Origin of the sequence: Flagellimonas rhodophyticola (assembly GCF_049332665.1) — a bacterium.
Lineage (GTDB): Bacteria > Bacteroidota > Bacteroidia > Flavobacteriales > Flavobacteriaceae > Flagellimonas.
Genome location: NZ_CP186326.1, coordinates 2,571,887 through 2,629,557 on the forward strand (window position 1 = coordinate 2,571,887; position 57,671 = coordinate 2,629,557).

Consider the following 57,671-nt stretch of genomic DNA (forward strand, 5'->3'; position numbering starts at 1 on the left):
AAATTTGATGTCTTGTTACTAAGTGGGGGAGTTTCCAAGGGGAAATTTGATTTTCTACCCACCACCTTTGATGCACTTGAAGTACACAAGGTTTTTCATAAGGTACTGCAACGTCCAGGCAAACCTTTCTGGTTTGGAAAACATGCTCTGCATAAAACTACCGTGTTTTCGTTTCCAGGTAATCCCGTTTCTACTTTTGTGAATTACCATGTTTATTTTATACCATGGCTTAACAAAACTTTGGGAGTTACGGCTCCAGAATTTACTGTATTTTTAAGTGAACCTATAAGTAATGCCACAGATTTAACCCGCTTTTTGGGGGTTGAGATTTGTTTTAAGGAAGGAAAACTAATTGCAAAAGAGATTAGCACATCAGGTTCGGGAGATTTGTTGAGCCTTTCGAAAGCAGATGGATTTATCCGTCTAGCACCAAACGAATCTCTTGAAGCCAACGAGTTGGTTCCATATATTCAAGCAAAAAGGATTTTTTAGTCATGACGCACGAATTAAAGATCATTCTTGACCATTTTGGGAAACGTCAAAACGTGAGATCGGTACTTGCTACTGTTGTTGCTTTGGACGGATCTTCTTACAGACGACCAGGTGTTCGCATGCTGATTTTTGAGAATGGAGATATGGTTGGAGCTGTCAGTGGAGGCTGTGTTGAGAAAGAAGTGTTTCGGCAAGCTCAATCCGTTTTTAATGATGGAACCTCAAAAGTGATGGTATACGATGGCCGTTATCGCTTGGGCTGCGAAGGGATTCTCTATATTTTACTAGAGGTTTTTGAGCCCAGTGGAGCATTTTTATCTCAGTTCTGGAATGCTGTTGAAAAAAGAGTTCCATTTCAAATCAAATCCTATTATGCAAAAGAGCAGAATGACAGTGATAAGTACTTTACCAGTTTTCGGTTTGATGAAACGTCCATCCCGGTAAACAAACATTTAAAAAATGTGGAAAGGGATGAACTCCTTGAGTTCGAACAGGAAATGAATCCTTGTTTCCAATTGCTGATTATAGGAGCTGAACACGATGCAGTACAGCTTTGTAATTATGCCTCATTGACCGGTTGGGAAGTAACAGTAGTTGCCAACCCTAGGGAAGAGAAAACCGAAAAAGATTTTCCTGGGATCCATAAGTTAATAGCGGTAGAACCGGAGGTCTTTAGGTTTACTTTGGACAAACAGACCGCAGTTGTGATTATGACACATAGCTTTGTGAAGGACCTACAGTTTTTAATCTCCCTTAAAGCTGAAAAAGGAGCCTATATTGGACTTCTAGGACCTTATAAACGTCGAGAAAAATTGTTTGATGAGCTCATGGAAAGACACCCTGATGTTTCCGAAGAGTTTTTAGAGCACATTCATGGGCCCGCAGGTATAGATGTCGGAGCAGAAACCCCACAAGAAATCGCTATTTCAATTTTGAGCGAAATTCTATCCGTTGTAAATAGGAAGGTGCCTTCGTTACTTAAGCATAAAATAGGGGCAATCCATAGTTAAATTATGCCAAGATCCGTTTCAGTTTTAATCTTAGCCGCTGGAGCCTCTACTAGGATGAAAGGGGAAATCAAACAACTATTGCCTTGGGGCGAACATACACTTTTGGAAGATGCAATAAATCAAGCAAAAATTGTATCTGACAATGTCTATGTGGTTTTGGGGGCATATGCAAAGGAAATTTTAGAAACTGCAAGCATAAATGTGGAAGTGATTCAAAATAATAATTGGCAAATGGGCATGGGAAACTCCATTTCATGCGGACTAAAACATATTGCCGAAATAGAAAATCCGGACGGGATTCTTATTATGCTGGCCGACCAACCACTTATTGATGCAACTTATCTGCGAGAAATGCTGAAAACATTCGAGGAAGGAGAAAGCAAAATTGTAGCTACAGCGTATCAATCAGGCCCTGGGGTACCCGCCATTTTTGATAACTCAATACTTCCCGAACTTCTTACTCTTCAAGGGGATATTGGCGCAAGAAAAATTATCAAAAAGCATTTGTTGCAAACAAAACTTATTTCCCCAAACGGAAAAGAGGTGGATGTTGACACAAATGAAAATTATTTACAAATAATTGATATACAAAACATTAAATATGATTAAAACTACTATTACTTCAATCTTTTTTTGCCTACTCATTGGTTTCAGTATAGAAGCTCAGGAAATGAGTTTTGAAGAGTATAGCCCAAAATCGACCTTGGTCGTTTCTCAAAATCCGGTTAGCAAAGCAAAATTTCGCTTCATAGACGTTCACAGCCATCAATTTAGAATGGAATCGCAAGATTTAGCTGAATTAATAACCGATATGGATAATATCAATATGGGAATAATGGTGAATTTAAGCGGAGGTTCTGGGGAAGGGCTTAGGGCCAAGTTAAAAAACGTAAACGAGAATTATCCAAACAGGTTTGCAGTTTTTGCCAATGTCGATTTTAGCGGTGTGGGAACTCCGAATTGGGGCGAGATGGCTGCAGCGCAACTAGAGCTGGACGTCAAAAGTGGGGCGAAAGGATTGAAAGTATACAAAAGCCTAGGACTTCGGAACAAGGACGTTAATGGAAAGAGAATAGCAATCGACGATTCTCGTCTAGACCCTGTATGGAAAAAATGCGGCGAACTTGGAATTCCGGTTTTGATTCATGCAGCGGACCCAAAGTCTTTTTGGGATTCCATGGATAAAGACAATGAGCGATGGTTAGAACTGAAAACCAGACCAAGAAGAAAACGTTCCGACACCAACCCCGCACCATGGCAACAAATTATTGACGAACAGCATAGAATGTTCAAAAAACATCCCAAGACTAAGTTTATCAATGCCCATATGGGATGGTATGCCAACAATCTGGACAGGCTAGGGGAGTTAATGCAAGAAATTCCAAATATGTCCGTGGGTATTGGCGCTATCATCGCCGAATTGGGCAGACAACCAAGAAGGGCAAAACAATTTTTTATAAAATACCAAGACAGAATTCTATTTGGAAAGGACAGCTGGAAACCTGAAGAATTTCCAACTTATTTCCGTGTTTTGGAAACCGCCGATGAGTACTTCCCATACTATAAAAAGTACCACGCGTTTTGGGCCATGTACGGGTTGGATCTTCCTGATGAAGTGCTAGAGAAAGTATATTATAAAAATGCCTTGAATTTAATTCCCGGATTAGACACTTCATTATTCAAATAAATATCAGTAAAACGTTTTGATAGTATTTTTTTAAAAGTACAGCTTGAATAATCCATAACATTGATAAAAAAACATCAATGGCTAATTCAAGATTTTTACAGAACTTTTTCAGACTTTTAATTTTTACAATACTAGTTGTTTCTTGCTCCAGTGACAGCGGTGAGGAAGAAACTATGACAAATACTTCGGCTACTGTTGAAGGCTTCTATACCGGTTCAATTGAAATTACTATCAACAATGATGACATTACCGTTCCCATGTCGCTGATAGTGAATATGAGTGCAACAAATAAATTTGAAGGAGATTTTTTTGAAACCAACAGCTTCGTGCCATGTTGCAGCACCAATGAACAAGATGGCACCTTCAATTTTGATTATAACCCAACCACAATGGCCTTGACCAATTTTATCATCAGGGTAGATTTCAATATTGACCCAAATACACCTTGTACTGGTTTATATACCGGTTCCGGTACACTGGACGCCAGTGGAAATGCAAACAAAATAGTTGCTCAAATGAACGTTGATGATTGTAATGTCTCTAATACTCCAGCCGTGTTTACCGTAACAAAAATTAGGGAACTACAATAGTCAATCCGTTTTGTTTTTCTGGAGGAATTCACTGGGAGTCACACCTTCGATCTCTTTGAAAACTCGGAAAAATGTGGCTTCAGATTGAAACCCTACTAGAGTCGAAAGACCAGTCAAGTTGTAGTTTTTAAACTCTTTATTCAGAAGAAGAGATTTGAATTCTGACACCCTAACGGTATTTAGGTATTTTCTAAAACTGGTTTGCTGCTCCTTAAAATAATGTCGCAAATTAACCGTGTCTATTTGTAATTCATCAGCAAGATTAGCAACTGTAAGATTGGGTTGAGTATACAATTTTTTGTTCACCAAATCTTCTTTGAGTTTGACCCCAATTTCTTCTATATCCAGGATATTGACGGCTTCTTTTTGATACAATCTGCTAGGCGCAAAGTAGGATTTGAATTTAAAGAATTCGGTAATCGAAAATAGTAATAAGTAGGTGTTGACCAACATTGCCAATGGCATAAAAACATATCTATTCATCACTAAAAAGTTTTCCGCAAAAAACAAGGACTTGGTTAAATATGGCAGCATTCCGTAAAAACTCGAAAACCAAAAATATCCCAACAAAATGTACATAAAGTACAGGTACTTTCGCTTTACCTTAGGCAGGAAAGGTTTGGTTATAATCTTCTTGAATGCAACCACCACTAGCACTAGGTAAAATAGTTTTATAAACAACACGCTATAGCCTAAAGAAAGTGCGGTCCAGTAATAGTTTTCCGCATAAAATGACCTAAAACCAAACTTAATGGTGATGTATACAATATGAATCACAAATGGAATAGCCAAATGAGTCAAAACATGACTCCTTATTTTTTCTTTTGAAATTTGGGCAGTAGAGACATAAAGGTAGATAAGTGGTGCAAAGAAAAGGTCCTTGCCAGCACCAAATAAAATGCTCAATGGCAAGCTCTCTTTTATAAAGTTCCAATATAAATTGTTGATAAAGGTGACGCCAACAAAAAAGCAAAGAGTGCCAAGTATGACTAAGCGCAATTGTCTTTTATAAAAATAGAATAATGCAATTAATATGAGTTGGATACTGATGCAGAGCATCACCCCATCATAAATTAAATCTGGAAATGCTTGGTTCAAGAATTAGCTATTTACCCAAAAGTAAACAAAGTGGGGAAAGTAGAAAAGCTATTCTTTATCCGAATGCTTGTCTTCTGATTCGTCGTATTCTTGGAAAATCCCGCAAGAAACCTGTTGCCTTAAAAGTGATTTCTCTTTTTTGTTCTTTGTTAAAATTTCGATTTCCCGATTTAGAAAGTTCATGACAAGTACTTTAGATAAATAAAACGAAAGTTTTCATTACATATTTTAGGTCACAACCGGCATTCTCTTTCCAACAAGTTCCAATACCGACATCCAGTTCATTTTAAGTATTAAAGCCGCTGTAGGAATATTGTCATCTTCAATTGCCTGTATTATAGCCTCATTCTGTCTATTTACAGTTGCATAAAAATCATTTTCATGTACAAATTGATATTCATAAAAAAGAAGTCTTGCCTTTAGGTCCTCTAAAATTTGCAACAAAACCTTGTTCGTGCATTTATGTACCAACAGCGCATGAAATTGAAATCTTGCAGATAACCTATCCTGTGCACCCTTTGCATCTTTCAAATGGTCATGATGTGACTTTAAATTTTCGATATCTTCCGTATCAAAATTTGAACTCTCAAGTGCAGTCACTTCCAACTGAGCTATAATTCCATAGAGGTCTCCGGCCTCTTTTTCGCTTAATCTGGTCACCACAAAACCGCGGTTAGGAACTGCCTCTATAATTCTGGCTTGCTCCAATTGACTCAAAGCTTCTCGTATGGGAGTAACACTAATACCTATCTTTCGTGCAAGAGCTGCCAAATTAATGGTCTTCCCGATAGTCAATCCGCCTGTTTGAATTTGTTGAAGTAAATGTGAACGCACTTTATCGCGTAGGTTGGAGGTTGTTTGCATGTCCCTAATGTACAAATCGTATACGATTATTAATAAATATTGTTGTGAATCCTCAGATTATCAAAATTAACCTTCGAATAAACCAATCAATCCGACACATGGTGGTCCGCAAATTCAAAATAATTGCTTACTTTTCAAAGCAAACTTTCGAAGCCATAACAACGTACCAACTCACTATGAAATTTCAGCATTTGTACATCTCACTAATTGCTTTACTTGTATTTTCTTGTAAGCAAACCGAGGTAAAACCAATTGACAGTTTTTATGAAACCCAACTTTTTAAAGACGTACAACTAAGTGACTCTTTTAAGGATTCCAAAACCTTTGTGGACTTGGTGCCAAAAAAGGAAATATCTCTTTTAGAAGCGGAGTACTTAGAGGCAAAGGACGAGTCAGGGTTTGATTTAAAAACCTTTGTTGATGAGAATTTTGCTGATAAATCAATGAAAGCATTGGAGTTTGAAACTGATACCACCAAGACCATGTATGAGCACATTGGATTGATGTGGGATAAACTGACCAGGGGACCAGATTCGTTGATAGCAAATTCTTCAAGAATACCTTTACCGTACAAATATGTAGTTCCAGGTGGTCGTTTTCAGGAAATCTACTATTGGGACAGCTATTTTACTTTGGAGGGGTTGTTAGCGGATGGCCGAGCTGATCTTGCCAAGGCAATGGTTGATAATTTTAGTTTTTTGATTGACTCAATCGGTTTTATACCAAACGGAACAAGAAATTATTATAACACTAGATCTCAACCTCCATTTTATGCTCTTATGGTAGATGCCTTGGCAAGAACGGATGAAAACTTCGTTTTATATTATCTACCAGAACTTGCAAAAGAATATGAGTTCTGGATGCAGGGCAGCGATAAGGTAGTACAGGCTCGACCACAAAAACATGTGGTTGATTTAGGGGTGAATGTCTACTTGAATAGATATTGGGATGAAGGTGATACACCAAGACCAGAGGCCTACAAAGAGGATTTACACCTTGCAAGCGAATTCGAGTCCGATTCCCTAAAACAACTGTTGTATAAGAATTTAAGGTCTGCCGCTGCCTCCGGATGGGATTTTAGTTCAAGATGGTATGGAGAAAAGGATAATTTCAGTAGCACAGAAACTATTTCCATTTTACCAGTAGACTTAAATTGTCTTCTTTATTTTATGGAAGACATTCTATATCGTGGATGCGTGATAAAAGGGGATGAAGTTGCCCGAAATGAATTTTCAAGAAAGTCCCAATTGAGAAAATTGGCCATTCAGGAGTACTTTTGGAATGCTGATACTGGCTATTTTCATGATTACAATTTCAAAAAACAGTCTACAACGCTCGAGCTGACCTTGGCAGGAGCATACCCATTATACTTTGGTATTGCGACTCGTGAACAAGCGGAGCAAGTGAAAGATGTGATTATGGATAAATTCCTGAAAGATGGAGGGTTGGTCACAACCTTAGACCATTCTGGTCAGCAATGGGACGCTCCCAATGGCTGGGCCCCATTGCAATGGATAGCCGCTAAGGGACTTATTAACTATGGTTATAAGGATGAGGCCAAAGAAATTATGAAACGCTGGTTGGCCTTAAATGAGAGGGTTTACAAGAACACAGGCAAAATGATGGAGAAATATAATGTGGAAGACCTTTCATTGCTTTCTGGTGGGGGAGAATATGAAACCCAAGATGGTTTTGGTTGGACTAATGGCGTTGCCGTAGGTTTTAAAAAGTTATTAGAAGAAATGGAGCAAGAGTAAGTTTTTACTTTTTACCCTGACCAATCCCTAACAACCTCAATCAAAAAAATGTCCAAGTCACTACTGTTTATTCCAGACATCTCTGGATATACTAAATTTATTCAAACTACGGAGGTTGAACATAGCCAACATGTTATCTCCGAACTGCTGGAAGTTTTGGTTAATGCCAACACCCAAGAACTCAAATTGGCTGAAATTGAAGGTGATGCTCTTTTCTTTTACAAAGAGAATGATATTCCCTCACAAGAAAATTTATTAGCACAAATAGAATCTATGTTCACGGCATTTTACAGTCATTTAAAAATGCTTGGAAAAAATAGAATATGTCCATGTAATGCCTGTGCAACGGCCCCAAACTTGGAATTGAAAATAATAGCCCACAGCGGCAATCTTCAGCACATAGAAGTGCACGGTACACGCAAACCTTTTGGAGAACAGGTCATAGAAGCTCATAGATTGCTTAAAAACTCTGTGAAAAGTGACAATTATGTCCTCATAAGCCGAACCTTGGCATTGGACATTATGTTGTCGCCCTATTATTCGAGCAAGATTTATAGATTCAGACAAGGCACCGATTCTTATGATGATAAAGAAGTTGAATATATCTATTCTGTTATAGACCCATCGGAATTAAAACTTCGAAGTTTTTCCAATCCAACAAATGTATCCTTCGAAGGACCTGCCCCAATTGTTATTAAAAAAGCGTATCCAATTTCTGCGCACGAACTACTGGAGTATGTCACAAACTATTCCTTTAGGCATTATTGGACGGAAGGGATTGACCGATTGGATTATAATGAAAGGGAAGTAACAAGGCTTGGTTCTGAACATGTATGTGTGGTAAACGGAAAGCATCTGAATTTCACTACCGTTACCAAAGAAGCCCGCCCTGGTAGCCTAATTTATGGGGAACTTACTAAGAGTCCGCCCATACTTGATGAGTATTACCAGTTTTATCATTTCATTCCAACATCCGAAAACAGTTGTGAACTCGAAATAGAAGCCTTTTGGAAAGCTAAATCTCCAATAAAAAAACTCATTATTGCTTTAATGGGGAAGCAACTTTTCCGTAAAAACATAGAAAAGGCTATGACAGGCCTGCTGCATTTTGTGGAAAAAACAGATTAGGATTCTTTAGAATCCAAAAAATCGCCCAGATTGTTAATTGCAGAATCCCAGAATTGCTCATAGAAACTTACCCACTCGGTAATTTGCTTTAAAGGTTTTGCATCAGCCGAACAAAAACGCTCCCTACCACTGGCCGTAATTTCTACCAAACCAGCTTCCTGCAATGTTTTTATATGCTTGGTCACGCCTTGGCGGCTAATAGCAAACTGACCAGATATTTGTGAAATGGATAGGGCAGAGGAAGCAATAATCAAGGCGTGAAAAATTTCACGCCTTTTTGGATCTGCAATAGCCTTTAAAACTTTCGTAACATTATCCTGCATGGACTTCTTCAGTTAAGAATGTATTTAATTTGTTGAAACAATCTTCCCAGCCTCCACTATAATCATTAAAGTATTTAATCGCGGATTCACCTGGATAATTGGAAATACCTGAATGTTCAAGGTATAGTTTCGTGCCCGTTTCGGTTTCATGCAAGTTCCATTTTACAAGAGTTTCAGTGGTAGTATTTTCAACCATCCACGTGTACACCAAGGTATATGGCGTAGCGTTTTTGACTTCGCCCGTAATGTTCATACATCCGTGCTCCTCGCTTGAGGTGAAAGTATACTGGTAACCTTCCTCAGCCTTAAAATCGGCTTTGATAAACCAGGTAGAGATTTCTTCGGCAACTGAAATGGCCTTCCATACTTTTTGAATCGGGTGGGCAAATACATGCTCTTTGGTAATTACATCATTCATAATATTCGTTTTTTAGATTTATATATGCAACTAATCGGTTGCTAATTTACAAAATCATTTTTATTATGCAACTTTTTAGTTGCTTTTTATTCTAAAAGTGTTGTTACCTTTAAATCAAATAATTTTTAAACAAATTGAGAGCACCCGCAGGATATTCTGGAACACCACTGGCAAAAAAATTAGGTATAAAGGAAGGGTTTTCTATAATGCTGTATAATCCTCCAAAGCATTATTTTAGTTTATTCGAAGACTTCCCCAAAGATGTTGTGATTTTGGACGATTCCTCAGAGAACTCGGTCGACTTTATTCACATTTTTGTTACCACATTGCAGGAATTGCAAGAAATTGCGGGTCATTATAAGCCGTTTCTGAAAATGGACGGAGCTTTGTGGTTAAGTTGGCCCAAAGGCGCCTCCAGTATTCCGACAAACCTAAAAAGAGAACCCGTTCGGGAGCATTTAATTTCTATTGGACTTGTGGATGTTAAAGTAGCGGCGGTAGACCAAGATTGGAGCGGATTAAAGTTTGTTTACCGACTTAAGGATAGGTCATAAAAAATCTTTAACAAATCTATTATTTTCACATTTTTTTTAGAATTAAGGATAATGCTTTTGGTTATCTTTCATCGCTGATTCAACGAAAACTAAATCATATGAAATACTGCTCAAAAATTACCTATGTCCTAATCTTTACTTTTCTATTTTCATTTCAATTATCTTCTCAGAAACCTGATTCCACAACTTTTAAAGGTTTGGAATGGAGAAGCTTGGGCCCTGCCTTAACTTCAGGGAGGATTGCTGACATTGCCATTCATCCAAAAAACGAAAGTGTTTGGTACGTAGCTGTCGGTTCCGGAGGTGTATGGAAAACAACAAATGCTGGAACAACGTGGAAACCTATTTTTGATAAACAATCCAGCTATTCTATTGGATGTATAACGATAGACCCCAACAATCCTAGTACAATTTGGGTTGGTTCAGGGGAAAATGTAGGAGGAAGGCATTCGGGCTTCGGTGATGGAGTCTATGTAAGCCATGATGAAGGAAAGACATGGAAGAACATGGGTTTAAAAGCGTCTGAGCACATTTCAAATGTTATCGTACATCCCGAAGATTCAAACACTATTATGGTTGCTGCCCAAGGTCCTTTATGGAGCAAAGGTGGACAACGTGGTTTTTACAAAAGCACAGATGGAGGAAAAACCTGGAAAAAAACATTAGGTGATAACGAGTGGACTGGAGTTACGGATGTTGTAATGGATCATAAGAACCCAAATATTCTTTATGCCGCAACTTGGGATAGGCACAGAACAGTAGCCGCCTATGTTGGTGGCGGACCAGGTTCTGGTATTCATAAAAGTACAGACGGAGGAGAAACCTGGTCTAAACTGACCTCCGGTATTCCAAAATCGAATCTGGGTAAGACAGGATTGGCCATTTCACCATTCAACAGTGATGTGGTATATGCTGCAATTGAGACCGATCGCAGAAAGGGAGGGCTTTATATTTCGAGAAATCAAGGAGCTTCTTGGAGCAAGCAGTCCGATGCTATTTCCGGTGGAACCGGTCCTCACTACTATCAAGAATTATATGCTTCGCCACATCAGGAAGGCAAACTGTACCTAATGAGCAACTATGTGCTGGTTTCCGATGATCATGGAAAGCACTTCGAGCAGATGAATGAAAAGGGCAAACATGTTGATAGTCATGCTATGGCTTTTAAAAGTTCCGATCCTGATTATGTATTGTTCGGAACCGATGGAGGATTGTATGAATCTTATGATCTAACAAAAACATGGAGATACTTCAGTAATCTTCCGATTACACAGTACTATAAAGTGGCCGTAGATGATTCCGCACCCTTTTACAATATTTATGGAGGCACGCAAGATAATGGCTCGCACGGTGGTCCTTCAAGGACGCGAAGCAGCGCTGGTATCTTAAATGCCGATTGGTGGATAACTTTAGGGGCAGACGGACATCAATCCGCTACAGAACCGGGTAATCCCGATATTACTTATGGTGAATTCCAGCAAGGATGGCTTTGGAGAATCGACCAGACCACGGGGGAAACTGTTTTTATACAACCACAACCAGCTGCAGGAGAACCCCATGAAAGATTTAACTGGGATGCTCCCATTTTAGTGAGCCCTCATAATCCAACACGCCTCTATTTTGCCTCTTACCGTGTCTGGAAATCAGATAATAGGGGTGATGACTGGACAGCAATATCTACAGATTTAACCCGAAACGAAGAAAGATTGAACTTGCCTATCATGGGCAGACAACAAAGTTGGGATAATCCATGGGATGTATTGGCCATGTCCAACTACAACACTATTACATCACTTGCCGAATCCCCTTTGCAAGAAGGATTGATTTATGCCGGTACCGATGATGGTATTCTTCAAGTAACAGAAGATGGAGGTAACAGTTGGAGAAAGGTTATGCTAGGAAACATCAAAGGTGTTCCAAACAGAGCGTTCGTAAACGATGTAAGAGCTGACCTTTATGATGCAAATACCGTGTATTTGGTGTTGGACAATCATAAAGAAGGAGATTACAAACCATATTTACTTAAAAGTAGAGACAGGGGTAGAACCTGGTCATTTATGAATGGGGATCTACCGAAAAAGTTAATTACCTGGAGAATCGTTCAGGATCATGTAAAACCAGGATTATTGTTCGCAGCAACCGAATATGGTGTTTATTTCAGTAGTAACGGTGGGGTTAACTGGATGGAGCTTGATGGCGGACTGCCAACAATTTCTTTCAGGGATATCACGATACAGCGCAGAGAAAATGATCTGGTCGCAGCTTCTTTTGGGCGTGGATTCTATGTTTTGGATGATATGTCGGCACTTCGTGAATTCGATACTTCAAAAATGAATGAAGCAAGCTTGTATTCAGTTAGACCAGCTTATTGGTATATTGAAAAAAATGGGATGTATGCACAAGGTAGTAATCAATATGTGGCCAAAAACCCAGAATTTGGTGCCACTTTCACGTACTACTTACCAGAAAAAGTGAAATCCCTAAAGGATACAAGGAAAGAGAGAGAAAAGAATTTGAATAAACAGAAAAGCAATATTTCTTTCCCTGGCTGGGATGCTCTAGATGCAGAAAAGAATCAAGATAAGCCATCTATAGTCCTAATGGTCAAAGATGGTCAAGGTAATGTTGTAAATACAGTCAAAGGAACTAACAAAAAAGGATTCAATAGGGCAACTTGGAATCTTGCGTATGCCAATAGAACAGGTGTAAAGCTCAAAAACCCAAAGAGTGATGATGACGATTTCTTCGGGTCTCCTTATCTAGCTACTCCAGGTACATACTCGGTAGAATTGTATCAGCGTGTTGATGGTGGATTAAAACTGCTTTCTAGCGCTCAAACTTTTGAGGTGAAACCATTGGCGAAAGGAGCATTACCAGCGAAACCAACTTCAGAAATTGATGGTTTCAGGGAAATGTACCAGGATTTCCAGCAAGATTTAACTGCCACCAATACAGTGCTAGGTAGAAGTATAGAAAAAGTGGATGCCATGAAGCGTGCATTTGATGAAGCAGAACGACCTACAGATGCACTTGCTGCAAAAATCCAAAACGTTAAAAATCAAGTACAGGAGTTAAACAAACAAATGAACGGTAGTCCTGCGAGAAATGAAATAGGGGAGAAGACACCACCATCTCCTCAAGATGGAAGCTTTATCGGACTGGTTGCTTTACGAAATACATACGGTCCAACTGGAAACCAGAAAGCTGCAATGCTTCGAGCAAAAAATCAGCTTGAGCAAATCAAAACTGAACTAAGAGCTCTAACGAAAAGTGCTATACCAGCGATTGAAGCAGAGCTTAAAGCTGCGGGAGCTCCATGGATTGAAAGTCAAGGACTTATTGAAGATTAATATGATTATAAAAACTCATAGTTCCTTCCTTTTTGTCGCGCTGTTATCACTAGTAGGGTTACACGCCCAATACAGTGAGGAAGATTGGAAGGAACGCGATGAGTGGATGAATACTGAAACTTTACTACAAATGGCTGACTTATCCGATGGGGATAGAGTTGCCGATATTGGTTGTCATGAAGGCTATTTGAGCACTCGTCTGTCCAAAAAGGTAAAAAATGGAAGGGTTTATGCTGTAGATGTAAGGGAAGATCGCCTAAAAAGACTTCGAGAAAATGCCAATAGTAGAGGTTTAAAAAATATTATTACAATTCTTGGGGATTATGACGACCCAAAACTTCCTGAACGTGAGCTGGATATGGTTTTTATTATTGATACCTACCACGAAATGGATTCCCATGAACAAATCCTTAGGCATGTAAAACGCTCACTCAAACCTGGAGGAAAAATAATGCTCCTTGAAAAATTGAAAGAGTGGGTTAGGGGTAAGTCCAGAGAAGAACAGGTGAGAGCACATTCCCTTGGACCAGAATATGTCCGAAAAGAATTGATACAAGCCGGATTCACGATTATCTCTGAAATTGAGGACCACGGAGATTGGGAGCGTGAGGACAGCAAACAAATGTGGGTCATTATTGCTAAAAAGACCTCTTAGAGCTTTTATTCCCTATTCAACTCTTCCTGCAGTTGTTCATAGGAAGATATCCAACTATATAACTTTCCTCCTAAACTAATAATAGGCGAGGAGATAGAATCCATCTCTTCTGAAGATTTGGCTAAAAATTTGCCCAGTTGCTCCTTTACTTCAGGTTGTTCGTTAAGGGAAACTGTTCTAAATAGAAAATTGTCCACAGTCAGTTTAGAAACAATACTATCGCATGTAGCACAGTCATTTGTGCTGTAAATGGTAATTTGTTTCTTAGGTTTAATCTTCGGTGGAGGAATATCCAATTTTTCATATTCCTTCTTCAGTGCCCTTTTAGAAAGACTATCATTCACCTTGAGGGTTTTGGTATAAACCGGCCGCTTGTCCCTAAAAAGAATAATAGTCTTCAAATTCACCTTTGAAGTTGCGGGCACATGTATCCATCGAGGTTTTGCTGCACTCTGCCTGAAGTTCTTTCCCTTTACCTCAAACAACACATCGTACGGGGTAAAAGTTTTGTTTACAGCGTAAAAGGTAATCCGATTTCTAGCTTCATTTTCTTCTATTTCAATTGGGTTTGCCTGGGCAGATAACGAAAACCAACCACAACTTAAAAAGAGAACAAAAACTAAAAATATACGCATACTGAATAAATCAATCTTAATACTGAAATATGTTACCTTATTTAATTTACGGCCTCAAGGCATAAACATAACTTTGGATTCCGGGTAAATCATCACCAATCTGATGCACCAATTGGCCATTTACAATATTAAAAGGAATCGGAGCATTGTCTCCACCAAAAGAGACCGAAGTGTCGTTTGAGGTCCAAATCCCAGTGGTGGAACTACTTCCTGCACAATCAGCAAAAAACAGCCCTCCAGTAATTTCAGTAATATTGATTATGGACTGTTCCAAAGTCCAAACAAAATCCCCATCAATCAACAGGGTTCCGGAAATGCAGTCAACTTCGTCAAGTAGATTTGCCGAAGGGGTTCCATTTAAATTAATATCCTGGGCACTGCTAATATTCACTTGGATCAAATCCCAAACACCAATAACATCAGTGTTTATAGTTGTTGTATTGCCACCATCATCGGAACTACAAGCACCAAGACCCAGTGACAGCGCTAAAAAAAGGAGAATTTTAAGTTTTTTCATGTCACAATCTTTTTCAAACAATATTTATTGTAAAGTAAAACATTTTTTTGAAAGACAAGGAATATCAATTTTTTAAGGACATCTATATTCAAAATTATTAATGATATTTTCTTGAATGTAATTCGTCGATAAATCAACCATTCAGACACTAAAAACCTATCGTTTTCGTTGACCATGCATAACCTCAAAACTTAAGTAGTATGTACCGATTCACAAAAATCACCTCCTTTTTTACATTTTTAAGCTTTGTTTTAGTGCTCTTACATGGATGTAGCGAGGACGCCAAACCTTTAGGTGAGGGACAAGAACTGACCCAAACAGAATTGAAAACTATTTTGGAAACGGATGATGTTACCAGTGCTGTTGATAATGTTTTAGCAGAATTATATAGTAATAGTGCAACCGGAAAGACCGCCCAAAAAACAAACGATTGTTATACTGTAGAATATTCCCAAAGTGGTTTTGTAGCCACCTTTAATAATTGCGAACTCAATGGCACCGAAAATATTAATGGGAGCCTAACCGTTGCTTATCAAACGGAAGGGGAGTCCATAGCTTATACCGCTGTGTACTCAGATTTTTATATCGGAACTATAAAAGTGAATGGAACCCGAACTTTTGTGTTGAGTGGCGATGCTGAACAAGGAACTATTGCATTTACAGTGACGAGCGAGTTATCAGTGGAAATGGAAGATGAAAGTGTGGTTACCGAAAACGGTACAAAAACTTTTAGTTTCACCTTTGATAATTTACAAAATAGCATCTTTAGCATATCTGGAAATTGGACCATTACAGCAGATGGAAACACCTACAGTGTAGAAACGATTGATGATTTACAAGGTGGATTGGATTGCGAGTATATCACCAGCGGAAGCATGAGCATTGCGAAAAACGGTTTGGAAGTTACTGTTGACTTCGGAGACGGAGAATGTGATGCCGCTGCAACGGTGACATATCCTGATGGAACTGTTGAAAATATAGAACTGTAAGAGAAAATCTTCATACAAGACTAAAAGCACTGATTTGATAATCGGTGCTTTTGTTTTATACAGAAGGGTCATTCATAAACTTATATAATATCCTATATCGTTTGTTTGTGCCTGTACAGGTAAGGTCTTCTATGAGCAACACCAACGCGGGACTCTAAACGTTCAAAAACATCATATTCAAACATTTTCTTTTGAAACCGACTTCTATCCAGTCTCTTTTGATAGATGGATTGGAACACTGCATGTAGCTCCGGCATAGTAAACTTTTGAGGCAATAGATGATAGGCTAGGGGATACGAGGCTAGATCGGCCCGGAAGGAGTCTAAAGCGGTAGTTACAATATTCTCATGGTCCAACAACAGTTTGGGAAGCTGTCGTGCATTATGCCATCGACAACTTTTGGCAAAAAAATTAGGATTAGGTTGCGTTATGGTCTTATTGACCAAGGTGTAATATGCTACCGAAATGAAACGTTTCTGAATCCACAAGTCTTGTGCTATAGATGCTCCCAGATCCTCAAACAGCTGCTCAATCTCTTTGTGAAAAGAACGCTTTCTTTGCCCAAACGTATGAAATTGCTTCAGGAATATATCTTTCACGCCAATTCGTTCTACTACGTTTCTGAGCGCTGCAGCATCTAAGTCTTCTTCTTTTTTAACATAACCCCCAGGAAGCATCCAGTTCCCATTTGAAGCCTCTAAGAGCAATACCTGTAACTCTTCGGAATCATACCCAAAAATGACACTGTCCACAGAAACGTTGGGAAGAAAGACTTGTTCTCCAGACTTGATTATTTCAAGGATATCTTCGGTTTTTTTATTCATAATAGTAATTAAAACCTAAAATAAATTAAACATCTGTTTGTAAAGTTAATAAATATTTTTACTTTGTGTCAAAATGTCACAATGATATTTTAATAATTAGGACTACATATGCCATTAAAAAAGAAATTTCAAATTAAATATCGCATACTGATTGGAATCCTAACTTTAACGGTAGGTGTTGTACTCTACGGCAATGGAGTTTCTTTTTATCCAGTTAATCCAAACCTTTTTGACATGAATAAAGACTCCATAAACTCATATCAAATGACGCTTAATGACGGTAGAATATTAAGCTATGCTATTTACGGTGATACTAAAGGAGTTCCTGTTTTCTATTTCCATGGCGGACAAGAGAGTCGACTTTCCAGTGCCTTTATGGACAGTACGGCTTTGCATCTGGGTATTCAACTAATAGCACCGGAACGCCCAGGTGTGGGACTATCTAGCTTTCAAAAAGACAGGACCTTGTTGGATTATCCCGATGATATTGCTCAGCTGGCAGACCATCTTGAAATAGATTCATTTTCAGTTTTTGGACTGTCTGGAGGTGGTCCACATGTATTGGCATGCGCTCATAAACTAAATTATAGATTAAGAAAAGTAGCCATTGTTTCTGGAACAGCACCACATGATTACAAAGGAAAACTAAGAGGGATGTGGTTTCCTGTAAAACTCGTGCATTGGTTTGCCAATAGTAAAGAAGATAAAAATCTGAGAGGGTTTATTGCCAACGACTCCAAGACGTTGTCGGAAAAACCACATCGAAGGCTTCGACAACTTCAACGTTTTCTACCCAAACCAGACCGAAAACTATTAAAAGAGCAGCCAGAGTATGGAATTGATTTTATCAAAGGAAGTCAGGAAGCCTATAAACAAGGCATAGATGCCGTAGTACAAGAATGGCAATTATATGTTCGGGATTGGGGCTTTGCTCTGGACGAAATTCAAGTTCCTGTAACACTTTGGTATGGCGATAAAGACAAGATGACCCCAAAATACAGGGGTATTCATTTAAACAAGGTACTTCCGAATTCCAAACTAAACTTGTTAAAGGATGAAGGTCATTTTTCCATGATACGAAATCATTTAGATACCATTCTTTCGGGTTTATTGTAGTTCAGGGAGGGATGCTGAAATAATCTATTTTACATAATGTAGATTATAGTACAAATGCTATTGTTTGTATTGTAAGGGATAAGTCCATTTGATAGCTATAATTCTATTATGTAAAATATCCCTCGTGTTTTTATCCTGTAACGAAATCTCAACGGGGTCATGAAACTTTCCTTAAACGGTCGGCTTCGCCGCATGTTTGCATCTGTATCTATAATCAGTCGCTATGTAAAATAGCCGCTCGGCCAACAGCATATTGCTTTCATAAAAAGTAAATGCCCTTGCATTTATTTTTATACGCAATTCTCAGCCACCTGGCCAGCGCCATTAAAAGCTCAGCTTTTCGTTTTTATTGAAACCTTTAGTTTACTTGTGAATTCTCGAAAGAAAAATTTCATAGGCTTTTCGTCAGCTTGTCGCAAAAGCTAAAATTTTCTCTACGAGCAAAATTCTTAGCACTTGCTAACATCCTCCTCTGATTAAGCTATTTTCTTTTTGGTGTCCTTAATATTATGTAAAATAGAAATTGTATTTAGGATGTTATCTCCTTTCTTTTGTCTTGAAACAAAAGAAACAAAAATTCAAGAAGAAAATATGCTTCCACGCTCCCTTTGTGTCTGAATAGCTAGGCTATTTGGGCGCCCTGCGCCTCACACAAAGCCCAGAGCAATGGCTCTTTGTGCCAAGCCACAAATTCACTCCATCGCTGGCCCGCATTTTCTTCAGGCCTCGGAAGAGCGCTTCCAATTAATAAGTTTCTTTATTTGATTTTTAGACAACCAAGGTCTATATCGATGTATCATTTTGTGACAATTAGAGCAAACCATTATTAAATCTGAAATTTTTGTTTGATAATCCTCTCCCATCTCTGAAATTGGAATAACATGATGAGCTTCTATGAAGTCTTTACCTAAATCACCATATTTTTCTTCAAAGTTGAAGTTGCATACTTCACAAAACAATGAACCTTGTTGTTCCTTAAAGCGTTTCTTTGCCTGGAGTACTACAGCCGGCTTCCTTTCTCTTAATATATGTACCTTAAGAAGCTTTTTGCCTTCTGGAAATGAAATATCGTCTTCAGTTAAATCAACGTCTTTTTCGGTGGGTTCATAGTTTCTCAATCCCCACACTCCAGAACCAATACCATTAACACTATAAAATAAGTCTTCTTTTTTAAGGAACGATTCTGAATCTGATGAATGCTGTTGGATGGTTCTTCTAACTACGGATTTCCAATCCTTGGTTAGTTGGCCTTTTCTTATATCAGAAATCTTTTCATACAAGTCCGAATAATGACCCAATCCCCCCAGTTCAATTAGTGCTTTTTCAATATCCTCAGTCCATTTTCCCATTAAACTAAACAGCTACTTCATTATTATTGTGTACTATGGTTTTTACATCCTCTTTAATCGAATCCTGAACCGTGGAATCAATAGTTTTGGTTCTTCTATCGACTAGCTTTTTTCTTAATCGTTCAAGTTTGATTGTATCAATGTCTGGAATTAAAATTGAGTTGGTGTAAGCTAAGACCTCTTCTATTCTGGTATTCTGCCTAAACAAACTATCAAGCTTGTTGAATTGCTCATCCGTAATACTATCTTTATAAGGCACAGAAAGTTTTCTAAACTCACTTGGGGTCAATTCCAAAACACCGCCTCCATAGAACCGTCCTTCTAATTCTGCCAAAACAAAAGTTAGGGAATTATAAAAAGAGAATACTAACTTTCTTATTGAGTAGTTCGCTTTTGTCACAATCCTATAAAACGAATCTGTCGCATACGCGTTTCCTTCATTGACAAACATTTTTGGATACAAATGACTTCGCTTTATGAACAACCCTTCAGAAGCCCAGACAGATGGCACATGATACCAATTTTCTCTTTTAGTCATTTTGAATCTTTCGTGAAGCTTCCCTTTACCATCTTTTTTATCCTCTTCTCCTTTTGCAAAATAATTGTTAGCTATCTTTCCAAACTTTTTCTTTGGTTCGTTAGGGAAATGAAGAAAATTTACTCTCTTATCTTCGCTCTTGAGCGAATAAAAGTCTTCTTCTGTAAAGGAAATTGTGCTTGGAATTAGTTCTCCTTTTGGCACAATTGGTTTAATAATATCCTTAAGTCTATGAATAGAATTATTACGTACTTCAGTATCACTTAAAATGAAATAATCATTTGCCGCGGTAACAATTCCGACCTGAGCTTTTCCTGTATAATGAGAAATTGAATGAAAATTATTGGCAGATTCGTCAATAAAATTTAACTCCTCATCCGATAAAATATAATTGGTCCATTTGTCTAGTGTTAAGCGATGAATGTTGCTGTGTTTTTCAGTAAATCGGGGTTCTTTTAAATCCTCTAAGGCGTTAACCTGATAAAACGAAAAGCCATGCTCCATTTTATTTGCAACATGTTTAACACCAATTACAGCTACAACATCTTGTTGAACTCCTTGAAAAATTAATTCATTAAATGCAAAAACCTCTACTCTTTCAAACTCATCTGCAATTGCTGCCCTTAGCTCTTCAGCATATTTAACCTGTAAAATTTCAGAAGGAATTACAAAGCACATAATTCCATCATCGTTCAAACTCATTATAGCAGCCTCAACAAAAGCTGTCCATATATTCTTAATCGAGTGATTTGAATTAATTTTTCTACTGAATTCTTTTGCCTTGTGGTGAACTTTCTCGCATATCTCTATTTGTTCTTTTTCTAAATTTTCTTTTTTGATATAGGGCGGGTTTCCAACTATAAGCGAATATGTTCTATTTTTTTCTAAATAAAATTCAAGATAATCTTGGCAATAGAAATTAAGGTTTTCTGACTGTGGGACATATTTTATAGCTTTTGTAAGCTCAATTTCATTAATGTCCAAAAGGTCAATTTCTACTTTATAATTTTCCTCTGTATAAAAATTGTGGAAGAAAGATTTAACAAATTGACCATCACCACAACTAGGTTCCAAGACCGAAATGTTTTCCGTGCCAAGATATTTTTGAATAATATGTTTACAAAGAAAATCTGAAAGTGTTTTCGGTGTATAATATGAACCTGTTTTTTTCTTTTCATCCATAAATTCAATCCATCTCTACTCTTAAATACTCCAGATAACCCTGAAACTCTTTGGAAAGCTCATAATACAACTCATAATGGTCTTTCTTGTCCTCAGGATTCATATTATCAATAAGCTCCGTATATTCCTGAATTCTCAGTCTTAATGATTCTAGCATCCATATTATGCCATATCTCTTGAGATATAATTTGAGTTTTTTATACATGTAAATTGCTACGTCGGAGCTATCTTTCGGAACAATGTTTCCAGAATCATCTCTCAAGAAATGCAAATTGTAGTCCTCATTGCAAGGGTCCAAATAGGTACTATCATCATCACTTTTGGCCCGATTTACAAAAGAGCATGAATACACTAAGTTGTTATATTCAAGCTCAAGTTCGGGATAAACGGATTTAGGCTTAAAATGATCAATATGGAAATTGGATTTTCCACCAAACCAAAAATCAACGCAGTCAGTGTAACCACATTTGCTGTTAAAATCTTTTCGAAGGTGATCCTTGTATTTGCGGTAAGGTTTCAACTTTGGCCCTTCATAATTGCGTTTCGGGCTGACGTTTCTAAACTCAGCCATTACTTCTTAATTTTATTTATAAGATTGTCCACCTTCTCTATAAGACTTTTTAGTCTTGCCTCATTGGTGGGAGTAAATTGCACTAGAGGTTTAGCATTTAATTTGTCAAGAGTTTTTTCAATTTCGAAGTTTAGTTTTATTATTTCAGTTTCTTCGTTTTCATCCAAATTTTGCTTATTCAATAGAGAAAGTAATTTTTCTTCTTTTTCGTTGATTTTAAATTCAAATTTTTCTATCTGAATTTTGATCCTGTTCAAAAATCTTTCATCTTTTTCGAACATCAGGGTCTTTTCGTAAACAATGTTTACATCATCACCCTTATTTTCTGCATCTTCCGCATACGATGTTAAAATAAATATTGGAAAATTCTCTACTTTGCTGTGCATTAGTTCAACCAAATCCGCACCGGAATAATGAACAGTGTTGTTATGCTCGCTTAAATCGAAATCAACAATCAGCGCCCTCACTTTACTGTCAAAAATATCCGTTATCATCTCTTCAATATCTCCCTTTGGGTCAATTGGAACAACCTCAAAATGATTACTTGCATAGCGTTGAAAGGCTCTTACATCTTCTGGAGATTCGTCAATATATCCTATCCTATATTTAGCCATTTGGTAGTACTATTTTGATTTTAAATCCTGGTCTTGATCTTACAAAAATTATATCCCCTTCGTATTCATCAAGCGTACTTTTCACAATCCACATTCCTAAACCGGTACCCGTCTTTTCTCCAGTTTGTTTGTCTCTTTTAGTGGTAAAGAAAGGTTCGAATATTTGATTCGGGTCAATTATATCTTCTGAAAGACCTGGGCCAGTGTCCTCATAGGTAACATTAATTCCAGTTTTTATGTCAAATTCAAATCCCAACGAAACCTTCCGATCGTCATTGGCATCATTTCTTCTGAAAGCATCTACTGAATTAGCAATTAGATTATTAAAAATCCCATCCAAATCAATTTCATGACCGGAAAAATAAACCTCTAGAAAATTGCTTTTATCAATGACTAACTCTATTTGTCTTCTTTTAAGTAAGGAAGACCACATTCTCTGCAAATTGTCTATGTATGCTACCATTTCAATTTTTCGCCTTGTCCTTTTATTTTTTCGAACTGCGGCTAATGCAAAATCTAACCAATGTTTTAATCTTAAGTCTTGACTTCGCATATCTCCAAGCATTACTATCGGATTATTGTATTCTTCCAAATCCAACAATTTATCCTTATTGATTAGGTCATCCAAGATTTCTTTTAGGTCATCAGTACGTGGTACAATTCTATCACTTAAATTCTTTAACTCATGGGCAAACGAGGTTACTATCAATCCAGCGCTAGCTAAAACTTTTAACAATTTTTGTTCGTCTCTTGTCTCGCTTAGTTCTTCCTTTATGGCTTTATATGCCTCTTTAAAGGTTTCTTTGTTATTGGCATCGGATGAGGATTCTCCTTCATTTTTGTCTTCTTCCGAAATTACTTCATCTGCTTTTTCCTTGGCAGCCTCTCTTTTGTTATCTTCTTTGTATATTTTGTACAACGACATCAATATTTGATTTCTGTCGTTTTCAAACTTGTTAATTATTTGAAGTAAGATTTCCTTAAAAACTGAAAACACATCATTTTCTTGAAGACCCTCTCTGCTTGATTTATCTTCAAAATTTATATTATCAATTCTAGAAATATTGACCACCCCATAAATCTGCTGTGGCCGGACACGGTACCCTGGTCTTGTGACCGTTGGATTACTTAGAGCTCTTTTTCCTAAGTCTAACCAATCAAAAGAACTACTTTTTGTTTCTCCGTAGGGTCTAACACGGAAGTTATCCCTATAAATCTTTATACCTCCAAACTTATTTAACCAGCTAACTCGATCTCTGTAGTTAATAGGTTTATATGGGTATTTTCCAGAGCCTTCATTTCTTTTTTCTTGCCCCCCTCCTCTTTTCATAAAAAAGAACTTAAAATCAAAGGGGCCAATTTTCTCCAAATTATTCGAATCGTCCATTTCCTTATAACCGGGAATTAGCTGTTCCAGTTTTAAATTGAATTCAATGAACTCACTCTCAAATTTATCTTTTCCATAAAGATTTTTGTCCAGTTTGGTTTTTTTAAAAAATCCTAATTCCATCAAACCGTTTAAACTCAACTCATTTCGGTAAAGCTTGATGTTAACATTTTTTTCTTCATCAACTCTTGCACTCAACTTATAATCATAATCATCACAACGAGCTGACTCGACTTTTCCATAATCATTTGAGTTTTCCCTATCAAAAAGCCATAATTCAAATAGATTATTTTCAATTGGAGGAACTAGCATCTCCAAATTAGAATGAAGCGAATTTATGTTCTGTTCAAACCAATCATCTCTTAAACCAGTAATCTTAATTACCGTACCCTCGTTTAATTTCCAATTTTGTAAAAACTCCTTTGAGGTTTGAAAGTTTTTGAACTCTTCTTTAAGACTTTCTTCAAATGTGTAATCATCTAATGATTCAAATTGTGCATTTACCTGACCGATTGAGCGACCCTTAACATCAAATTCAGACCAATTTACAAGCCATCTTGTTCCTTCTGAATCTTCTTTGGTTTTAGTTATCATTTCGCAACTTGCGCCTAATCTATCCAAAGCAAATCGACCAATACCTTTGGCCCCAGTTTTGACCCTGCTTTTGGTTGTTTTATAATCTTCTTTTTTACTGTCAGTACCAATTATCATCCACTTGTTTTTGATGACATCTAATGTCATGCCCTCACCATTGTCAATTATAAAAATTGCATCTTTTAGCATGTCGACAATGACGATACATACTGTTGCATCAGCATCATAAGAATTCTTTACGAGCTCAATAACAGCACCTTCTGCATTGGAGAAATTTTCCTGACCAATTAACCTTGCTGCTCGCGCAGAAACTGTAAAAGGAATTTTATTCATTTTTCATTTCCTCTTTATTTGATACGACCAAATCTTTGACATCAATATCTAAAATTACAGCTATCTCATTGAGCGTCTCCAAACTCGGTTGAGACCTATTTTGAACATAAAAGTTTACCATGTTGTAGCTTTTTTCAAGCTTCTCAGAAAGCCAAGTTTGTTCTATCCCCTTTTTTTTCAAAACATCCTTAATCCTATTCATAGGAATGTAAATTATTTTAAATTTAATTTAATATCTTAAGAAATGAGATATTATTACAAACTAGTATTGTATAATTATCAACAGATTACTTTTTGATATTTAGGTTCTCTTTAATCCTCAATATTAACAATAGATGAAGGCCATTCCCTGTGGATATTATCTAAAGTCAATATCCGTAATGTTTCATTTTGTAGACACCAAAAGCTCCCTAATATCAACACTCAGAGCTTCTGCAATTTCTCGAAGAGTTTCTAAAGAAGGCTGCATGTCATTTGTGCACCATCGGGAAACCGTAGTTCTGCTCTTCCCTACCCTTTCGGCAAGCCATTTGTTGGTTCTGTCTTGTTCGGCAAGAACAACTCGAATTCTGTTAATTGGCTTTTTAGTGCTCATTTGAATCGTTTTACGTTAAATGCATAGCATTTTACACAAACATAGTTTTCTTATTTGCATTTTATTTATAACTTTAAACGACTAAATTGAACTGTTTTAAATTATATTAATGTCGTTTTAAATAACTATTTAATAGTTAAACGATATTTAATAGCTCACTTGTGGTTTTTTCAACAATCAAATAACTGACTTTATGAATCCCAAAAAACTTGACCTATCCCCTATCTTAACCTATATAGAAAATTGCCATGAAGGAGACCTTCTTTCCTTTACCAACAGTTTAGACAAAGCAATTTTTATGTTCCACTTTCTTACCCAGGATACCTTTACTGATTTTGAGAAGCAGAATTGCTGTCATGTTCTTATGGAACTCAAAGAAGCGGTTATGGAGATTTACGTAAACAACAAAAAAGATAATTAGTCACAGTTTCCATTCCACACACATTTTCTAGGTTTTAGATTCATCATTATCGTTGTAAATCTTATCTAGCGGATTTATACAAGACTTCAGTTTCGTTTTAGATGCTTTAATATATCGGAAGGTCGAATTAATACTTTTATGTCCTAATATCTTTTGTATCGTGAACAAGTTTTCTCCTTCTTCGGTTAGAATAGTAGCAAATGAATGTCTAAATGTATGAGGTGTAATGTTTTCATTAGTTTTTAGAATAAAATTTGCCTTCCAGATAATTCGATTAACTGTTATTCTATTCATTGGTTCCTCTCTACTTCTACCGTAAAAAATATAATCTTTAGAATCATATTGCTTGTAATATTGTTCCAATTGCCTCAATAGCATCGGGCTAAGTGGAACGTAACGGTCTTTTTGTCCTTTTCCCTTGACTATTCGTATCACCATACGACTAGGATGTATATCTTGCCTTTTTAAGCCTACACACTCCCCTACTCTAATTCCGGTAGAATACAACATTTGAACAATTACTTTATCCCTAAGCGTAGATAATGATTCAATAAATTGGTAAACCTGTTGTGGGGAAAGAACAAATGGCACCCTATTTGGAATTCTTGGGCTTCGGAGTAGCTTTATCTTTTCTGGAGTTTTAGCGATGTTATGATAGAAATAAGTAAAACTAGCTATTGCAACTGCTATTTTATTTGGGCCAAACTTCTTATTGGAAACAAGGAGATAGAGATAATCCAGAATTTGCTGTTGATTTAAAACCTTTGGGCTACATTGGTAATGGTAGCAGATATGGTTCATTTCTTTAATGTAATTGCTTACTGTGTGTTTGCTGTAATTACGAAAAGAAAGATGTTTATGCATACTTTCAATCATTTCAGCATCCTTGCCTAGATATACTTTTTTTTCATATTGAAGATTAATTGATTAATTACTTCTTCAAGATGGTGATTTTTATAAGAAAAAACACTTCGTTACAGGTATAAACGAGTATTAAAGTATCATTATCAGAATGGCTAACCAAGCTGTTTGTATGTTTCATTATTTACCAACAGATGCCATTTCATAATTTGAACGGCAGAATGTCTCCCATGTTTTAATGGGGCTTAGAGTTACAATCACGGAAGTATATAAAAGCCAATAAAGTTTTGGCTATCAATCATAATCTTTTCAAACATTTTAGACAGCTCAACTAACTACTATGGTTCCTCGCATAAATGCATGGGGCCTGCATATATATGAAAAACCCCTATCTGTAGATGCATCATTAAACTGGATAGTCTTTGAATCAGTTTTTCCTGAAATTTCTCCTGTATCAAATTTTGGGTCGTCATCTCTTGAAGCTGTATGCATTGCACTATCTTCATTACTCCAATAAACCTCATCCCCTTTTTTAATCTTAAGGACTCTTGGATTAAAACTCATATTTTTAATAATCACTTTATGTGTCATCTGTCGAATTATTTTTTTGGTTTTGCTCTAAATGACAAAGAATAAACAAAGTCAAGTGGAATTAGGTTTTCTTTTCCCTCAGTATTTTTAAACCATTCAGGTTCTGGTGTTCCAATAAATTGACCTGGTCTCCCATCATAACTTGCAGCTATGACATGTGGTTCAACAAATAAAAGTGTCCCTCCGTCCTCTAGTAATGAACCAGGCCCGCCAACAACTGATAAAGAATGACAGGAAATACATGATGAATGTTCAAAACCATCTTCAATATAAGTATCAGACAGCAAGCTAGGATCTCCTTTAGGGTCCGTAAAGGTGGTTTGAGTTCCACTCAATTTGTAATATTCCCAAAATGTACCTTTTAATTCTTTAGGTGGACCATAATTATCAACCTCGGGAATTTGAGGTTCCTTACCGTCAATCTGACGAAATGAACACCAAAACCAATTTGGCACATCTTTAGTGATAATGTGTAAACTCGTAAGACCATATTTTTTACCATCCGAGTCAGTAGCAACATAAAATCTATTATCAAGATTATTGTCAAGTTCATCCTGTGAGAATCCCCTCCACATCGCCTTAACTTCAATAGATTCCTTATCAAATGCTAAGGGTTCTCTTTTACCCTCAGGTGTATTTAAATAATCTTCTCGAAATTTATACAAACCCTGCGTATTGTAAAGTTCATTTTCAACAATGAAATCAAATGTGCTTTTATTCATTCTTGTTTCTCCTCCACCTGTTCCAAATATTCCATCCTCACCATGAAATTCCTGTAAGGTTTTAGTGAAATTTTGAATAACTTCAAAAGAACTAACCCCGACTTTAGCTTCATTTAAATTTTTTATTAAAGTAGATGTACTTGCTTCTAAAGTTTTACCCTTGTTATTGAGAAATGGGTCCAGAGAAAAGTCTTCCCAAACTGGAGGTGTTCCACCATTATCCAGAAAAACTTCGCTGCCTGCATGTTTCCACGTTTCCCATACAGCAATCCCAGGATCACCAATTTTCTTATTCAAATCAGGAACTCCTCTTTCAAGTTTGAAATCCTTGGCAGGATGGTTAACCTGTAAAAAAAGGTCCCAAGCATGTTTACTGGGGTTATTCATGGCATTTATAGGGTCTGGGTTTAATATTTTTTGATATTCAATTTGAGATATTTCTTTGGTCTTGGGTTTCTTGTTGCAAGAAATAGCGAGAAGTAAGAAAACAATTGTTGCGATTGGAATAGATTTTGCCATGACTCTACTGTTTTTTAGTTATAGATTTTAAAAGTGTTCAAAAAACTTAATTAATGGAATACCCATATAAGGGTATATTTGGGGGAAGTAAGTTGTAGGAAGTCAATAACTTGGAGTGCTTGCAATATAGAAATTGAGCACGAAAAACTATTGCACAAAAACCTTAGAAATTCTGGGGTTTTTGTCCATTTCATGCACTTTTGCCCCCTGCCCTATCGGTTTTTGGGCAAAAAAGCATTCCATTACCTTTTTAAAGAAGATTTTCAGAAGAAATTTTTCAGGAGCTGCAGGGTAAACTTTCGCTTTTACCAAAGCTCAAGTTACATAACGCGGTACATTATGATTCATTTTGTAATATCATAATTCGAGATTATGCAAAATTGCTTTGATAGTCGTTTTTTACTGTAAAATCCTTACAGCTGATTTGTTTGCCTATGTAAACAATGCAAAATGCAATTAGTTCAGCTATTTTTTATCTATTCCTTAAGTTTTAATTACACAATCTTTAACGGTAATTGGTTTTTGTAAAGATATTTTTGTCTTCAATCAATCAAATATATGAGACGTAAATTACGGTTACTCTTACCTTGTCTATTCCTATTCACCATCTTTAGCTACGGGCAGAACCAATCAAAAAGCCAAACGACAAACACCGAACTCCCAGAATCTTTTTTGGACAGAACTGAATTTAAAGCGGGGTTTGTGGGGACTGTGTTTTGGAGCAATGGACTGTCAATAGGCGCAGAATATCTTTGGAAAGAAAACGAAAAAACAAAAACACGTAAAGGTCAAGAACGAATCAATACCCATCAGTTCCTATTTAATGGGAATTTGGGGTTTGTAACTAACTTTTCATCAAAAACAGATACTGGTGCATACACTAATTTCGGGCTTACTTGGCGTCGCACCAATAAAAAGGGAAAACAGTTTAACATCGAGCTAAATCCTTTAGGATATTATCGTTCTTTTTTACCAGAGACCTATAAGGTCAATGGCGATTCGGTCGATAAGGTTTTCTTGCCAGGGCGCGGATATTATGCTCCCTCATTATCTGTTGGGATAGGCAAACAGCGCAAAGACAAAGTTCGTTCTGGCAGCTATTTCAATATCAACTACACCATGAGAACACCATATAACTCTGGAGCCTTACCAACCTTTTCGTTGCAATATGGTTTCCGTTTCAATTTTAAAAATAAAAAACAATGAAGAAACCACTTGCTGATCACATCAAAATAGGATTTCTGGCAATTGCCACATTGTTAGTCAATGCCTGTTCAAACGACCATACGCTAAGTGATCTGGATGCTACAGTTTTTGTACGTCATAAAGGTGCCGATATGCCGGCCTACATCAAAGGAAATGCTAATGAAAAGATATTCCTAATTACCTTACATGGTGGTCCGGGCGGTTTAGGATTAGGCTTTAGAGGAAATGCATTTAATCAGATAGAAGATAACTATGGTGTGGTATATTTTGACCAACGTGGTTCTGGAATGTCACAAGGAAATTATTCCGAAGATGACGTTACGATTGATGTAATGGCCGAGGATGTACTTGCTTTGGTTAACGTTATAAAGCGTATTTATGGTAATGATTCCCGGTTCTTTTTATTGGGACATAGCTGGGGAGGCGCATTGGGTCCAGCGGCCTTATTGAAAGACCAAAGTGAATTTTTGGGTTGGATCAATGTAGATGGTAGTCACAGCCCGAAAGACCTTTATTTTGAGTACATAAGAAACTTTGAGCGCGTAGCAGCCGCTCAAATTGAACTTGGAAATAGTGTTCCCTTTTGGGAGTCAGTATATGATGAACTGGATAATGTAGATGCGAATACCGTAACTCTCGATGACTTTAACCAGTTGAACACCCTTGCGTTTGATGCTGAAGAATATCTGAATGATGACGGAATAATTAACAATGCAGAAAATGGAAACGTTAAGGTTTCGGATTATAATGTACTCACTTTTATCTGGAACTTATTAAAAATTCAATCCATCTTGGACGATGATCTAATAGGTGAATTGTCTTTCACAGAAAGGCTTGCGGAGATTACCCTACCCTCATTGATTCTTTGGGGAAGGTATGATATGGTCGTTCCAGAATTCTATGCCCAAGAAGCTTTTGATAATTTAGGTTCCAGTGAAAAAAAACTTGTGTTTTTTGAAAGATCCGGACACTCACCCATGTTCACCGAACCAAACCTGTTTGCCGAGGAAGTGATGCAATTTATGAATCAAAATAAATAGTGTGATACGTCAAGATTTCCAATAAAATGAAAGTCAGGCAACAAGCTGATATATGTCATTGTAGGTTATAGTTTTCAAGAATACTTTTAGGGGTCATAAAACTTGAAGATTATGAAATCACTAACCTTCCTTTTTTCTTTTTTACTATTAGTAGCGACATACGGACAAAACGCCGAAGACGAAGTAAACAAAACCGTTGTCGGGTTTGAATTGGATGCGGTGCCGTACATATTTGAGGGATACTATGCTTCTGCCTGGCTAGGCCACGATCATTTTAGATATAGAGCGGTAATTACAAAAATAGAAACACCGGGGTTTATCTTGGAAGATGGTTTTACCAATAATGAAATGAAGGTCTATGCAGCCATTGTGGATTACTTTTTCAAACCTGGCTTTGAAGGCTGGTGGATCGGACCTGGTTTGGAGTATTGGGACGCAAGCATACAAACCGACGCCAAATTGGAAACAGCCGAATACAACAATACCATTTTCACGCTGGGCGGAGGGTATGTTTGGAAATTTTACAAGAACTTTTATCTAAATCCCTGGGCAGCTGCACATCTCCGTGTTGCAGGTGATAAAGAAGTAATGGTAGATAACAGTATCTATGAAACCCCGCTCCTAATCCCTGAAATCTCACTTAAACTAGGCTGGCATTTTTAATCTTCAATGTCTAAAAAAGAAAACCATGAAAATAGTAGCGGTAACCCCTGAAAATGCAATAAAAGAGACCTTCTTCTGTATCAAAGACCGAAAAAGGCAGGGATTTAAAGACAAGGCCCAGTGGTATGAAAAACGTTATGCTGAAGGTTTACGAATAAAGATACTCAAGAATGACGAGGGCAAAATGATTGGCTTTATTGAGTATGTTCCTGCAAAAAATGCCTGGCGCCCGGTAGATGCCGATAACTATATGTTCATTCATTGCACCTACATATACTCAAAAAAAGAACGAAGTATGGGGTTTGGTTCAATGCTCATTCAAGATGCGGAAAACGAAGCAAGAACATTAGGGCTTGATGGTTTATGCGTCATAACCAGTAACGGTGGTTGGCTGGCCAATAAGACACTTTTTGAGAAAAACGGTTTTGAGCAAATTGAAGCGAAGGACCGATTTGAATTACTATCGAAAACTTGGAACAAAAACAGCAAAAAACCAAAGTTTTACAACTGGACAAACCAACAAGAAAAGTATAAAGGATGGCATTTGTTATATGCAGACCAGTGTCCGTGGAGCGAAAAGTCGGTAACCGCCATAATTAACGTTGCCATGGACCATGGAGTAGATCTAAAAGTGTCCAAGATAAAAACCGTAAAAGAGGCTAAGATGGCACCTTCCGGCTTTGGGGTTTTCAATCTATTGCATAATGGTAAACTACTGGATGACCACTATTTAAGTGCTACACGATTCCGAACCATTTTGAAAAAGGAACTCAGCATTTAAGAATTTGCCCTTTTTTACGTTCCGCTTTATTCCCATGTACACCCTTTTAGGTTTGGAGCATCAAAAAAAGGCCAGAGTAGTTCAGTAATTTAACAGTCGTTATAGTGAAACATTATTGTTCAGGAACAAGGCGTATCAATCTTCCGGGGCCCTCTACTACAATGTACAGATACCCGTCGCTGCCCATTTCAGCGTCACGTACCCTGCCAATACCATCCACCAGCGTTTCATGGCCAACAACCGCGTTGCCATTCATCTTTAAACGATGGAGGTATTCGAATTTGAGCGAGCCGACAAACAGGTCATTCCTCCAGTTTCCATAAAAATTGCCAGACACAAATGTCATTCCGCAAGGAGCAATAGAAGGAGTCCAGTAGTACACGGGCTGTTCCATGCCAGCCAATGCGGTAAAATCTGTAAATGTGGTGCCGTCATAATTGATACCGTATGAAATAGCCGGCCAACCATTATTGTTCCCGGCTTCCAACAGATTGATCTCATCACCGCCCTGAGGCCCATGTTCGCCTTCCCAAACTGCTCCGGTTTCGGGATGCAAGCTCATGCCTTGGGGATTACGTGTTCCGTAGGTGAAAATTGAATTGACAGCTCCCGAAGTATTGTAAAATGGGTTGTCCGTAGGAATTTGGCCATCGTCATGGATACGGTGTATTTTTCCGATGGCATTGTCTAATTCTTGAGGGTAAACCTCTCTGAATCCACGATCACCCACGGAAACATATAAATAGCCATCGTTATCAAATTCTAGTCTTGAGCCATAGTGGTGGGTACTACCAAGATACGGAAGCGCCGTGAATATGTTCTCCACTTGAACCAAGTTGTTGCCCTCTAACCTACCCCTTGCCACTGCGGTGGTCCGCTCGGATGCATTATTGGGGTTGGCCCGGGAATAGGATAGATACACAAATGAATTGTTTTCAAAATCTGGATGTACGATTACATCCAACAGTCCCCCTTGTCCTTGCGAAACCACAGCTGGAACACCAGTAATGGCTGTCAATTGCTTGTCATTATTAACCAAAAATAGCCCTCCTCCCCGCTCGGTTACTAAAATTTCACCAGTGGGCAATTGTGCTATCCCCCAAGGAATGCCGGGAATCTCATCGGTTAAGGTTTCCAGTCGGAATGTAAGGTCATCGGAGGTAATCAAGCCTGATAAATCGGGGTTCTCCTCTTCCAACATCGCTTTGGTTTTTCCATCGATCTCGGTAAGTATAAAGGTGGTCAAATCTTCGATTGCTTGCGCACTTAACGCAGACCCGTATGCTGGCATACCATTGCTCGCGTATCCATCGGTTATTGAGTTTATGACATCGTCCTGAGCACTGCCGTAGGTCCACTCGCGTTCCACAAATGAGCCCAGGTCTTGTCCATGGCAACCTCCACAGTTGTTTCTATAATTGAGGGCAGCATCTCCTGAATCCACAATTTCATTGACTGGATCAATTGCATCTTCGGGCGATACGGGTTCCAGCGAATTATTGCAGCCTAGCAGTACTGACAAAAACGAGAACAACACCAATTTCGTGGATGTTTTTAACCATTGGTGCGCATACTTTAAGTTGAAAATTATCTCAAAAAACGGATTTGGGGTGATTGGGGCCATAATTGTCCATTTTAGCACTTAGTGTATCAACGTTACATATATATGTAACGTTGACAATTAAAATAAAGTATTGGATTGGGAAGTCAAAATGATACTGGTTATCAGTAGATTACTGCCAAGTGCCTATGGGACTTTATCCAAGTTTTATGGCTTGGGTCTAAGATCTTCAATCACCTTTGCATCTACCCAAAAGATATCTACATTTTCGTAATCATTCGAACCCATGTTCCTATTAAAGAACAAATATTTGCCATCGGGTGTCACCGTCGCTGCGGCTTCCCATGCTTCGGTATTAATGGCTTCGCCCAAATTAATGGCAGTACCCCAAGAACCATCTTCTTGTCGAAAACTGATATAGAGGTCAGAATCTCCAAAACCACCTTCACGTTCTCCATCAAAAATTAGGTAAGATTCATCAGGAGCAATGAAAGGATGCGCATTCATTCTTCCGGTATTGATTGTTTTCCCAAATGGGCGAGGTGCTTCACGTTTCCCTTCTACAAGTCTTGAATAACGGAGCACCCCATCTCCGTTGGGCATACCAATCTCATCAAAAACAAAGGTTCCATTGGATGAGGACGTCATGCGCATGATCTTTATTTCCTCGAAGGGAGATCCAAGATGTTCTATCTCTGACCAGCCAGACTCTGTTCGTTTCTTATATCGCTTGCCCAAATGCATTGTTTTGCCATCAGGTGAAATATAGGGTTGGCCTACCCTGTTTGAGATAACGGACTCCTCCCATTGTTCATTTTTGTACTCAAATACAACGAATTCCTGTTTTTCATTACCCGGAACTTCCCTTATAAAGTAAAACTCTTTTAAGTCGGGTGTAAAAACTCCCCCATACTCCCAGTTTTCGCTTGTAACCATTCCAGGAGCAAAAGGTTGCGGCACCAAACCCGGCAATTTTTGCCCTAAATATGGAGTTTTCACTATGGTTTCATTCAACTGTGCCAACCATTTAATACTGCGAACTACCGTCATTGGGAATGCAGTTCCATGATTTCCATCAATCACTTCTTTTAGTACCGTTAAGCCCTCATCTCTTCTATCATTTAATAATTTAATAAACGCTTCGATAGGCTCCATCATCGTTTCTTCCAATGAGCCATATGAAATGAAAACATTGGCATTCAGACTCGAGTTTCTATTTGACAATTTTGTATTAAGTGCTGATAGATGTTCAACTTCATTTTTGATTGATGGACTACCTAGAATGTAATTATTAAAGGTATCAGGTTGAGACAATAGCACATAAGCGCCAAATTCACCACCCATTGAATAACCGAAATAGGTACGACTATTTGGGTCAGTGCGATACGTATTGTCAATATAGGTAATGACAGCATTACGAATAAAATCTAAATGTTTGTTAGCTTGTCCAAACTGTATTTTTTTTTGAATTTCAGGATTATCATGTTTCCTAAAACTATAATCCCTAAACCGACTAACATGGTCTCCAAACTCTTTCTTCAGGCTATCATCAATGTCTTTCTGCCAAGAGATTCCAACTAGAATAATCTCTTCCAACATGTATTCTGTTGAACCAGATAACATCTCCATGTGCCACATTGCATCGGTTGTATAAATTACAGGATATGATTTATCATTGTTTTCTGAGTACGCCTCTGGTAGCTTAATATAAAGTTCGTATTGTCTATTGGCCTGCGTATCCTTTAATGGAATTACCTGTATTCGTGGTAACTCTAAATAAGACGGTTCTAATTTTACTGAGTTATTTTCTTGAGCAAATACCGTGTTTATCGATACGAGGTAAATCAATAGTAATAATTTAATAGTTCTCATATTTTCTACCTTTGGATATGAATTATTGCTTTGGTCTAAGATTCTCAATAATTTGAGCATCTACCCAGAATATGTCTACATCTTCGTATTTATCTGTTGGTTTTATTTTACCCACATCTCTATTGAAAATTATATATTTTCCATCTGGAGTAACAATCGCACCAAATTCTGAAGTTTCGGTGTTGATTTTGTCTCCCAGGTTAATGGCTTCACCCCAAGAACCATCCAACTGTCGAAAGCTTACATAAATATCAGCCTTACCATAACCGCTATCTCTTCTTCCATCCCAAAGAAGATAAGATTCATCTGGCGAAATGAACGGATGGGCATTATACTTTCCCGTATTAACCTCTTTACCAAACGGTTTTGGTTCCTCACGTTTTCCATCAACTAATCTTGAATAACGAAGGAGGCCTTCACCCATTGAATCAAAAACATAGGTTCCTTTCGCCGAAGTTGTAAGTAGCATGATTGGGTAGTCTTTAAATGGAGCGCCAAGGCTTTTTATCTCTGACCAATCCCCAGTTTCTGTACGCTCCTTATATCTAGTACCTAAATGCATGGTCTTCCCGTCGGGAGAGATAAAAGGTTCACCCACTCTTGGTGAAACTACTGACGTGTGCCACTGATTATTCTTGTTTTGAATAACAACAAACTCCATTTTTTTATCCTTATCAGTTTCTCCAACTTCTCTGATAAAATAAAATTCCTTTAGATCGGGTGTGAAGACACCAAACGTTTGCCAATCTTTAGTAGAAACAATTCCTGGAGCAAATAATTCGGGTAATAAGCCTGGTGGTTTTTGACCAAGATAGGGACCTTCCAAAACCAAGCTTGCAGGTTTAACAGCATCAATGACTTTAGCATCTACCCAATAAATGTTCGACAACTCCCCTTCTTCATTATACCGGCTAAAAAACAAATATTTCCCGTCCGGAGTCAGACTTGGGCAGGTTTCTGTATAATCGGAATTTACGGAAGTACCCAGATTAATGGGTTGGGTCCAACTCCCATTGGGCCTTTTAAAACAAACGTGAATATCCCTGTCTTTGGTTTTATCATTTTCTTTTTTGGCATCCACCAGAATAAAATCCTGAGATGGGGAAATAAATCCGTGAGTCCCGTATTCAATGCCAAGTTCATGCACTTCAGGATAGCTGCCATTTTTATTGGGGGCATAATACATCTTTCCCTTTGAGATACTAGTATAAAAAAGATCGCCATTCTTCGCTACGTTCGGATAAAAGACAAGATCTTCATTTATGGGTGAATCAAGTGGTTCGGCTTCGCTCCAAGACTGACCCAAACGTTGGGCAATCCATATTTTCTCATCTGAAAAAATGGAATCATAAGCTGCAAAGAACAATTTGTTGCCCTGGGGATTTACAAAGGCCTCAAATTCACTCTTCTTCTTACCCTTGGTAAATGTTATTTTTTTGGGAGTCGTCCATGTACCCTCCTTGAACTCTGAAAAATGCACCTCTTGAGGGCTATCTTCTTTTTCCCCTGAGAAATATAGTTCCTTGAAATCTGGAGAAAAGGAAACGGCATACTCATAACGTCCGTTTACCGAAACAAGCCCAGGAGCAAACAGCTGGGGAGTCATTCCCGGTGGCTCTTGTCCAAAATAGGAAGTTTCTTCGGACGTGGATTCATTGTTTTTTGCATGTTGTTTTTTAGTATCGCAGGCATTTAAAAATAGTACCCCTATAAACATCCAAATGAAATACGTTTTTCTCATCTCTTAGATTTTGATACTAGTTGTTATTTCTTGATAAATGCAGGTAAGATTCGCTCTGCAATGATTTGAAGGGTACGGTTATCGTTGTTATGGGCAGTAACCACAATCATTAAATCAAGTTCCTCAATCAAGATGATATATTGTCCGCCGCCGCCCTGGGCGGATCTGCTGAAATAGCTTTTGCCCTCAAAATTCAAATCTGCCGACCACCAGTAATACCCGTACCCCTGATTGGAAACATCTTTGCCGCCACCATAGACATCATCATCACCAGTTAAGAGAATCCTGCTGGTTGCTTTAGCTAGAAAAGCCTCCGGAACCAGTTGTTCGCCATTCCATTTGCCTTTGTTCATTGCTAAAGTTCCCCACTTGACCATATCCCGCGAGGTCATGTTAGTTCGCCAACCTGCTTCTGGTAAGCCACTAGGCTGAGTCCGCCAGACGTAATTGGTGATGCCCATTTTATCCAGAAGTTCATTTTTAATAAAATCTTTTGCCGATCCGGGTACGACAGCTTCAAGAACCTGCATTATCAAACCAGGACCAGTGCCATATAAAAAATGCTGAGACGCTGGTGTTATAGGTGCACTATGCTCCAAAATAGCTTGGACCTGTTGCTGACCTTTTATCTTGCTGGGGTCTTTTCTAAACGCTTCCCATTGTTTCTCGGGAATACGGATACCAGTACTCATGGTCAACGCCTTATGTAAAGTAATCAGCTCTACCCCTTCGACAAATTTTTTAGGATCCAACTCTTTTAGAAAGCTAACTAATGGTTTGTCTAAATCGTTCATGGTCAGATATCCCATCTGGATTGCACGACCAAGTGCCATAGAAGTATATGTTTTGGTCGCTGATGCTTGGAAATGGGGCAAATCGATTCTACCCCTTAAATAATAGGATTCAAACAAGAGTTTATCCTTATGAACTATAAGAAAGCTATCGAATTTACCATCATTGTTATTGACGATGTCCTGTGCTAGCTTAAGAATCATAGCTTTATTTCCACCATCGCTGCCCAATTCACCAACGGGAATACCATCTTTTCTATCCGCCGGGGTTGGATCTATAAAAGCTTTCTTGAGATAAGGTATATCCCGGAACGAACTTTTGGTTTCCTCAGCTGTAGCCTCTGGTGCAGTATCGTTTTGTTGAGCAAAGACGGTGTTATACGATAGAAAGATTATGAGCATTAGAAATTGGGTTGTTCTCATTTTATATTTTATTTATTGATTATTATGTTTGCAATTTCCAGGCGTTCAGATAACTTCATTTTAGGTGAAACTGCAGGGCTTCATTATTTGGTCCTGGCTAACGCAGAAATGTCGCTTTTCTACCATGAGAGAGAATCTTTTTTACTGAAGAACCATCGTTATTCATAATATAAATATGTGATTTTTTATCCTTGTTGGTTGATGAAAAAATTATTTTAGAACCATCAGGAGACCAGGATGGGTGCCAATTACCAACATTATTAAATGTCAATCGTTTTTGATTAGAACCATCAATATTCATCACATAAATTTCAAAATTTCCATCTCTATTAGACATAAAAACGATTTGCTTACCATCAGTAGAAACCTCAGGATGCCATTCTTCAGCTTCATTATCTGTCAAATGGATAATATTGGTGCCATCAATATCTGCTATGCTTATCTCACCTTTTTTATCTTTGTATTCTGAAGTAAATACTATTCTTCCATCTGGAGTAAAATAAGGGTTACTGCCTTTCAGTGATTCTATTTGAGTCCTTTCGCTACCATCTTGATTCATAATCCAAATTTCTGCCTGCCAAACATCTTCCGAATCTTTATATTCTCTTGCAAAAGCAATTTTTTTTCCATCTGGAGTCCATTCAGGTGCACTATCCCATTTGTTTTTTGCATGAGTTAATCTTTTGCTATTCGTACCATCACTGTTCATTGTATGAATAGACCAGGTCTTTCCGTCATCATGATATACTCGAAAAGCAAATGTTTTTCCATCAGGAGACAACGCTAAGTAATCACCCTTGGTATTTATACTTTTAATATTTGATTTACCTTCTTTATGGCTTGAATAAATTTTTGCTACTCCCTTTGAAGTATAGGCAATTGTATAGGAAGTTGGTTTACACTTTTTACTATTCTGACAATACGAATTGACAGATAGTAAAGTCAAAAAAACAGACAAGATTTTTACCCAATTGAGATATTTGGTTCTCATTGAATTCTTTTTTTGGTATGTTTTGCTATACATGGAATTGAAACAGACGTTTTTTGATGCCTTAGTATCTGACAAAAGATGTATTTTTCTGTCATGTTTTCAATCTAAATTTTGTCAACTGCTCTATACCCTTATGAACTGCTCTAATAAGCCAATTTATAATGGTTAGTTTGCATGAGTAAAACCAGATCAAAATGAAATTGAGGTCTTCATCTTATTTTCTTTTAGTGTGCTTTATGTTATTTGCTAGCTCGTGCTCTCAAAGTTCAACACCTGTTTTCAAAAGATATCGGACGGTATTTAAAATTGGCGACCAACAGGAATGGGCATCCAAAAATCTGAATGAACAGCAATGGGAAACACGTATGGAATTGGTGCCAGATGGTCAGGTTTTCTGGTCTAGGACCCCAATCGATATTCTAGAAGCCCCCGAAGCACTAAAACCCTACGGTCTTCGGTTGGAAGCCTATGGTGAGTATGAGGTATTCTGGGACGGAGTTTTAATCGGTAAGAACGGAAACCCGGGTCAGGAAGCAGATTTACCTCCGGAAGGTAAATTGTGGACTACTTTTACAATTCCCTCTCATCTGACACGTGCTGGCGAGCATATAATGGCCTTGCGTTTGAGCAATTATTATTATCCGGATCATATTGGCAATTACGGTCTGAAGATTGATTATTACGATGATCTATTAACCGACCGACTCATTCAAAACTCCTATATGCATGTGTTTGCAGGAGCTTTTCTTATTACCGCCATCTATTTTCTTTTTCTATTCTTAGGAAATAAAAAGGAATACCCTGCGCTTATTTTTAGCATCAGCTGTTTGCTTTTTTTTGGCTTAACAATGACTCACTTTGTAAGAACAACCTTGCCGATCCATTACAGCTTGCATGTTGTGCGTTTAGAAGTAATCACGAGCCTAATGTTCGGTATTTCGTTTTTAATTCCACTCTATTTTTCTATGCAGTTCCCCTACCCCAAATGGAAACTCTTCTTGGGTATTTATACCGCTATTCTTTTGTTTATATTCTCTATTGAGCACCACTTATTTGATCTCACCATATTAAACATGACGCTAAGCTTGTTGCTGTTTTCCCTATGCATAGCAGTTTTTGGGGTTTATAAAAAAGCAAAAGGCGCGCTCCTGGTGTTGCTTACCTTACTCCTTTGTATATTCATTCGCCATTATGTTTCATTAAACATTAGTCTTTTCACAGGTTTTAGTCTAATTCTACTTAACATGTTGTATTTGCTTTCCCTACGAATCAAAGAACAACGTTTGGCCTATGAAAACTCATTGGTCCAATCTACGAGACTGCGCTTAGAATTACTTAAAAAGAATATCCAACCTCATTTTCTGATGAACACGCTCACTTCGTTGATAGATTGGATAGAAGAGACTCCAAAAAAAGGTGTCTTGTTTATAGAAGCCCTGGCCAAGGAATTTGATTTGCTGAATCAGATAGAAAACCAAACCCTAATACCGGTTAGTCAAGAAATAGCGCTTTGTCGTGCGCATTTGGAGATTATGGAATATCGAAAAGAAGTGGACTATTCTTGGGAGGAAGAAGACATCGATCCTGAGCAAAAAATACCTCCAGGAATTCTTCATACTTTGTTGGAAAACGGAATTACGCACAGTCTACCTCTGAAAGATAATAGCATCAAATTTAAACTACATTTTGAGTCAAGTGATAATTATAGTTGCTACACATTTTTAACCAACGCCGAGATTGTAAAGCAAGCTTCAGCTCAAAGACAAGAAGGTACGGGACTTAAATACATTAAAGCCCGACTTACAGAAAGTTACCATGACCAATGGGAACTTACTTCAGAACCCGCACATCATGGTTGGAAAAATGTCATAAAAATATATAGGTAAGAAGATGAACGTTTTAATTGTTGAAGATGAATTAAGAATCGCCAAAAGAATTGAACGAATGACTCGTGACATTTTTGGAAGTACGCTGCAATCCCTAAAACATATAAATACGCTACACGATGCATTGAGACATATTGAAAACAGTGAGTTGGACCTGGTTCTCTTGGACCTAAACCTTAATGGCGACAACGGCTTCGATCTTCTTACCAAGGCAGTTTCTGGGTCTTTTCATACTATTATTATTTCGGCTTATAAGGATCAAGCAATAACCGCCTTTGAACATGGTGTTTTAGATTTTGTTCCCAAACCTTTTAACCAAGATAGGTTGGTACAAGCCTTCAATAGGGCAACCGCGAAAGAAAAAGTAGAAAACAGTAAAATCAGATTTTTGGGGATAAAAAAAAAGGGTAGAATGCAATTAGTGCCTATTGAGGATATCATTTATATAAAAGGTGCTGGCGTCTACACCGAACTCTTCTTAACGGATGGAAGAAAAGAATTGCATGATAAATCCCTCGAAAAACTGGAACAACTCCTATCCTATTCTTTCGAAAGGATACATAAATCATATTTAGTCAAGATGTCGGAGATAAGGGAAATTAATGTTTCATCTGGAAGTAAGTATATGGCTGAGTTGAAGAATGGAGAACGCATCCCCATCGGAAGAACTAAATACAAAGATCTAAAGGCGAAATGGGGTTGAATACTTGTGTAAACTTTGTTTTTTGATTAAAGCAATCCAAACAGGAAAATAGTCAACATTCCCCAGCTAGTTCCCGTTACCATACTCAAAATGGCCAGAACGATTGCGTGTGGCATTAACTCCTTTTTGTAGGCAGAGGTTACCGCGGGAGCTGTTGAGATCCCACCTAAATTGGCCATACTTGCTATGGCAACCCAAGCAATATTTGTCTTTAGCAATCGAGCTGTAAGCAGCATTGCAAGAAAATGTAGAATCAACCAAATTAGAACCAGGATTATAAGATTAGCTGGTAACGAAAGATTGGAAAAATTAAGTTTAAGTCCGAGAATGGCCATGATTAATACAATAGAAAATCCAGCTAGCTTCAGCACTAACTTATGGTTCCATGCTGAAATTAGATTACCCAACAGCAGGCCAATAATGGACAAAACTACTACACTGGTTAAAAAGGACATTGATACAAATGATGTCAGAACCATTATAATAAGAATAGTCCCCAAGGTTATCAGATTTAAAAACCTAAGACTCATGTTACCTTTGAACTCTGGGGGTTCCACTACAGGAAATTCGGAATCGATTTTCCATAACCTGTTAAGCCGATTGCTCCGTTTGATGAATTGAAACATTAGGATAGTCCAGATGTTAACCAAAATGTTATCGAACACTAAGATGGAAAGGAAAAGAGCTTCAGGAGTTTCAGCCAATTCCTTTAAAACCAATTGACTTGTGCTTCCCCCTATCCATCCCCCCACAATTGGCACCAATCCCTTCCAGTATCCATCACCAATGAACAACTGGGTATTTGTTTCGTTGAAAATTCCAAATACTATAACCAAAAGTACTGGGAGTGTTGCAATTACTAGGGACCCTACACCAAATACTATTATAGGCTTAATACCTACAATTTTTAACTGCTTGAATGATAACGCGCTCATCACGGTGAGGATGGCAAAAGGTATTATCCAGGACCTACTTAAATCATGTAGAAAAACTTTCGATAGATCTATTCCAAAAAGATGAGTGAAACCGGCGGGTATAACATATGCAAACAATATTGCCGGAAACCAATCAAGAATTGATTTGATAAGCTTGTTTCTAGCCTTTCCAAGCCAATGAACAAATAAGACAGTCAAAACCACAAGGACTGTTGCTATTACAAATAATACTGAATCATTCATATTTATGCGTCAGAATTCCTAGGCATGTCATTAAACCTTCATGAAAATTTCCAAGTCGAAGATTTTCGTTGGGCGCATGAATACTATTATCAGGGTTTGGAATCCGCACCGAAATAGCCGGAATCCCTAATTCAGAAATAAAGGGGGCTATGGGTTGCGAACCACCCGTTGATTGCATGCGAATATAGTTACCTTCACCAAATACATGGGCCATTGCCGAACCCAACCAATTCCCAAGTGGAGAATTAAGATCTGTTCTAAACGGTAGAGACCCGATTCTAGATTCAATTTTTATCAATTTAGTATGGTCTTTTCGCTCCTGCTGTGTCGGCTCATGATCCAGAATGTGAAACCCTCTTGACCGTATAAATTCCTTTACCAACCCAATCTGCCGTTCCGCTGGGGTTTCAGGCACCAATCTCATATCAATTTCGGCAAGGGCTTCGGACGGTATAATAGTACGAACCTCATTTTCTACCCACGCTGCACGTAATCCGCGTACATTCAAAGAAGGGTATTGTAATGCCTCTTGATATGTATTACCAACAGCTTCTGGTCTCGCCACTCCCAATGTGGTCAATAATTCATCCTTGTTTTCAGGAACCGAATTAATAAGCGTTCTTTGATTATCGGTCAAATGCACTCCTTCGTAATAACCGGGAATCAAGACTCGACCTTCCTCATCTTTCATGGAACCCAGCAATCGTGAAAGCCCAAAAACGGGGTTAGGGGCATAATTTCCATACTGACCGGAATGTAGATTTTTATACGCTCCATATACCGTTAATTTCATGGTTGCAATACCACGCGCCCCAAACGTAAGTGTGGGGAGGTTGGCGGGTGGACGGGTACCGTCCATAATCAGCATGGCATCAGCTGAAAATTTATCACGATTGTTCCTAACCAATACTGGAAGTGTTGGCGACCCCAATTCCTCTTGAAAATCCATTATTACTTTAAGATTGAATTTTGGCTTGAGCTTTTTAGCTTTTAAAATCTTAAGGGATTGCATAAAAGCAGTCGCCGGACCTTTAGAATCCGAAGCTGAACGCGCAAATATTTTCCAATCTGAATTAAAATCCTGGGTTAACTCTTCCCATGGAATAATTCTACAATCATTTCCTAAGCATTCCTTTAAGACGGGGTCGAATGGGCTATTCTGACGCCATTTTGTAGAATCAACAGGTTGCCCATCAATTTGAAGATAGAACAACACAGTCGGAGCATTTTTCTTAACCGTTTTTTGGGCGAAGAGGTGTTGCGTTCCTTCTGAAACTAATATTTCAGTCTCAAAATTTAAGGCTTGAAAGGTATTCTCACACCATTTCAAATTTAAATCAATGTTATCCGGATTAGACCCTAGGTTCGGAAGCTTCAAAAACTCCTTTAACGTAAACATTCCTTCTAGGAAATATTCATCCGCCAGTTGACGGATTTCTTCTTTTTCTAGGCTTTGCCCAGATATGGTAATGGTTGCAAGAAAAAGTAAAAAGACCGTGGCAATTCTCATATGTTAGTTTTAACTATGACCAAAGACTTAGCAAATCAAATAGTACGGTTAACTTAAAGAAAAAGATTCAATATACAATCGCAACAGTAGTAAAAAACAATTCATGTTAGTTGACTAACATGAATTAGCGATCCCAAACGAGTTCTCAAAAAATGAGTGCGTTTTATCGATTCAACCAACTTTTAAAATCGTTGATCTTGGGCCTGCTAACAATAAACTCTTGATTACGAGATTTTAATATGCTCAACTTTAGTCGATGGTTAAAATATTTATCGATTTTCTGAATGGCTGACTTTGCTACAATCTGGCCACGATTAATGCGGAAAAATTGGTCTTGATTCAATGAAATGAAAAGTTGGTCAATCGTCTCGTCTATAATAACCCGTTTATGTTCAGTGACCCCGAATGTAATGCTGTCTTCCGAGTATACAAACAACAAATCAGAAATACGTAATCGTAAAAAGCCATCCCCTTCTTTTACCAAGATACCCTCTCGTTGCGGAGTAGTCTGCATATCAGCTAGAAAATTTTGGAGAATTTCCGGATTCAATGTCAACTGCTGTTTGGAGCGTTTAAACTTTTCCAGAGCTTGTTCTAAATCGTTCTGCTGAATTGGTTTTAGCAAATAGTCAATACTGTTCACTTTAAAGGCACGAATAGCGTATTGGTCAAATGCAGTCGTGAAGATAACAGGGCATTGTAACTGGACTTTCTGAAATATTTCGAAACTAAGACCATCAGCGAGTTGAATGTCCATAAAAACAAGGTCTGGCGGACTATTCTTTTGAAACCATACGGTACTCTCTTCTACACTATCAATTATGCCCAGCAGCTCGTATTCAAACCTTAAAGTTTGTAAAAGGTTTTGAAGTTGATTTGCAGCACGGGATTCGTCTTCAATGATGAGTACTTGCATCTGGAGTTTTTTGTTCAGCAATGGTAAGCAATGGTAATTTCACTTGAAAATGCCCGTTCTCTGAAGTAATGGATACCTGTTTATCAGAAATAAGCGCATAGCGTCCTTCAATATTCTTAAGGCCTAACTTGGTGGTAGGCAATTGCGTTGATTTTGGTTGTATTCGATTTCTAACAATTAATTTCCCGTTCTCCATGTAAACGTTTACTTCAAGTGGTTTTGCCTTGGAAATGACATTATGTTTTACGGCGTTCTCCAACAAAAGTTGAAGGCTCATGGGTATAATCAATTTATCCTTTTCACTTTCAGAAATAGTCCAGTTCACTTGCAAATTTTCGCCAAACCTTTCCTTTTGTATATGAATATAGGCCTGGGCAAACTTTAGCTCATCCTGTAACACAATCAGATTGGTATTACCAGATTCAAGGATAAAGCGATACATCTCGGATAGTCTGTTTACAAATTCTTTGGCCTCCTCCTTTGTGTTTTGATCTATAATATCCCTTAAGGTATTCAATGTATTGAAGAAAAAATGGGGTTGGGCTTGATTCCGCAACGTATCCAATTGTGCCTGTACGATAGCTCTTTTAGCTTGTTCTTCATGCCTTATTGACTGTTTTAACCGGATGTAGTAGTACATCGCTTCGTAAATTGCCATCGTCATAGTGCTAATTAGAATTATGGGGACAATCAACTTTGATCTTAACGGATGGTTGTAGTTGTTTCCAAAAATAAAACCCAAAGTCATATTTCCTGAATAATCAACTGCCATCACTGTAACGACAATAGACAGGAAAAAAAGCGGAATCCTCTTTACGTTATCCTTTAAGCTGGGGTACTTTTTACGAAGTGCAATTAAAATGGCTCTCATGACCAACCAGTTCACAGTTGAAAAAATCAAGGAAACACTCCAATTGATAGCGGCCTCTACAAATGGTAATCGACTGAAGGAACCACCAGAGAACAAAAAATCAGTAATAAAACTCAGTAAGATGATTCCGGTCAGCATGAACCAGATATCGTTAAAAGCCAAGTATTTTATACGTTTTTCCTTATTGAAAAACTTCATATTCGTATGGATTTATAATCTCACCAAAGGCATGCCCTGCTTAGCTTGATAAAAGGTGAAAGCGATCCAAGAGGCATACAACAATCCAAAAAGAATTACCACAAGGCTTTTTGCCATTTTGGAAGCCTTCCATTTTTTGGTAAGCATTACTGCGAATAAAGGAATAATTTGAATGCCATGCAATCCAAAGAAATGAGCTACTCGTAAATCTCCTGCAATGGTACTCCAATTAATCACTGGCAAACCTTCACCTCCATCGGCAACGCCAACATTATGCGCCATTTGACCAATCATCTGCCCTCCTACCCAACTTCCAAATAACACCACCAACCAGCCCAACAAAATACCCCACTGAACAGGTCTTGCTACCTTCATTTTTAAACGAATAGTTTCTACAATATAAAATACCATTGTAAGAACCACAATACTTATCAAAAGTCCCATTACACCAAAAAGGATACCATCGAATAAATTGGATTGGTTATAATGCGATTGTACGCCACGTGAAGCTTGAAGGACCACAATGATAATTTCTAACGCCAAAGGCCAAGAAATCAGGTTGTTTATAATATTCCGTTTTCTTTTGGAAAACGGATAAAGTGTTGCTAAAAATCCAGATGTGATTACATAGATACCTCCTGAAATGGAGAATTTAAGTGGCTTTATCCAAACGTTGATGCCAGCTAACATGCGGTCGTCAACCATCCATCCAAGTAAACATAGGACGGCAAGAACAAAATGAAATATTCCGATTCCATACAGAATGGGGCTTTGGCTCTTTACGGTTTGTAAAATGTTTTTCACTGCTTTCATGATTTGGAGCTTTTATGGGTCCTGATAATCATAAAAAGCAAAAAGCCAACGGGTCCTAACATGAAAGTGGCAAAAAGACAAGGTGCCATCAACAGTTGATGAATACCAAGTTTTTGGTTTTCGTTAAGCATCCACATTCCAATTAATAAATCAAAGGCCAGATAATGTACCCAACCTGCCATTACAGCATTTTCCACTGTAAATAAGGCCATTACAGAAGATAGACTGCCAAAGTCCAAACCCCCACCAGTTTGGATATGAAGTATCATGTAAAAAGCATATATCAAGGATAATAAAAGTGGTATGACCTTGTGGTCAATCAAAAAACGGGTCACTTTCCATTTTGGTAGGATGATCATTAGAAGCCACATGGGCATCGCTATCGAATTGGCTATCGAAAAAATTTCTGCGGTTTTCATTGATGTTTGGTTTTACGGTTTAACACAGACCAAAAATCAATTTTCGTTTATAGGTATTAAAGGATTTTCTATTGAACCATCGTTATGGACAGTTGAATTGCAACCAGAAAGAATCTATTGTTAAGTAAGTCGGAACCTAAGGGGTTGCAATTTATGCTTGATTTATAATTCTAATGGGAATATACAGGTTGTTAAACCTTGAATTAATACCTATTTGAATTCCATCCGTAAAACTTTTTCGTTGGTTTCTTTGTGAATGTAAGTCGTCAATATTTTAAAACCATGTTTCTGGTAAAATGATTTTCCGATACTATTTTGGTCAAAAACCTCAACTTCCAACACCTCGTTGAATCTTAACATATGGGTAAGCAAATGACTGCCAATACCTTTTGATTGCATATTTGGGTCAACAAACAATCCTCCAATTTCGTTCCCAATCATGGATACGAAACCATAAACTTGGTTGTTATTTGTGTAAACCCATGTCTTGGAATTAGGCAAGAGTTTATCTTTCATCATTTTTTTTACCTTTTCAATGAATTTTTGACTTAAAAAAGGATGTCCGACTTCCTGGGCATTGTACCAGATAGTCATAACGCTTTTTAAATCAATATCTTCATAAGGACGTATCATAATCTCTTCATTAAAAAGTTTAGTAATGGGTAATAATAAAGGGACATCATATAGATGCCCCTTTAACTTTTCCACGACCTGCGAAAGCCATGTATTTTCTGAAATACTAGTTACAGATGTTCAAAACAATCTCACCGGGAGCTGGGCCGGGGCCATCGGCCGCCGCTACTTGTCCGTCTGGCGCTAATAATTCGTATGAATGCTCACCCTCAAAGTTTCCTGGGGTATACGTCCATACCAGTTCAGTAGTACCTGTTGGAACAGTTATGGTAAAAGATCCAGAATCGCCACTTGTAATTGTGTAATCGGTGTTAGTACCATCGATGGTCACCGTAATAAAGGCACCATCCCATCCATCACCAAAGCTATCTTCAATATTTAATGTGTAATCACCAATCACGGGTGCGGTTGGGATACAATTGATACCGGCCCTATAGGCATATGGTGAGGAGAAGAACGATCCACCGGATACTCTACCTGTTGTATCCACATCGGTAAAAAATCTTCCATCGGTAAGGTTTACCACCAATCGGATGTTGATCTGGTCACCACCGGTCACATTGGCCGGAGTGTTTGCAACACCAAGTGCTGAAAGCGCATCGCCCAGGGATACCGAGAAACTGGTCCTTGGCAGCCCATTTGGCCCAGAAGTGAATTCTGAGGCCGCAACAGTGCTCACAAGGGTCTCGGTTGCCGTAGTGGTGCCATTGGATGTGGAATTGTCTACAAAATCAACATAGATCTCGATGTTCGACAATAGGTCACCGTCCTCATGATCCTGTTCCTCGATGGTCACACCGAAGATCGATGCAGGATCGAAAACGTTGAAGGTCGTGCTCTCAAAGGATACGGTCCTTAGGACAGCCCCTCTTGGGACGGTCTCCTGAACTTCCAGTGTTATCTTGTCATCCTCGCTACACGAAGCCACAAGTGCCACAAGTGCCAGAGCTATATATAATCTTAAATTTTTCATGTATTCTAATTTTGTTTTCATTGCACTTTTATTAATTGGCCGCAGGAACCCCAGCTGTATCCCAGAATACAGGCTGTTGCTGATCTGGTTTTTGGCTGATGCTCGAGTTGTTGTTCACCGAGTTAGTCGGATAGTACATAGATCGAATGAAAACATCCGGGTTCGGCTCAAGGTTCGGCTGTAGTGTTGTCGGGAACCCAGTTCTTCTATAGAAGTTGTAAGGATCTACCCCGTTACCGAAGCTGGCTATCCACAACTGCTCTGCAAGGATGTTCCACTGTCCGTCCGCATCGGCGGCGTCCCAAGCTGCATCAACGGCATCACTGTAAGCTGTAACGTCAGCGGCTGAAGGCTCGAATGAAGCATCCGCACCCGCCAATCTTGTAGATGAGAAAGCCTGTACCTTGGCAACTGACTTGTCAAGTGCTGAAAGCACGGCAGCTTTTGCACCTGGGGCATCCCCTGATGCCATTGCGGCCTCCGCGATCATGAAATCGGCACCGAAAGCGGTCAACAGGTTGGTGATACCAAGACCTGCGGCACCGGCCACCAATCCAATTGCAGTAAAGGAATCATCATCGAACTTGCCACCTACAGGGTACGTACCATAGACAGTTCTTATTAGTCCATCAGGCGGAATTCCTTCAGCGCTACCGTGGTCACGTCCCCAATATCCATTGGGAAGGTTACAGAAGGTAAAGCCTCCGTCGATATAATGTTGCGGAGCTGTTTGTAAAGAACAGACCAAAGTTACTTCATCTGGAGCCGTCCCATCCTGTCCAGGAACCGTGGCATTCTGTCGGTAGAAATAGTAACGGATCCTTGGATCGTCAGAGGTGTCCATAAGGTTCATCAACCAGTTGGACATGTACTCACCGGCACCAGAAGCGGTATAATTGATCCCGTAACGTGGATGCCTTGAATCAGGTTGGGCAGCACTGGTAGCGCCCCAAGCAAACAGAAAGTCATCAGCGGTATCGGTGATATAGTTCCCACCGGTAACGATTGCATCGAAACTTGCCAGTGCACTTCCATCGACCAACCTTCTCTGAAGGTAGATCTTCATCTTAAGGGTATTGCACGCCCTGATCCACTGATCCTCATCGCCCCCGTAATAGAAATCCGTCGGTGGCTTGGCTGCAGGGTCAGTTCCAAAATTGGCTATCGCCTGGTCCAACAGAACAAGAGCAGCATCATAGATGGATGCCCCCGGATCCGCTGCAGGGTTGAAGTTGTCGTCCGCTATTGCGGCCTCCGTGTAGGGAACGTCCCCGAAGAAGTCCACCATGGTCACAAAAAGGTATGCCTCGATGAACTGCGTTATCGCGATGTGGTGCGTAAGTCCTGCTTCTGTTGCCAAAGGCTCCATGGTCCTGATGTTGGCCAATAACCTGTAGGCATTGTCCCATTCATCCGACATGTCACTTCCTTGGTAAGCACTCACATAGTTCCTACCGCTCATGTTCACGATACGTGTAAGCTCCATTCCTAGCTCGTTGAAACCGTCACCAGTGGTGTTACCACCCGATGCCCAGTTATCATTTGCATCGCTGTCCGCATCCCCTTCAAATTGTCTCACGAAATCCTCCTGGATCGAGTTCAAAAGGAAATCGGGAGAAGATTGCTCCGGGGTCAAGAAGTTGGGGTCCGCAGTAAGATCCAACTCCGTGGTCTCACAGGAAACCAACACTAACGCCATTGCGCAAAATGCTGTAAATATGTTTTTACTTATTCTTTTCATTATCTTTTAATTTTTTGTTCTTAGAATGTTGCCTTTACACTAAGACCATATCTTCTTGCACTTGGTCCGTTGATGAAATCAAAACCAGCTCCGTTGGATACACCCAGACCGGCCGTGTTGGGGTCGAAGTTTGCACCTTTCGGGGTATTGATGGCCCTGAAGTATAGGTTGTTACCTGAAACGGTAAAGGTCAAGTTTCCAAATGGGGTCTTGTCCAAGAACTTCTTTGGAAGCGCATAGCTCAACGAGGCCTCCTGTAACCTTACGGTCGTGGCATCGTATACCTGTAGTTCACTTGGTCCGAAAAGGATGTTGTTGAACCAGAAGGTTGAGTTAACTATTTGCAATTTGTTTGGATTTCCGTTGGCATCAACACCTGGAAGAATGTAAGTATCTTCCCTATCATTCGTCTCTGGAATCAATCCCCTACCTAAAAGTGTAGAGATGGTACTGGAGTAGACGTCCCCACCCTGTGTATAGTTCCACTGGAAACCAAGGGTGAAGTTCTTGTAGGAGATACTGTTCCTTACGTTGGCCACCCAGTCCGGGTTTGGATCTCCGATGATACCATCGTTCGGGTCCTGTACGTAGTTACCATCGGCCCCCACTACAAAGTCCCCATTGGCATCCCTTAGGATACGAGTACTAAAGAATACACCCAAAGGCTCTCCTTCGATCGCAGCATTACCAAGGTTATTAAATCCAGAATAAACAACCTGGTCGGTATCGACACCAAGGTCAAGTACCGTGGTCTCATAGGCGGTAAAGTTAAGGTTGGTCTTCCAGCTGAAGTCACCTTCCTCTTTGCCCCTGAACCAGTTGATCCCAAGATCTGCTTCGATACCTTCCGACTCGATCTCACCGATGTTCACCGCTACCCTTCTTGTTCCAAGGTCGGCAGCTGGATCCAATGGTCTGTCAAGGATAAGGTCGTTGGTGTTCCTTTTGTATACAGAAGCATCCAAGGTGATGCGTCCGTCCCACCAGCGGGATTCGATACCAAGCTCTATCTCTTGCAAGGTCTCTGGTTTAAGTGCAGGGTTGCCTGTTCTTGTACCCACCTCGTTGGTCACGATGTTCGCTCCCGATCCGTCCTGTACATCCTGTGTATCAAGGATAAGTGTGTTTGCAATAGGATAGTTGGACGACTCAAAGTTCGCCGATACCCCGATACCACCACGTATCTTCAGGTAGTTGAGCACGTTCTCCGACTTTAGGCCTTCGATGGCGGCGGTCGGTATAAAGGACACACTGGCAGATGGATAGAACTGGCTCCTGTTCTCCTGAGAGAAGTTGGATACCCAGTCGTTACGTCCGGCCAAGCTCAAGTACACCCAGCTGTCATAGTCAAAATCCACTTGCCCGTAAAGACCTACGAGGTTTCTTTCAACAAAAAGTTGGATCTCGTTCTGGTTCAAATAGTTGAAGTGCCTCAATACGTCGAACACTTGCTGGCCGTCACTGGCCACACCGTTCTGGTCAAAGATCTCACGTCTTGAAGTGGCACCCACGTTGAAGGTGGTCCCGATCTTATCGGTAATGTCATAGTCTCCGTTCAAAAGGAAGTTGTGGTCCCAGATGGTGTTGGTGTTGTTCCAGGTCTCATAGAAACCGCTCACCGTTCTGGCTCCACCACCGATACCACCCTTGTTCTGGTAGTTGGTGTTGTTCTCGCTATAGATATCGATACCTGCCCTGTAGACAAGGTTAAGGTTATCGTTGATGTCATACATGATGGAGGCCTGTCCGAACACCCTGTTGGTCTCCTGTAGTGAGGCCGCGTTGTTCACCGTCCACAATGGGTGCTGGATGGAGTTGTTCTGTCTGTAGTAGACACTGCTTCCATCGATCGGGTTCTGGAACGGAAGTCCCTGCACATCGATACTCCTTGGTGTGAACCAAAGGTGGCCGAACACGGAGGAACCTGTACCTGTTGAACCGTTACCCTGGCTGAGTGCCACCGGTGGCGATGTGAACTTGGTCCTTGCATAGTTCAATGTACCTGTTGCGGTGAACTTGTTGCTGAGTTGCGCCCTACCACCTACTGAAAGGGTGTTACGCGTAACACTGTTGTTGGGTGTGAAACCGTTGTCCTTAAGGTAACCGTAGTTCACGTTGTACCCTATCTTGCCATCATCGGAGGCTCCCCTTACGTTGACAGAGGTATTGGCCACGGTTCCTGTCTTAAAGAACCTTCCAACATTATCATAAGGTCTCCATTCGTATCTAGCTCCTTGAAACTCTGGGAAGGCTGCTTGGATACCAGATGTTGATGTCGAATATGGGTGTGCAAGGGTACCATTGTCATCTATTGCTCCTTGATTTCCCCATCCTGCTGCTCCCTCTCTCCTGAAGCTTGGGCCCCAGTTGGAGAAGAACCATCCAAAGTTTTGGTCAAATCCGTTACCGTATTCGTTCTGGTAATCCGGAAGTGATGCTATCTCGTTGAAGAAAATGGAGGAATTTACCGTTACCTCGGTCTTCTTTGGACCGGCGGCGCTTGATGAACCACCCTTGGTGGTGATAAGGATCACACCGTTACGTCCCTGTGAACCATAAAGTGTGGCGGCCGCAAGACCCCTAAGCACGTTCACGCTCTCGATACTGTTCGGGTCAAGGTCAAGGAACCTACTCGAACCGTTGTTACCGTTGATGAAGTCATTTCTGTCACCCTGTCTACCCTGCGAGTTGGTGTCCGTACTGAAAGGTACACCGTCCACGATGAACAGCGCCTGGTTACTGGAGCTGAACGTGGATAGACCACGGATTATTACATTTGTTCCCGATCCGGAAAGTCCACTCTGGTTTGTTATCTGTACCCCGGCGGCCTTTCCCTGGAGCACCCTGGCAACATCGCCATCGGGCCTTTGCTCTAGGTCCTCGCTACCTACCTCGGTAACCGCATAACCCAATGCTTGTTTCTCTCTCTTGATACCAAGGGCCGTTACCACAACTTCCTCAAGGGCCTGGGTATCGTCCTGCATCTGAACGTTGATAACGCTCTCCGCGCCGATCGCCCTACTTGCAGGGCGCTGCCCTATATAGGTGAAAAGTAGTGTCTGACCTTGACTGGCACTGATCGAATAGTTACCATCAAAATCTGTTTGGGTACCATTAGTGGTGCCCTCGACGACAATGTTGACCCCAGGCAACGGAATATCTGCGGCATCGGTAACCGTACCACTAATTATTTTCTCCTGGGCTAGGGAGGTGGTGCAGTAAAATATAGCTAGCACCAAAACCCCTAACAGTTTTTTTAGTTTCATAGAATCTAAGGTTTTGTTAAAAATTATGAGTTAGTGCAAAGAGAAAGGAAGGTGGCTTTAAAGCATTGACAGCTAATTCAAATAACTTCTTAAAATAAGAACAAAACCTAATGGTTGTCAGTTCCGAAAGAAGTAAGGCTTCTCACCACCTTACCTTTACAATTGCGAGGTAAAACAACATAAATGAGAAACCATTTATGAGAAGCCTTATAAACCTTTCGGTTTTTGCCGATACTAATTAAAAGTTTTGTCCGTATCCATTAGAAGTTCACGATACTTGGATGGAGTAAGGCCGGTATTCTTTTTAAAAGCCTTGTTGAAAGAAACGGTATTATTGAAGCCGGAAAGATAGCCCACTTCGGATAGTGTGACCTCTTTTTTTCGAACTTCCAAAAGTTCAATTGCTTCAATGATTCTATGTGAGTTAATAAAATCAAAAAAGTTAGAACTAAAATATTCATTGATAATCTGAGAAGCATGGTGTCTGCTTATGCCAAGTAATTCAGCCAGATTATCCAACCTTAATTCACTATTCAAATGAGGTTTATCGTTGGACATTAGAGTCTCCAATTTATCCTTAAGTTCAAGCGAGTAATTTTTGGAAAGCCCGGTCTTTTTATATTTCACAAAAGGAAGAACATTTTCAATTGGGACACCATTGAAAATCGCACTATAATTAAAGGCAAAATATGATATGATCAATACGAATATTGAAATAAAAAGTATCACAACATAATCTTGAGAGAGCGAACTAATTCCCAAAAAATAAGATGAGTAATTCACAAAAAAACCGAATACGCAACCAAGAAAGGCTAAAATAATTACCCGAGTCCAAATCCTTAAATCTCGATTGCCCTTGTAGATTTTCCAATACTTTTTTACAATAGCCACTCCATACGCTATCATAATTAACACCAAAACTGCATCTAAATATCCAAAAGGGAAAAGCAGGTAAGCATAGTCCCGTGTCTGGGCTTTCATAACCAATTCCATTTTAGCATCTGCTGTCAAGAAGAAGAAAGGAGCAATACCAATGATAACATATAACAGGGGAATAAAATGCCAGAAATCCTTGTTCAAGCTAACAGACTTGTCTGTGACAACCTTTCTGATATAGAAAAAAAACAAAGGCGCAAAGGTTGAAAATGGGATGTAATAGGTAAAAAAGAAGTGAACATATTCCTTAGTAAATAATAATAAGGACCAATAAATCACTGTGAAAATAAGCAGCCAGGCAGCTGCAATTAAAAAAAGGGCTAAAATTATATTGGCATATCTAATTTGCGATTTTCGAAATATGAAAAATATGGCAATCAAAAGAGCCTGAAACCCTAAGAGTAAAATAAATAAGTATGCAAGGTTCATTATTTTTTATTTCAAAAATATTGATACCTGAAGTTAATTAATAAAAGCCTTATAAGGATTACGAATTTAAAATCTAATTTCCAAGAATAAGGTTATGCATTCTTTTTTCTGTAAGAAGACGGAGTAATACCCTCAAACTTTTTAAAAGCACTATTAAATGAAGACAAACTACTGAAGCCGGCATCAAATGCTATAGATGCTATGGTAAAATTTTCATTGTCTACATCCAGAAGCAATCCTTTGGCTTCCTGTATTCTATAATGGTTTATAAAGTCATTAAAGTTCTGTTTTGAATGTTGATTAATGACCTCTGAGGCTTTTTGAGTACTAACTCCTAATAACTTGCTAAGACTAGAAAGAGATACATTGGATTCCAAGTAAAGTTTATTTTGCTCTATTAAATCAGTAATTTGTTTAAATAGCTCAGAATCGTCATTCTCTTTGAACATGTTTCCGTCCATATCTGTGATTCTAAGCTGAAATGCCTTAAAACTCAAAAAATATACAACCATCGAATATATGATAGGGCCTATTATATAAGGGACGGCATCTTCTATAATATTTAGGAAGTATGAAATCCAAATGATTGCGAAACCAATCGTTAAAAGATTCAACCAGATTAGAATTGCCCTTTGTGATTTGGTGCATTCCTTACTTGGATATTTTTGTTTAGTTCTACGTACGGCTTTAGCAGTAATGAAAATATAAAATGCAAAATGTAGATAGATAAAGATCAGAGCACTTCCAAATATGATAATAACTTCCTTGCTATTGGTGTCAAACCAACTTTTTGTTACAAAGAAGCTACTTAAAAAAATTAATCCGAAAGGCAATAGTTCTATAAGGTAATACCTCGGCAATTTATATCCGACAATCGTCATTCCGGAAACGTACCAACGCAAAAAGGGGCCTATCAATAGAAGAAAAGCTAAACCCGCAAAAATGAATGCGGGCTCTAAATCGCTGCCAAAATTCAGCATTACGGATTTACCAATTCGAAAGGCCATAAAGACCAAAATCAAAGCTAAAAGATAATTGGGCAGTGTTTTTTTCTTCTTAAAAAAGCATAGGTAGAGTGCAAATGCTATCCCGTGTAAAAGGCCCGCACTACTGATAATAACAAGAAGTATATCTGAAAAACCCAAATAGCTATTTTTCCAAATTTACCTATATTTTCTTTGATTTAGTTTCACATTTTTTCGCATAAGAAACCAAACTTATTAAACTAGGGAAGTCACCTAATTGACCTTTCATAACGGAAATTATACTATGTTTTGCCAATAGTATCCTGTCCATGGGTTTATTTTCACTAAACAGGTCTTCAATCATTTTCTTAGCCTCCTTCTTTCCTTGTTTTTCATAGGTCAACAGCACTTTTACTGTGTTTTCTTCTGCAGTTATTTTCCTATACTTAGGCGTATAACCCAATTGTTGTACCATTTGTTCAGCAACATGCCATGTAGACCAAGGGTTTTGACCCGTAATTAAATTGCTATCGTGACTAACGTTATCCAAATACATCACCCCTTCGTTAAAATTTGCACCTTGTTCAATCATTTTATCTTGAAGAAGGAAGGGGAAGATTGATTCAGCATCGGAGATTAGCAACAGCTCTTCTTTATTTGTAAAACCACTTACTGTTTTGTTTTCCAAAAGTGATGCCCCGTTGTCCAATTTTACATTTACAAGTGCCGCAGGACCATGGCAGACAGCACCAACCACTTTGTCGGACTGATAATAATCTTTCACCAAAGTTTGAATTGTTTTATTATCCGGAAAATCGAACATGGCACCTTTACCTCCAACGAAAAAAACCGCTTCATAATCATCCGCAACCACATCTTCC

The 57,671-nt window shown here is 38.8% G+C and carries 55 protein-coding genes (2 of these 55 running past the window's edge); 19 read left to right on the forward strand and 36 right to left on the reverse strand.

Annotation, left to right across the window (positions count from 1 at the left end; all coding sequences use genetic code 11):
* From ACOKFG_RS11540 to ACOKFG_RS11560, 5 genes are all read left to right on the forward strand, one after another.
* On the forward strand, positions 1-492 hold the end of the coding sequence (locus ACOKFG_RS11540; protein WP_299485293.1) for a molybdopterin molybdotransferase MoeA. Its footprint begins 705 nt before the window's first position; only the last 492 of its 1,197 coding nucleotides appear in the window; its start codon lies off the left edge, out of view; it ends in the stop codon at positions 490-492.
* Between the two features lie 2 nt (positions 493-494).
* Positions 495-1,502: an XdhC/CoxI family protein gene (locus ACOKFG_RS11545; RefSeq protein WP_298789707.1), complete on the forward strand. Its 1,008-nt coding sequence runs from the start codon at positions 495-497 to the stop codon at positions 1,500-1,502.
* Positions 1,503-1,505: 3 nt separating this feature from the next.
* On the forward strand, positions 1,506-2,111 hold the full coding sequence (locus tag ACOKFG_RS11550) for a nucleotidyltransferase family protein (protein ID WP_298789708.1): 606 nt from the start codon (positions 1,506-1,508) through the stop codon (positions 2,109-2,111).
* On the forward strand, positions 2,104-3,189 hold the full coding sequence (locus ACOKFG_RS11555) for an amidohydrolase family protein (RefSeq protein ID WP_299485295.1): 1,086 nt from the start codon (positions 2,104-2,106) through the stop codon (positions 3,187-3,189). Before ACOKFG_RS11550 ends, ACOKFG_RS11555 begins: the two co-directional genes overlap by 8 nt.
* A gap of 77 nt (positions 3,190-3,266) precedes the next feature.
* A complete protein-coding gene (locus ACOKFG_RS11560; RefSeq protein WP_298789710.1) occupies positions 3,267-3,779 on the forward strand; it encodes a hypothetical protein in 513 nt (170 codons plus the stop codon).
* Here the strand turns inward: ACOKFG_RS11560 and ACOKFG_RS11565 are convergent, their stop codons facing one another.
* From ACOKFG_RS11565 to ACOKFG_RS11575, 3 genes are read right to left on the reverse strand one after another with little or no spacing between them, the layout of a single operon-like run.
* Positions 3,780-4,877, reverse strand: a complete 1,098-nt coding sequence (locus tag ACOKFG_RS11565) for a helix-turn-helix domain-containing protein (RefSeq protein ID WP_298789711.1) — start codon at positions 4,875-4,877, stop codon at positions 3,780-3,782.
* A 48-nt stretch (positions 4,878-4,925) separates the two neighbouring features.
* Positions 4,926-5,060, reverse strand: a complete 135-nt coding sequence (locus tag ACOKFG_RS11570) for a hypothetical protein (protein ID WP_298789712.1) — start codon at positions 5,058-5,060, stop codon at positions 4,926-4,928.
* A 45-nt stretch (positions 5,061-5,105) separates the two neighbouring features.
* Positions 5,106-5,741, reverse strand: a complete 636-nt coding sequence (locus ACOKFG_RS11575) for a GntR family transcriptional regulator (RefSeq protein WP_298789713.1) — start codon at positions 5,739-5,741, stop codon at positions 5,106-5,108.
* A gap of 176 nt (positions 5,742-5,917) precedes the next feature.
* On the opposite strand from ACOKFG_RS11575, the gene ACOKFG_RS11580 reads away from it, so the two are divergent.
* Together ACOKFG_RS11580 and ACOKFG_RS11585 are read left to right on the forward strand one after the other, a co-directional pair.
* The gene (locus tag ACOKFG_RS11580; protein WP_299485298.1) at positions 5,918-7,498 is read left to right on the forward strand and encodes a trehalase family glycosidase; all 1,581 of its coding nucleotides are present in this window, start codon (positions 5,918-5,920) and stop codon (positions 7,496-7,498) included.
* A 48-nt stretch (positions 7,499-7,546) separates the two neighbouring features.
* Positions 7,547-8,626 (forward strand): DUF2652 domain-containing protein, encoded by a 1,080-nt coding sequence (locus tag ACOKFG_RS11585; RefSeq protein ID WP_298789715.1) that lies wholly within the window; start codon positions 7,547-7,549, stop codon positions 8,624-8,626.
* Here ACOKFG_RS11585 and ACOKFG_RS11590 read toward each other — a convergent pair.
* Together ACOKFG_RS11590 and ACOKFG_RS11595 are read right to left on the reverse strand one after the other, a co-directional pair.
* Entirely contained in the window at positions 8,623-8,949 is a 327-nt protein-coding gene (locus tag ACOKFG_RS11590; RefSeq protein ID WP_299485302.1) for an ArsR/SmtB family transcription factor, read from the reverse strand. The two genes, ACOKFG_RS11585 and ACOKFG_RS11590, sit on opposite strands and share 4 nt — an antisense overlap.
* A complete protein-coding gene (locus tag ACOKFG_RS11595) occupies positions 8,939-9,367 on the reverse strand; it encodes an SRPBCC family protein (RefSeq protein ID WP_299173163.1) in 429 nt (142 codons plus the stop codon). The genes ACOKFG_RS11590 and ACOKFG_RS11595 overlap by 11 nt, the downstream gene beginning before the upstream one ends.
* Before the next feature lie 134 nt (positions 9,368-9,501).
* On the opposite strand from ACOKFG_RS11595, the gene ACOKFG_RS11600 reads away from it, so the two are divergent.
* The 3 genes from ACOKFG_RS11600 to ACOKFG_RS11610 all read left to right on the forward strand — a co-directional run bounded on the left by ACOKFG_RS11600 (position 9,502) and on the right by ACOKFG_RS11610 (position 13,926).
* Positions 9,502-9,921, forward strand: coding sequence for a DUF3052 domain-containing protein (locus ACOKFG_RS11600; protein WP_422861294.1), 420 nt, complete (start codon positions 9,502-9,504; stop codon positions 9,919-9,921).
* 98 nt (positions 9,922-10,019) lie between these two features.
* Positions 10,020-13,271, forward strand: a complete 3,252-nt coding sequence (locus ACOKFG_RS11605; RefSeq protein WP_422861295.1) for a WD40/YVTN/BNR-like repeat-containing protein — start codon at positions 10,020-10,022, stop codon at positions 13,269-13,271.
* 1 nt (position 13,272) lies between these two features.
* The gene (locus ACOKFG_RS11610) at positions 13,273-13,926 is read left to right on the forward strand and encodes a class I SAM-dependent methyltransferase (RefSeq protein WP_422861296.1); all 654 of its coding nucleotides are present in this window, start codon (positions 13,273-13,275) and stop codon (positions 13,924-13,926) included.
* A 5-nt stretch (positions 13,927-13,931) separates the two neighbouring features.
* Here ACOKFG_RS11610 and ACOKFG_RS11615 read toward each other — a convergent pair whose 3' ends face one another.
* Positions 13,932-14,561: a hypothetical protein gene (locus ACOKFG_RS11615; RefSeq protein WP_422861297.1), complete on the reverse strand. Its 630-nt coding sequence runs from the start codon at positions 14,559-14,561 to the stop codon at positions 13,932-13,934.
* A 46-nt stretch (positions 14,562-14,607) separates the two neighbouring features.
* On the reverse strand, positions 14,608-15,078 hold the full coding sequence (locus tag ACOKFG_RS11620) for a hypothetical protein (protein ID WP_422861298.1): 471 nt from the start codon (positions 15,076-15,078) through the stop codon (positions 14,608-14,610).
* A 200-nt stretch (positions 15,079-15,278) separates the two neighbouring features.
* Between ACOKFG_RS11620 and ACOKFG_RS11625 the strand changes: the two genes are divergently transcribed.
* Positions 15,279-16,067: a hypothetical protein gene (locus tag ACOKFG_RS11625; RefSeq protein ID WP_422861299.1), complete on the forward strand. Its 789-nt coding sequence runs from the start codon at positions 15,279-15,281 to the stop codon at positions 16,065-16,067.
* A 92-nt stretch (positions 16,068-16,159) separates the two neighbouring features.
* On the opposite strand, the gene ACOKFG_RS11630 is transcribed toward ACOKFG_RS11625, so the two are convergent.
* Positions 16,160-16,891: an NUDIX hydrolase gene (locus ACOKFG_RS11630; protein WP_422861300.1), complete on the reverse strand. Its 732-nt coding sequence runs from the start codon at positions 16,889-16,891 to the stop codon at positions 16,160-16,162.
* 108 nt (positions 16,892-16,999) lie between these two features.
* Here ACOKFG_RS11630 and ACOKFG_RS11635 point away from each other — a divergent pair, with 108 nt between their 5' ends.
* A complete protein-coding gene (locus tag ACOKFG_RS11635) occupies positions 17,000-18,007 on the forward strand; it encodes an alpha/beta fold hydrolase (protein WP_422861301.1) in 1,008 nt (335 codons plus the stop codon).
* A gap of 719 nt (positions 18,008-18,726) precedes the next feature.
* Here the strand turns inward: ACOKFG_RS11635 and ACOKFG_RS11640 are convergent.
* The 7 genes from ACOKFG_RS11640 to ACOKFG_RS11670 all read right to left on the reverse strand — a co-directional run bounded on the left by ACOKFG_RS11640 (position 18,727) and on the right by ACOKFG_RS11670 (position 25,170).
* Entirely contained in the window at positions 18,727-19,356 is a 630-nt protein-coding gene (locus tag ACOKFG_RS11640) for an HNH endonuclease (RefSeq protein ID WP_422861302.1), read from the reverse strand.
* A 4-nt stretch (positions 19,357-19,360) separates the two neighbouring features.
* On the reverse strand, positions 19,361-21,076 hold the full coding sequence (locus ACOKFG_RS11645; protein ID WP_422861303.1) for an Eco57I restriction-modification methylase domain-containing protein: 1,716 nt from the start codon (positions 21,074-21,076) through the stop codon (positions 19,361-19,363).
* 4 nt (positions 21,077-21,080) lie between these two features.
* Entirely contained in the window at positions 21,081-21,647 is a 567-nt protein-coding gene (locus ACOKFG_RS11650; protein ID WP_422861304.1) for a hypothetical protein, read from the reverse strand.
* Positions 21,647-22,261, reverse strand: coding sequence for a hypothetical protein (locus tag ACOKFG_RS11655; protein WP_422861305.1), 615 nt, complete (start codon positions 22,259-22,261; stop codon positions 21,647-21,649). The genes ACOKFG_RS11650 and ACOKFG_RS11655 overlap by 1 nt, the downstream gene beginning before the upstream one ends.
* Complete coding sequence (locus ACOKFG_RS11660) at positions 22,254-24,575, reverse strand: sensor histidine kinase (protein ID WP_422861306.1); 2,322 nt, start codon at positions 24,573-24,575, stop codon at positions 22,254-22,256. The genes ACOKFG_RS11655 and ACOKFG_RS11660 overlap by 8 nt, the downstream gene beginning before the upstream one ends.
* A complete protein-coding gene (locus tag ACOKFG_RS11665; protein ID WP_422861307.1) occupies positions 24,568-24,777 on the reverse strand; it encodes a helix-turn-helix domain-containing protein in 210 nt (69 codons plus the stop codon). Before ACOKFG_RS11665 ends, ACOKFG_RS11660 begins: the two co-directional genes overlap by 8 nt.
* Positions 24,778-24,960: 183 nt before the next feature.
* A complete protein-coding gene (locus ACOKFG_RS11670) occupies positions 24,961-25,170 on the reverse strand; it encodes a helix-turn-helix transcriptional regulator (RefSeq protein ID WP_422861308.1) in 210 nt (69 codons plus the stop codon).
* A 193-nt stretch (positions 25,171-25,363) separates the two neighbouring features.
* Between ACOKFG_RS11670 and ACOKFG_RS11675 the strand changes: the two genes are divergently transcribed.
* The gene (locus ACOKFG_RS11675; RefSeq protein WP_422861309.1) at positions 25,364-25,591 is read left to right on the forward strand and encodes a hypothetical protein; all 228 of its coding nucleotides are present in this window, start codon (positions 25,364-25,366) and stop codon (positions 25,589-25,591) included.
* Positions 25,592-25,618: 27 nt separating this feature from the next.
* On the opposite strand, the gene ACOKFG_RS11680 is transcribed toward ACOKFG_RS11675, so the two are convergent.
* The 3 genes from ACOKFG_RS11680 to ACOKFG_RS11690 all read right to left on the reverse strand — a co-directional run bounded on the left by ACOKFG_RS11680 (position 25,619) and on the right by ACOKFG_RS11690 (position 28,284).
* Positions 25,619-26,455 carry a tyrosine-type recombinase/integrase gene (locus ACOKFG_RS11680; RefSeq protein WP_422861310.1) on the reverse strand — a complete coding sequence of 279 codons (837 nt, stop codon included), beginning with the start codon at positions 26,453-26,455 and terminating at the stop codon, positions 25,619-25,621.
* 324 nt (positions 26,456-26,779) lie between these two features.
* Positions 26,780-27,043, reverse strand: a complete 264-nt coding sequence (locus ACOKFG_RS11685; protein ID WP_422861311.1) for a plastocyanin/azurin family copper-binding protein — start codon at positions 27,041-27,043, stop codon at positions 26,780-26,782.
* 8 nt (positions 27,044-27,051) lie between these two features.
* Entirely contained in the window at positions 27,052-28,284 is a 1,233-nt protein-coding gene (locus tag ACOKFG_RS11690) for a hypothetical protein (RefSeq protein ID WP_422861312.1), read from the reverse strand.
* Between the two features lie 558 nt (positions 28,285-28,842).
* Between ACOKFG_RS11690 and ACOKFG_RS11695 the strand changes: the two genes are divergently transcribed.
* The 4 genes from ACOKFG_RS11695 (at position 28,843) to ACOKFG_RS11710 (ending at position 31,974) form a co-directional block, all read left to right on the forward strand.
* Positions 28,843-29,490, forward strand: a complete 648-nt coding sequence (locus ACOKFG_RS11695) for a hypothetical protein (RefSeq protein ID WP_422861313.1) — start codon at positions 28,843-28,845, stop codon at positions 29,488-29,490.
* Positions 29,487-30,530 carry an alpha/beta fold hydrolase gene (locus tag ACOKFG_RS11700; protein ID WP_422861314.1) on the forward strand — a complete coding sequence of 348 codons (1,044 nt, stop codon included), beginning with the start codon at positions 29,487-29,489 and terminating at the stop codon, positions 30,528-30,530. The genes ACOKFG_RS11695 and ACOKFG_RS11700 overlap by 4 nt, the downstream gene beginning before the upstream one ends.
* A 111-nt stretch (positions 30,531-30,641) precedes the next feature.
* Positions 30,642-31,193: a hypothetical protein gene (locus tag ACOKFG_RS11705; RefSeq protein ID WP_298789735.1), complete on the forward strand. Its 552-nt coding sequence runs from the start codon at positions 30,642-30,644 to the stop codon at positions 31,191-31,193.
* A 25-nt stretch (positions 31,194-31,218) separates the two neighbouring features.
* On the forward strand, positions 31,219-31,974 hold the full coding sequence (locus tag ACOKFG_RS11710) for a GNAT family N-acetyltransferase (protein WP_422861315.1): 756 nt from the start codon (positions 31,219-31,221) through the stop codon (positions 31,972-31,974).
* A gap of 112 nt (positions 31,975-32,086) precedes the next feature.
* On the opposite strand, the gene ACOKFG_RS11715 is transcribed toward ACOKFG_RS11710, so the two are convergent.
* The 5 genes from ACOKFG_RS11715 to ACOKFG_RS11735 form a co-directional block, all read right to left on the reverse strand.
* Positions 32,087-33,598, reverse strand: a complete 1,512-nt coding sequence (locus tag ACOKFG_RS11715; protein ID WP_422861316.1) for a PQQ-dependent sugar dehydrogenase — start codon at positions 33,596-33,598, stop codon at positions 32,087-32,089.
* A 144-nt stretch (positions 33,599-33,742) separates the two neighbouring features.
* Positions 33,743-35,407 (reverse strand): alpha/beta hydrolase-fold protein, encoded by a 1,665-nt coding sequence (locus ACOKFG_RS11720; RefSeq protein ID WP_422861317.1) that lies wholly within the window; start codon positions 35,405-35,407, stop codon positions 33,743-33,745.
* 22 nt (positions 35,408-35,429) lie between these two features.
* Complete coding sequence (locus tag ACOKFG_RS11725) at positions 35,430-37,148, reverse strand: hypothetical protein (protein WP_299173244.1); 1,719 nt, start codon at positions 37,146-37,148, stop codon at positions 35,430-35,432.
* A 23-nt stretch (positions 37,149-37,171) separates the two neighbouring features.
* Positions 37,172-38,362 (reverse strand): serine hydrolase domain-containing protein, encoded by a 1,191-nt coding sequence (locus tag ACOKFG_RS11730; RefSeq protein WP_299173246.1) that lies wholly within the window; start codon positions 38,360-38,362, stop codon positions 37,172-37,174.
* 97 nt (positions 38,363-38,459) lie between these two features.
* Positions 38,460-39,353, reverse strand: coding sequence for a TolB family protein (locus ACOKFG_RS11735; protein ID WP_422861318.1), 894 nt, complete (start codon positions 39,351-39,353; stop codon positions 38,460-38,462).
* A 194-nt stretch (positions 39,354-39,547) separates the two neighbouring features.
* Between ACOKFG_RS11735 and ACOKFG_RS11740 the strand changes: the two genes are divergently transcribed.
* Positions 39,548-41,239, forward strand: coding sequence for a histidine kinase (locus tag ACOKFG_RS11740; protein WP_422861319.1), 1,692 nt, complete (start codon positions 39,548-39,550; stop codon positions 41,237-41,239).
* Positions 41,240-41,243: 4 nt separating this feature from the next.
* The gene (locus ACOKFG_RS11745) at positions 41,244-41,942 is read left to right on the forward strand and encodes a LytR/AlgR family response regulator transcription factor (protein WP_422861321.1); all 699 of its coding nucleotides are present in this window, start codon (positions 41,244-41,246) and stop codon (positions 41,940-41,942) included.
* A 26-nt stretch (positions 41,943-41,968) separates the two neighbouring features.
* Here the strand turns inward: ACOKFG_RS11745 and ACOKFG_RS11750 are convergent, their stop codons facing one another.
* From ACOKFG_RS11750 to ACOKFG_RS11810, 13 genes are all read right to left on the reverse strand, one after another.
* Positions 41,969-43,120: a DUF819 family protein gene (locus ACOKFG_RS11750; protein WP_422861322.1), complete on the reverse strand. Its 1,152-nt coding sequence runs from the start codon at positions 43,118-43,120 to the stop codon at positions 41,969-41,971.
* Positions 43,113-44,630: a M20/M25/M40 family metallo-hydrolase gene (locus ACOKFG_RS11755; RefSeq protein ID WP_422861323.1), complete on the reverse strand. Its 1,518-nt coding sequence runs from the start codon at positions 44,628-44,630 to the stop codon at positions 43,113-43,115. The genes ACOKFG_RS11750 and ACOKFG_RS11755 overlap by 8 nt, the downstream gene beginning before the upstream one ends.
* Positions 44,631-44,793: 163 nt before the next feature.
* Positions 44,794-45,546, reverse strand: a complete 753-nt coding sequence (locus ACOKFG_RS11760) for a LytR/AlgR family response regulator transcription factor (RefSeq protein WP_422861324.1) — start codon at positions 45,544-45,546, stop codon at positions 44,794-44,796.
* Positions 45,527-46,615, reverse strand: a complete 1,089-nt coding sequence (locus ACOKFG_RS11765) for a sensor histidine kinase (RefSeq protein WP_422861325.1) — start codon at positions 46,613-46,615, stop codon at positions 45,527-45,529. The genes ACOKFG_RS11760 and ACOKFG_RS11765 overlap by 20 nt, the downstream gene beginning before the upstream one ends.
* 12 nt (positions 46,616-46,627) lie before the next feature.
* The gene (locus ACOKFG_RS11770) at positions 46,628-47,428 is read right to left on the reverse strand and encodes a hypothetical protein (protein ID WP_422861326.1); all 801 of its coding nucleotides are present in this window, start codon (positions 47,426-47,428) and stop codon (positions 46,628-46,630) included.
* Positions 47,425-47,847: an ABA4-like family protein gene (locus ACOKFG_RS11775; RefSeq protein ID WP_422861327.1), complete on the reverse strand. Its 423-nt coding sequence runs from the start codon at positions 47,845-47,847 to the stop codon at positions 47,425-47,427. The genes ACOKFG_RS11770 and ACOKFG_RS11775 overlap by 4 nt, the downstream gene beginning before the upstream one ends.
* Positions 47,848-48,057: 210 nt before the next feature.
* Positions 48,058-48,555 carry a GNAT family N-acetyltransferase gene (locus ACOKFG_RS11780; RefSeq protein ID WP_422861328.1) on the reverse strand — a complete coding sequence of 166 codons (498 nt, stop codon included), beginning with the start codon at positions 48,553-48,555 and terminating at the stop codon, positions 48,058-48,060.
* 31 nt (positions 48,556-48,586) lie between these two features.
* Entirely contained in the window at positions 48,587-49,453 is an 867-nt protein-coding gene (locus tag ACOKFG_RS11785) for a hypothetical protein (RefSeq protein WP_422861329.1), read from the reverse strand.
* Between the two features lie 31 nt (positions 49,454-49,484).
* Positions 49,485-51,194 carry a SusD/RagB family nutrient-binding outer membrane lipoprotein gene (locus ACOKFG_RS11790; protein ID WP_422861330.1) on the reverse strand — a complete coding sequence of 570 codons (1,710 nt, stop codon included), beginning with the start codon at positions 51,192-51,194 and terminating at the stop codon, positions 49,485-49,487.
* Positions 51,195-51,214: 20 nt separating this feature from the next.
* Positions 51,215-54,460, reverse strand: a complete 3,246-nt coding sequence (locus ACOKFG_RS11795) for a SusC/RagA family TonB-linked outer membrane protein (protein WP_422861331.1) — start codon at positions 54,458-54,460, stop codon at positions 51,215-51,217.
* Positions 54,461-54,694: 234 nt separating this feature from the next.
* A complete protein-coding gene (locus tag ACOKFG_RS11800; protein ID WP_422861332.1) occupies positions 54,695-55,540 on the reverse strand; it encodes a helix-turn-helix domain-containing protein in 846 nt (281 codons plus the stop codon).
* A 377-nt stretch (positions 55,541-55,917) separates the two neighbouring features.
* Positions 55,918-56,832, reverse strand: coding sequence for a helix-turn-helix domain-containing protein (locus ACOKFG_RS11805; RefSeq protein ID WP_422861333.1), 915 nt, complete (start codon positions 56,830-56,832; stop codon positions 55,918-55,920).
* Between the two features lie 160 nt (positions 56,833-56,992).
* Positions 56,993-57,671 carry the 3' portion of a type 1 glutamine amidotransferase domain-containing protein gene (locus ACOKFG_RS11810; protein WP_422861334.1) on the reverse strand. 425 nt of this gene lie beyond the right edge of the window, so 679 of the gene's 1,104 nt are visible here — the last part of the coding sequence; its start codon lies off the right edge, out of view; the stop codon is at positions 56,993-56,995.

Coding starts and splice junctions, on each gene's coding strand:
- ACOKFG_RS11545 (WP_298789707.1), top strand. CDS start 495: ATGACGCACGAATTAAAGATCATTCTTGACCATTTTGGGAAACGTCAA.
- ACOKFG_RS11550 (WP_298789708.1), top strand. CDS start 1,506: ATGCCAAGATCCGTTTCAGTTTTAATCTTAGCCGCTGGAGCCTCTACT.
- ACOKFG_RS11555 (WP_299485295.1), top strand. CDS start 2,104: ATGATTAAAACTACTATTACTTCAATCTTTTTTTGCCTACTCATTGGT.
- ACOKFG_RS11560 (WP_298789710.1), top strand. CDS start 3,267: ATGGCTAATTCAAGATTTTTACAGAACTTTTTCAGACTTTTAATTTTT.
- ACOKFG_RS11570 (WP_298789712.1), bottom strand. CDS start 5,060: ATGAACTTTCTAAATCGGGAAATCGAAATTTTAACAAAGAACAAAAAA.
- ACOKFG_RS11575 (WP_298789713.1), bottom strand. CDS start 5,741: ATGCAAACAACCTCCAACCTACGCGATAAAGTGCGTTCACATTTACTT.
- ACOKFG_RS11580 (WP_299485298.1), top strand. CDS start 5,918: ATGAAATTTCAGCATTTGTACATCTCACTAATTGCTTTACTTGTATTT.
- ACOKFG_RS11585 (WP_298789715.1), top strand. CDS start 7,547: ATGTCCAAGTCACTACTGTTTATTCCAGACATCTCTGGATATACTAAA.
- ACOKFG_RS11590 (WP_299485302.1), bottom strand. CDS start 8,949: ATGCAGGATAATGTTACGAAAGTTTTAAAGGCTATTGCAGATCCAAAA.
- ACOKFG_RS11595 (WP_299173163.1), bottom strand. CDS start 9,367: ATGAATGATGTAATTACCAAAGAGCATGTATTTGCCCACCCGATTCAA.
- ACOKFG_RS11605 (WP_422861295.1), top strand. CDS start 10,020: ATGAAATACTGCTCAAAAATTACCTATGTCCTAATCTTTACTTTTCTA.
- ACOKFG_RS11610 (WP_422861296.1), top strand. CDS start 13,273: ATGATTATAAAAACTCATAGTTCCTTCCTTTTTGTCGCGCTGTTATCA.
- ACOKFG_RS11615 (WP_422861297.1), bottom strand. CDS start 14,561: ATGCGTATATTTTTAGTTTTTGTTCTCTTTTTAAGTTGTGGTTGGTTT.
- ACOKFG_RS11620 (WP_422861298.1), bottom strand. CDS start 15,078: ATGAAAAAACTTAAAATTCTCCTTTTTTTAGCGCTGTCACTGGGTCTT.
- ACOKFG_RS11625 (WP_422861299.1), top strand. CDS start 15,279: ATGTACCGATTCACAAAAATCACCTCCTTTTTTACATTTTTAAGCTTT.
- ACOKFG_RS11630 (WP_422861300.1), bottom strand. CDS start 16,891: ATGAATAAAAAAACCGAAGATATCCTTGAAATAATCAAGTCTGGAGAA.
- ACOKFG_RS11635 (WP_422861301.1), top strand. CDS start 17,000: ATGCCATTAAAAAAGAAATTTCAAATTAAATATCGCATACTGATTGGA.
- ACOKFG_RS11640 (WP_422861302.1), bottom strand. CDS start 19,356: ATGGGAAAATGGACTGAGGATATTGAAAAAGCACTAATTGAACTGGGG.
- ACOKFG_RS11645 (WP_422861303.1), bottom strand. CDS start 21,076: ATGGATGAAAAGAAAAAAACAGGTTCATATTATACACCGAAAACACTT.
- ACOKFG_RS11650 (WP_422861304.1), bottom strand. CDS start 21,647: ATGGCTGAGTTTAGAAACGTCAGCCCGAAACGCAATTATGAAGGGCCA.
- ACOKFG_RS11655 (WP_422861305.1), bottom strand. CDS start 22,261: ATGGCTAAATATAGGATAGGATATATTGACGAATCTCCAGAAGATGTA.
- ACOKFG_RS11660 (WP_422861306.1), bottom strand. CDS start 24,575: ATGAATAAAATTCCTTTTACAGTTTCTGCGCGAGCAGCAAGGTTAATT.
- ACOKFG_RS11665 (WP_422861307.1), bottom strand. CDS start 24,777: ATGAATAGGATTAAGGATGTTTTGAAAAAAAAGGGGATAGAACAAACT.
- ACOKFG_RS11670 (WP_422861308.1), bottom strand. CDS start 25,170: ATGAGCACTAAAAAGCCAATTAACAGAATTCGAGTTGTTCTTGCCGAA.
- ACOKFG_RS11675 (WP_422861309.1), top strand. CDS start 25,364: ATGAATCCCAAAAAACTTGACCTATCCCCTATCTTAACCTATATAGAA.
- ACOKFG_RS11680 (WP_422861310.1), bottom strand. CDS start 26,455: ATGCATAAACATCTTTCTTTTCGTAATTACAGCAAACACACAGTAAGC.
- ACOKFG_RS11685 (WP_422861311.1), bottom strand. CDS start 27,043: ATGACACATAAAGTGATTATTAAAAATATGAGTTTTAATCCAAGAGTC.
- ACOKFG_RS11690 (WP_422861312.1), bottom strand. CDS start 28,284: ATGGCAAAATCTATTCCAATCGCAACAATTGTTTTCTTACTTCTCGCT.
- ACOKFG_RS11695 (WP_422861313.1), top strand. CDS start 28,843: ATGAGACGTAAATTACGGTTACTCTTACCTTGTCTATTCCTATTCACC.
- ACOKFG_RS11700 (WP_422861314.1), top strand. CDS start 29,487: ATGAAGAAACCACTTGCTGATCACATCAAAATAGGATTTCTGGCAATT.
- ACOKFG_RS11705 (WP_298789735.1), top strand. CDS start 30,642: ATGAAATCACTAACCTTCCTTTTTTCTTTTTTACTATTAGTAGCGACA.
- ACOKFG_RS11710 (WP_422861315.1), top strand. CDS start 31,219: ATGAAAATAGTAGCGGTAACCCCTGAAAATGCAATAAAAGAGACCTTC.
- ACOKFG_RS11715 (WP_422861316.1), bottom strand. CDS start 33,598: ATGGCCCCAATCACCCCAAATCCGTTTTTTGAGATAATTTTCAACTTA.
- ACOKFG_RS11720 (WP_422861317.1), bottom strand. CDS start 35,407: ATGAGAACTATTAAATTATTACTATTGATTTACCTCGTATCGATAAAC.
- ACOKFG_RS11725 (WP_299173244.1), bottom strand. CDS start 37,148: ATGAGAAAAACGTATTTCATTTGGATGTTTATAGGGGTACTATTTTTA.
- ACOKFG_RS11730 (WP_299173246.1), bottom strand. CDS start 38,362: ATGAGAACAACCCAATTTCTAATGCTCATAATCTTTCTATCGTATAAC.
- ACOKFG_RS11735 (WP_422861318.1), bottom strand. CDS start 39,353: ATGAGAACCAAATATCTCAATTGGGTAAAAATCTTGTCTGTTTTTTTG.
- ACOKFG_RS11740 (WP_422861319.1), top strand. CDS start 39,548: ATGAAATTGAGGTCTTCATCTTATTTTCTTTTAGTGTGCTTTATGTTA.
- ACOKFG_RS11745 (WP_422861321.1), top strand. CDS start 41,244: ATGAACGTTTTAATTGTTGAAGATGAATTAAGAATCGCCAAAAGAATT.
- ACOKFG_RS11750 (WP_422861322.1), bottom strand. CDS start 43,120: ATGAATGATTCAGTATTATTTGTAATAGCAACAGTCCTTGTGGTTTTG.
- ACOKFG_RS11755 (WP_422861323.1), bottom strand. CDS start 44,630: ATGAGAATTGCCACGGTCTTTTTACTTTTTCTTGCAACCATTACCATA.
- ACOKFG_RS11760 (WP_422861324.1), bottom strand. CDS start 45,546: ATGCAAGTACTCATCATTGAAGACGAATCCCGTGCTGCAAATCAACTT.
- ACOKFG_RS11765 (WP_422861325.1), bottom strand. CDS start 46,615: ATGAAGTTTTTCAATAAGGAAAAACGTATAAAATACTTGGCTTTTAAC.
- ACOKFG_RS11770 (WP_422861326.1), bottom strand. CDS start 47,428: ATGAAAGCAGTGAAAAACATTTTACAAACCGTAAAGAGCCAAAGCCCC.
- ACOKFG_RS11775 (WP_422861327.1), bottom strand. CDS start 47,847: ATGAAAACCGCAGAAATTTTTTCGATAGCCAATTCGATAGCGATGCCC.
- ACOKFG_RS11785 (WP_422861329.1), bottom strand. CDS start 49,453: ATGAAAAATTTAAGATTATATATAGCTCTGGCACTTGTGGCACTTGTG.
- ACOKFG_RS11790 (WP_422861330.1), bottom strand. CDS start 51,194: ATGAAAAGAATAAGTAAAAACATATTTACAGCATTTTGCGCAATGGCG.
- ACOKFG_RS11795 (WP_422861331.1), bottom strand. CDS start 54,460: ATGAAACTAAAAAAACTGTTAGGGGTTTTGGTGCTAGCTATATTTTAC.
- ACOKFG_RS11805 (WP_422861333.1), bottom strand. CDS start 56,832: ATGGCCTTTCGAATTGGTAAATCCGTAATGCTGAATTTTGGCAGCGAT.